General features: G+C 38.1%; 48 protein-coding genes and 4 pseudogenes (1 of these 52 running past the window's edge). 26 read left to right on the top strand and 26 right to left on the bottom strand.

Features of this window, described 5'->3' with window-relative positions; translation table 11 throughout:
* Positions 1-306, bottom strand: the 5' portion of a protein-coding gene (locus tag OSH00_RS12330; RefSeq protein ID WP_266130649.1) for a class 1 fructose-bisphosphatase. Its footprint begins 669 nt before the window's first position; 306 of the gene's 975 nt are visible here — the first part of the coding sequence; it begins with the start codon at positions 304-306; its stop codon lies off the left edge, out of view.
* 174 nt (positions 307-480) lie between these two features.
* On the opposite strand from OSH00_RS12330, the gene OSH00_RS12325 reads away from it, so the two are divergent.
* Positions 481-666, top strand: coding sequence for an NF038105 family protein (locus OSH00_RS12325; protein ID WP_004824653.1), 186 nt, complete (start codon positions 481-483; stop codon positions 664-666).
* Between the two features lie 251 nt (positions 667-917).
* Here the strand turns inward: OSH00_RS12325 and pal are convergent, their stop codons facing one another.
* From pal to OSH00_RS12265, 13 genes and pseudogenes are all read right to left on the bottom strand, one after another.
* Positions 918-1,487 (bottom strand): peptidoglycan-associated lipoprotein Pal, encoded by a 570-nt coding sequence (pal, locus tag OSH00_RS12320; protein WP_196076268.1) that lies wholly within the window; start codon positions 1,485-1,487, stop codon positions 918-920.
* Between the two features lie 51 nt (positions 1,488-1,538).
* Positions 1,539-2,822, bottom strand: coding sequence for a Tol-Pal system beta propeller repeat protein TolB (tolB, locus tag OSH00_RS12315; RefSeq protein ID WP_266130648.1), 1,284 nt, complete (start codon positions 2,820-2,822; stop codon positions 1,539-1,541).
* A gap of 222 nt (positions 2,823-3,044) precedes the next feature.
* Positions 3,045-3,509: an energy transducer TonB gene (locus tag OSH00_RS12310; RefSeq protein ID WP_266130647.1), complete on the bottom strand. Its 465-nt coding sequence runs from the start codon at positions 3,507-3,509 to the stop codon at positions 3,045-3,047.
* Positions 3,510-3,580: 71 nt separating this feature from the next.
* Positions 3,581-4,042 (bottom strand): cell envelope integrity TolA family protein, encoded by a 462-nt coding sequence (locus tag OSH00_RS12305; protein ID WP_266130646.1) that lies wholly within the window; start codon positions 4,040-4,042, stop codon positions 3,581-3,583.
* A gap of 50 nt (positions 4,043-4,092) precedes the next feature.
* Positions 4,093-5,439 (bottom strand): cell envelope integrity protein TolA, encoded by a 1,347-nt coding sequence (gene tolA / locus OSH00_RS12300; RefSeq protein WP_266130645.1) that lies wholly within the window; start codon positions 5,437-5,439, stop codon positions 4,093-4,095.
* Between the two features lie 3 nt (positions 5,440-5,442).
* Positions 5,443-5,892 carry a protein TolR gene (tolR, locus tag OSH00_RS12295; protein WP_266130644.1) on the bottom strand — a complete coding sequence of 150 codons (450 nt, stop codon included), beginning with the start codon at positions 5,890-5,892 and terminating at the stop codon, positions 5,443-5,445.
* Positions 5,892-6,590: a protein TolQ gene (gene tolQ, locus OSH00_RS12290; RefSeq protein ID WP_266130643.1), complete on the bottom strand. Its 699-nt coding sequence runs from the start codon at positions 6,588-6,590 to the stop codon at positions 5,892-5,894. The genes tolR and tolQ overlap by 1 nt, the downstream gene beginning before the upstream one ends.
* Positions 6,591-6,614: 24 nt before the next feature.
* Positions 6,615-7,022, bottom strand: coding sequence for a tol-pal system-associated acyl-CoA thioesterase (gene ybgC / locus OSH00_RS12285; protein ID WP_196076262.1), 408 nt, complete (start codon positions 7,020-7,022; stop codon positions 6,615-6,617).
* A 1,355-nt stretch (positions 7,023-8,377) separates the two neighbouring features.
* Positions 8,378-8,793, bottom strand: a pseudogene (locus OSH00_RS12280) (integrase core domain-containing protein); the annotation flags it as partial.
* Positions 8,730-8,915, bottom strand: a pseudogene (locus tag OSH00_RS20570) (transposase); the annotation flags it as partial. The pseudogenes OSH00_RS12280 and OSH00_RS20570, both read right to left, overlap by 64 nt.
* A gap of 250 nt (positions 8,916-9,165) precedes the next feature.
* Positions 9,166-9,561 carry a DUF4345 domain-containing protein gene (locus OSH00_RS12275; protein ID WP_266130642.1) on the bottom strand — a complete coding sequence of 132 codons (396 nt, stop codon included), beginning with the start codon at positions 9,559-9,561 and terminating at the stop codon, positions 9,166-9,168.
* Positions 9,558-10,430, bottom strand: coding sequence for a glyoxalase III HchA (hchA, locus tag OSH00_RS12270; protein WP_266130641.1), 873 nt, complete (start codon positions 10,428-10,430; stop codon positions 9,558-9,560). The genes OSH00_RS12275 and hchA overlap by 4 nt, the downstream gene beginning before the upstream one ends.
* A 1,422-nt stretch (positions 10,431-11,852) precedes the next feature.
* Positions 11,853-13,262 carry a short-chain fatty acid transporter gene (locus OSH00_RS12265; RefSeq protein ID WP_266130640.1) on the bottom strand — a complete coding sequence of 470 codons (1,410 nt, stop codon included), beginning with the start codon at positions 13,260-13,262 and terminating at the stop codon, positions 11,853-11,855.
* 794 nt (positions 13,263-14,056) lie between these two features.
* Between OSH00_RS12265 and OSH00_RS12260 the strand changes: the two are divergent.
* A pseudogene (locus OSH00_RS12260) lies at positions 14,057-14,380 on the top strand (TonB-dependent receptor domain-containing protein); the annotation flags it as partial.
* A gap of 155 nt (positions 14,381-14,535) precedes the next feature.
* Here the strand turns inward: OSH00_RS12260 and ruvB are convergent.
* Genes ruvB through OSH00_RS12240 form a run of 4 tightly spaced genes read right to left on the bottom strand, consistent with a single transcriptional unit; the run spans position 14,536 to position 18,185 of the window.
* Positions 14,536-15,537 carry a Holliday junction branch migration DNA helicase RuvB gene (gene ruvB / locus OSH00_RS12255; RefSeq protein ID WP_266130639.1) on the bottom strand — a complete coding sequence of 334 codons (1,002 nt, stop codon included), beginning with the start codon at positions 15,535-15,537 and terminating at the stop codon, positions 14,536-14,538.
* Between the two features lie 17 nt (positions 15,538-15,554).
* Positions 15,555-16,157, bottom strand: coding sequence for a Holliday junction branch migration protein RuvA (ruvA, locus tag OSH00_RS12250; protein ID WP_266130638.1), 603 nt, complete (start codon positions 16,155-16,157; stop codon positions 15,555-15,557).
* 22 nt (positions 16,158-16,179) lie between these two features.
* A complete protein-coding gene (locus OSH00_RS12245) occupies positions 16,180-16,845 on the bottom strand; it encodes a hypothetical protein (protein WP_266130637.1) in 666 nt (221 codons plus the stop codon).
* Positions 16,845-18,185 (bottom strand): deoxyguanosinetriphosphate triphosphohydrolase, encoded by a 1,341-nt coding sequence (locus OSH00_RS12240; RefSeq protein ID WP_266130636.1) that lies wholly within the window; start codon positions 18,183-18,185, stop codon positions 16,845-16,847. The genes OSH00_RS12245 and OSH00_RS12240 overlap by 1 nt, the downstream gene beginning before the upstream one ends.
* Positions 18,186-18,719: 534 nt before the next feature.
* Between OSH00_RS12240 and OSH00_RS12235 the strand changes: the two genes are divergently transcribed.
* From OSH00_RS12235 to OSH00_RS12215, 5 genes are all read left to right on the top strand, one after another.
* Positions 18,720-19,457 (top strand): hypothetical protein, encoded by a 738-nt coding sequence (locus OSH00_RS12235; RefSeq protein WP_266130635.1) that lies wholly within the window; start codon positions 18,720-18,722, stop codon positions 19,455-19,457.
* 185 nt (positions 19,458-19,642) lie between these two features.
* Positions 19,643-23,476, top strand: coding sequence for a phosphoribosylformylglycinamidine synthase (purL, locus tag OSH00_RS12230; RefSeq protein ID WP_266130786.1), 3,834 nt, complete (start codon positions 19,643-19,645; stop codon positions 23,474-23,476).
* Between the two features lie 702 nt (positions 23,477-24,178).
* Positions 24,179-24,304 (top strand): KGW motif small protein, encoded by a 126-nt coding sequence (locus OSH00_RS12225; protein WP_266130634.1) that lies wholly within the window; start codon positions 24,179-24,181, stop codon positions 24,302-24,304.
* A gap of 162 nt (positions 24,305-24,466) precedes the next feature.
* Positions 24,467-24,979, top strand: coding sequence for a hypothetical protein (locus OSH00_RS12220; RefSeq protein WP_266130633.1), 513 nt, complete (start codon positions 24,467-24,469; stop codon positions 24,977-24,979).
* Positions 24,980-24,983: 4 nt separating this feature from the next.
* Positions 24,984-25,391 (top strand): hypothetical protein, encoded by a 408-nt coding sequence (locus OSH00_RS12215; RefSeq protein WP_266130632.1) that lies wholly within the window; start codon positions 24,984-24,986, stop codon positions 25,389-25,391.
* Positions 25,392-25,522: 131 nt separating this feature from the next.
* On the opposite strand, the gene gltP is transcribed toward OSH00_RS12215, so the two are convergent.
* The 5 genes and pseudogenes from gltP to OSH00_RS12190 form a co-directional block, all read right to left on the bottom strand.
* Positions 25,523-26,812 (bottom strand): glutamate/aspartate:proton symporter GltP, encoded by a 1,290-nt coding sequence (gene gltP, locus OSH00_RS12210; protein ID WP_058967429.1) that lies wholly within the window; start codon positions 26,810-26,812, stop codon positions 25,523-25,525.
* A gap of 270 nt (positions 26,813-27,082) precedes the next feature.
* Positions 27,083-28,198 carry an ABC transporter permease gene (locus OSH00_RS12205; RefSeq protein ID WP_266130631.1) on the bottom strand — a complete coding sequence of 372 codons (1,116 nt, stop codon included), beginning with the start codon at positions 28,196-28,198 and terminating at the stop codon, positions 27,083-27,085.
* Entirely contained in the window at positions 28,191-29,324 is a 1,134-nt protein-coding gene (locus tag OSH00_RS12200) for an ABC transporter permease (RefSeq protein ID WP_266130630.1), read from the bottom strand. Before OSH00_RS12200 ends, OSH00_RS12205 begins: the two co-directional genes overlap by 8 nt.
* A 2-nt stretch (positions 29,325-29,326) precedes the next feature.
* Positions 29,327-30,274 (bottom strand): annotated as a pseudogene (locus tag OSH00_RS12195) (HlyD family secretion protein); the annotation flags it as partial.
* Positions 30,275-30,572: 298 nt separating this feature from the next.
* Complete coding sequence (locus OSH00_RS12190; RefSeq protein ID WP_266130628.1) at positions 30,573-32,078, bottom strand: TolC family protein; 1,506 nt, start codon at positions 32,076-32,078, stop codon at positions 30,573-30,575.
* Between the two features lie 185 nt (positions 32,079-32,263).
* Here OSH00_RS12190 and OSH00_RS12185 point away from each other — a divergent pair, with 185 nt between their 5' ends.
* The 3 genes from OSH00_RS12185 to serC all read left to right on the top strand — a co-directional run bounded on the left by OSH00_RS12185 (position 32,264) and on the right by serC (position 34,453).
* A complete protein-coding gene (locus OSH00_RS12185) occupies positions 32,264-32,674 on the top strand; it encodes an SRPBCC domain-containing protein (protein ID WP_266130627.1) in 411 nt (136 codons plus the stop codon).
* 62 nt (positions 32,675-32,736) lie between these two features.
* The gene (locus OSH00_RS12180; protein ID WP_266130626.1) at positions 32,737-33,228 is read left to right on the top strand and encodes a GNAT family N-acetyltransferase; all 492 of its coding nucleotides are present in this window, start codon (positions 32,737-32,739) and stop codon (positions 33,226-33,228) included.
* A 145-nt stretch (positions 33,229-33,373) separates the two neighbouring features.
* Entirely contained in the window at positions 33,374-34,453 is a 1,080-nt protein-coding gene (gene serC / locus OSH00_RS12175) for a 3-phosphoserine/phosphohydroxythreonine transaminase (protein WP_266130625.1), read from the top strand.
* 868 nt (positions 34,454-35,321) lie between these two features.
* Here the strand turns inward: serC and OSH00_RS12170 are convergent.
* Positions 35,322-36,251, bottom strand: coding sequence for a hypothetical protein (locus OSH00_RS12170; protein ID WP_266130785.1), 930 nt, complete (start codon positions 36,249-36,251; stop codon positions 35,322-35,324).
* Positions 36,252-36,490: 239 nt separating this feature from the next.
* On the opposite strand from OSH00_RS12170, the gene OSH00_RS12165 reads away from it, so the two are divergent.
* The 7 genes from OSH00_RS12165 to OSH00_RS12135 all read left to right on the top strand — a co-directional run bounded on the left by OSH00_RS12165 (position 36,491) and on the right by OSH00_RS12135 (position 44,879).
* Positions 36,491-36,991 carry a YaiI/YqxD family protein gene (locus OSH00_RS12165; RefSeq protein WP_266130784.1) on the top strand — a complete coding sequence of 167 codons (501 nt, stop codon included), beginning with the start codon at positions 36,491-36,493 and terminating at the stop codon, positions 36,989-36,991.
* A gap of 101 nt (positions 36,992-37,092) precedes the next feature.
* Positions 37,093-38,001, top strand: coding sequence for a DMT family transporter (locus tag OSH00_RS12160; RefSeq protein WP_266130624.1), 909 nt, complete (start codon positions 37,093-37,095; stop codon positions 37,999-38,001).
* A gap of 521 nt (positions 38,002-38,522) precedes the next feature.
* Complete coding sequence (locus OSH00_RS12155; RefSeq protein WP_266130623.1) at positions 38,523-39,914, top strand: LLM class flavin-dependent oxidoreductase; 1,392 nt, start codon at positions 38,523-38,525, stop codon at positions 39,912-39,914.
* A gap of 335 nt (positions 39,915-40,249) precedes the next feature.
* Positions 40,250-41,500, top strand: a complete 1,251-nt coding sequence (locus OSH00_RS12150; RefSeq protein WP_266130622.1) for an SfnB family sulfur acquisition oxidoreductase — start codon at positions 40,250-40,252, stop codon at positions 41,498-41,500.
* 32 nt (positions 41,501-41,532) lie between these two features.
* On the top strand, positions 41,533-42,789 hold the full coding sequence (locus OSH00_RS12145) for an acyl-CoA dehydrogenase family protein (protein ID WP_266130621.1): 1,257 nt from the start codon (positions 41,533-41,535) through the stop codon (positions 42,787-42,789).
* A gap of 174 nt (positions 42,790-42,963) precedes the next feature.
* Complete coding sequence (locus tag OSH00_RS12140) at positions 42,964-43,791, top strand: SDR family oxidoreductase (RefSeq protein ID WP_266130620.1); 828 nt, start codon at positions 42,964-42,966, stop codon at positions 43,789-43,791.
* Positions 43,792-43,928: 137 nt separating this feature from the next.
* A complete protein-coding gene (locus OSH00_RS12135) occupies positions 43,929-44,879 on the top strand; it encodes a LysR substrate-binding domain-containing protein (protein ID WP_196076143.1) in 951 nt (316 codons plus the stop codon).
* A gap of 55 nt (positions 44,880-44,934) precedes the next feature.
* Here OSH00_RS12135 and OSH00_RS12130 read toward each other — a convergent pair whose 3' ends face one another.
* On the bottom strand, positions 44,935-45,555 hold the full coding sequence (locus OSH00_RS12130) for a TetR/AcrR family transcriptional regulator (protein ID WP_266130619.1): 621 nt from the start codon (positions 45,553-45,555) through the stop codon (positions 44,935-44,937).
* A gap of 490 nt (positions 45,556-46,045) precedes the next feature.
* Here OSH00_RS12130 and OSH00_RS12125 point away from each other — a divergent pair, with 490 nt between their 5' ends.
* The 3 genes from OSH00_RS12125 to OSH00_RS12115 all read left to right on the top strand — a co-directional run bounded on the left by OSH00_RS12125 (position 46,046) and on the right by OSH00_RS12115 (position 50,689).
* Positions 46,046-47,827 carry an acyl-CoA dehydrogenase C-terminal domain-containing protein gene (locus OSH00_RS12125; RefSeq protein ID WP_266130618.1) on the top strand — a complete coding sequence of 594 codons (1,782 nt, stop codon included), beginning with the start codon at positions 46,046-46,048 and terminating at the stop codon, positions 47,825-47,827.
* Between the two features lie 82 nt (positions 47,828-47,909).
* Positions 47,910-49,085, top strand: coding sequence for a thiolase family protein (locus OSH00_RS12120; protein ID WP_266130783.1), 1,176 nt, complete (start codon positions 47,910-47,912; stop codon positions 49,083-49,085).
* 104 nt (positions 49,086-49,189) lie between these two features.
* Positions 49,190-50,689 carry a succinate CoA transferase gene (locus OSH00_RS12115; RefSeq protein WP_266130617.1) on the top strand — a complete coding sequence of 500 codons (1,500 nt, stop codon included), beginning with the start codon at positions 49,190-49,192 and terminating at the stop codon, positions 50,687-50,689.
* Between the two features lie 66 nt (positions 50,690-50,755).
* Here the strand turns inward: OSH00_RS12115 and cysS are convergent, their stop codons facing one another.
* Positions 50,756-52,177 carry a cysteine--tRNA ligase gene (gene cysS, locus OSH00_RS12110; RefSeq protein WP_266130616.1) on the bottom strand — a complete coding sequence of 474 codons (1,422 nt, stop codon included), beginning with the start codon at positions 52,175-52,177 and terminating at the stop codon, positions 50,756-50,758.
* A 196-nt stretch (positions 52,178-52,373) separates the two neighbouring features.
* On the opposite strand from cysS, the gene OSH00_RS12105 reads away from it, so the two are divergent.
* The 6 genes from OSH00_RS12105 to OSH00_RS12080 form a co-directional block, all read left to right on the top strand.
* Positions 52,374-53,366 carry a KpsF/GutQ family sugar-phosphate isomerase gene (locus OSH00_RS12105; RefSeq protein ID WP_196076927.1) on the top strand — a complete coding sequence of 331 codons (993 nt, stop codon included), beginning with the start codon at positions 52,374-52,376 and terminating at the stop codon, positions 53,364-53,366.
* Positions 53,367-53,369: 3 nt separating this feature from the next.
* A complete protein-coding gene (locus tag OSH00_RS12100; RefSeq protein ID WP_266130615.1) occupies positions 53,370-53,909 on the top strand; it encodes a KdsC family phosphatase in 540 nt (179 codons plus the stop codon).
* A gap of 39 nt (positions 53,910-53,948) precedes the next feature.
* The gene (lptC, locus tag OSH00_RS12095) at positions 53,949-54,494 is read left to right on the top strand and encodes an LPS export ABC transporter periplasmic protein LptC (protein ID WP_266130614.1); all 546 of its coding nucleotides are present in this window, start codon (positions 53,949-53,951) and stop codon (positions 54,492-54,494) included.
* Positions 54,481-55,047: a lipopolysaccharide transport periplasmic protein LptA gene (gene lptA / locus OSH00_RS12090; RefSeq protein ID WP_266130613.1), complete on the top strand. Its 567-nt coding sequence runs from the start codon at positions 54,481-54,483 to the stop codon at positions 55,045-55,047. The genes lptC and lptA overlap by 14 nt, the downstream gene beginning before the upstream one ends.
* Entirely contained in the window at positions 55,047-55,790 is a 744-nt protein-coding gene (gene lptB / locus OSH00_RS12085) for an LPS export ABC transporter ATP-binding protein (RefSeq protein ID WP_004824561.1), read from the top strand. Before lptA ends, lptB begins: the two co-directional genes overlap by 1 nt.
* Positions 55,791-56,362: 572 nt before the next feature.
* A partial coding sequence (locus OSH00_RS12080; protein ID WP_266130612.1) for an Ig-like domain-containing protein occupies positions 56,363-57,671 on the top strand: 1,309 nt, incomplete at its 3' end.

Raw genomic sequence — 57,671 nt, 5'->3', positions numbered from 1 at the left:
ATATTTGCCGTTTTCTTGCGCCGGTGTGAACTCATCTAATTCTTCTGAAGCTAAGCCACCTACATTTTGATTGGCTTTCAGTGCATCAATTAAATAATCATTGGAAATCACATCCAGTTTCTTCTGTTCTTCACCTTGTACATTTTCATGTTGAGCGCTGCCAAGTACACCTGCTAAAGCACCTTTTTGTAGCGCCTGATCAATGGTTTTGCATGTGTTGGCAATGGTTTCAATCACATTGGCAAGTTCAGGTGTTAAATTCCCTTGTTGTTGTTCTAAATATTGGGATAGGGTGCGATATGACATATCAGAGGTGCTCCAAAAGCGATAAATTTTGATACATTAAACAATAGCGGTATTTTAGATGAGTTCAGCTGAAAATAAAAATTATCCTGTGTTATTTGTCGTGAAATTACCCTTGCAAGTATTTTAGAAAGTGTTATGTTGGATATACGGATAATAGCGTAAAGGAGCACTCACATGACAACAGCAAAGTTTGAAGCGACTCCGACTCAAAATGAAGGTATTGATCTTAAAGAGATTAGTGCTGAAAATGTGAAAGAAGCATGGAAGAATTACGAAGCTAAACCTGAATTCAAAGAATTCAATAAGCACGATATGATTGAATCCATGCAAAGTCCCAAGCCAGACGAGTCAAAGGCTTAAGCAATAAGAAGCGTTTATCAGTTTGATGAGCGCTTTTTTAATTTTATGATTCACCTAAATTTTGCATCCTATCGTCTTAATCATGCTTAAAATCCATCATAAAGAAGACATTATCTTTCCTTTTCATTAATCAGTTGAAATTCCAGTTTTGATGTTTTAAAGCATTAAGGTCAGAGTGACAAATAGTCAGGATCGCCTAATATAAAAAATGCCCAATTGAATTGGGCATTTTTTATATTGATTTTGAAAAATTATTTTAACAATGGTGGAACAGCTTCGTAGTTAATTTCGACACGACGGTTTTCTTTCCACGCAGATTCATCATGCCCAGCATTAATTGGCATTTCTTTGCCGTAACTCACCGCTTCTAATTGGTTTGGCTTAACACCGTTAGTGATCAAGTAGCTTTCGACAGCTTTTGCACGACGTTCACCCAAAGCCATATTGTATTCGCGCGTACCGCGCTCATCCGTATGACCTGTTAAGGCAACTTTTGAATTTGCATTGGCAATTAAGAATTGTGCATGTGCTTGAAGTGTTTGATAGTCATCATTTGAAAGATCACTGCTGTCGTAGTCAAAATGTACAACACGCTTCGCTAAGAATGCTTTATTCGCTTCAGTTACACCTTTTGATGAGGCGCCAGCTAGATTTTGTGCATTTAAAGCTGCATCTTCGCTTAAACCTGTTGTGTTGACCGTAGTCGCACTATTAGGATTTGTTCCAGACTCTACTGTTGCAGCAGGTTTACGGCTGGCACAACCAGTCATGACCAAGCTTGCTGCAAGCAATGGTAAAGTTAGATATTGAATAGCCTTCATATTGATCTCCGATACTTCCTTTTTAAATTAAGTCATGCTACATAGTTTAAATTATTTAGGTGCCCAAGCTGGTTCACGTACTTCACCTTGTTCACTTGGTAAATTCATACGGAAACGACCATCTGTTGACATGATTGCCAATAAGCCTCGGCTGCCTTCACGCGTTGCGTATACCACCATTTGTCCGTTCGGAGAAAAGCTTGGTGATTCATCAAGACTTGTTGGAGTTAGAATATTGGTGATTCCAGTTGAAATTTCTTGAATCGCAACCTTGTAATTACTACCAGAAGGGCGATGTACCAGTGCAACATATTTACCATCGGCGCTAAGCGTACCACGAGCATTGAATGCGCCACGGAAAGTTAAACGTTTGGTTGAACCATCATCAAAGTTATAGCGATAAATTTGCGCTGATCCACCGCGATCAGAAGTAAAAATAAATGATTTGCCATCAGGTGCATAGCGTGCTTCTGTATCAATTGCACTGTCATTGGTCATGCGTTTAACTTGGCGAGTGTCTAAATCCATTTGGTATATTTCAGGATTACCATGCATGGATGCGGTAAACAACATCGACTTTCCATCAGGAGAAAAACTAGGTGCACCATTCAAACCGCGGAATGAGGCTAATTTCTCTCGGGCGCCAGAAGCCAAGTCTTGAACATAAATAGCTGGACGTTTTGTTTCAAATGAAACATATGCAATTTTCTTGGCATCAGGTGTCCAAGCAGGAGACAGAATAGGATCTCTTGAACTCAGAACAGTTTTAGGTTGCTCACCATCAGTATCAGCGATTTGCAGAGTATAACGTGTATCCGGTGTTGCAGGATTGCGTAGCACATAGGCAATACGTCCTGTAAAGTCACCTTGAATACCTGTCAATGCCTGATAGATGGCATCACTGATCATATGTGCTGCGGTACGTACTCGCGAAGCAGGAACTGTAAGTAATTCATTCAGTAAGAATTTTTGTTTTTCGACATCATACAATTGGTAATGTACAGCCAATGAACCATCAGGGTTTGCCTTGGATTCACCTAAAACAACATAAGGTACACCTGCAGCTTTCCATGCCTCTGCATTCACATTGTTTATGCTGGCAGTCGCAGGAAGATTTTTAGATGAACTGGTAAAACGACCAGAACGATTTAAATCCTGTTCAATGATCGGATAGATCGACTGATCATTACTAAAAGGAAGAATGGCAATTTTTGGTGCAGACTCAGGTGCTTTAGCAATTTCTAAATGCAATTGTGCATAGGATGTGGTGATCAATGCAGGGCTCAATGCAGCAATTATCGCTAATCCTAATAGACGTTTAGGCATGATTTTCATTGGACTTCATGTACTCAAATATCAATTTTTAACTATGCTTAGCTTTGTAGCATAAAGACATTATTTTAATCTATATAAAGCATGTAATTATGAATAAAAGATGATAATTCGCTGTTTGTTGATACAAAATAAATCTACATGTATGAGGTAGGAGAATTACAGTGTGTTAAGGCTGTCAAAACAAATTGATAGACAGCATAACTGTGGAGGAAACTTTGGATATTATTCTGTGGTGAAGTGAATGCGAATTTCTTGTAATTGTTTTTTAAGTGCTTGCTCCTCAGGCATTTTAAAGGGTGCTGCTTTATAAATCGCAGTTTTTATCGATAATGCAAATGCATCACTAAACTGTCCATCCAATAAAATATTTTTTATCTTTCCTTGTTCATCTAAATAAACATGTACATGAGCACTTTCTGCTAAATGGGTTACAGGTCTTTTCCAAAATTTTGTAATACGGTTTGCTCTGTGCTTATAAATTTGATTGATGAGCTGTGATTGATCAGTTTGGGTGGGCGGGTTCCTTGGCAAGCTTGGTGCAGCAGGTGGAATTTCATATATAGATGGGTTTGAAGGTATTTGCGGCGTATTGACTTCAACTGGTGTGTTGGTTTGAATTTTTTCGGCAAATGAAAATGTTGGGAAACTCATGAGCAAGCTGTGAACCAGTAATGTTTTAAATTGCATTTTATTTTCCCAAAGTGTCTTTGTGTTCTGATTGATTATCGATATCGTTTTAACAGCGGAGAATGCAAATTTTATTCTACAATAAAGTTGACCGAAAAACTTTGTACATCTCTTCTTACTTCCGGTTGAGTGGGCATTGTGAATGGCGCTACATCGTAGATCGCTTGCTCAATACTTGCCTTGATATCTGGATCTGCAGCGTTGACGACGATTAAGTCAATCGAGCCATTTTCTCTAAGTTTTATACGTGCGTTGCCATGAAGACCTGTTGCATTTATTGGCATATGCCAAGCCCTTAGAATTTTATGTTTAAAATCTTTTTTCGTACTGAATGCTAATTTTTTCGTTTCAGCTTTTTGTTCATCCGCAGGATTGTTTTGCTTTCTAAGAGCCGACACATGGGTATTCAATTCTGACGGATGGATAGATGAAAAATTAGGTTCTGCATTCTGGCTGATTTTATTTGCAAGTGTGTTTTGATAGATGGCTGACAGAAATATAAATACAAAAATTTTCACAGATACTTTGTCCATAGCTTGAATCAAATAACAACCCTGCCGGAGCAGGGTATATATTCTCGAACTTATTTGACAGTGAAGGTCGCTGTAAAGCTTCGTGCTTCGCGACGAGCATCCGGATCAGATGGCATTGGAAATGGTGCTGCATTGCGTACAGCTTGCTCAACACTTGCTTTGACATCTGGATTAGATGCATTCACGACGACTGATGCGACAGCACCGCTATCTGTCAGTGTAACTCGTGCAGTTGCTTTTTGACCAGATGAGCCAGCCGGCATACGCCAAGCATTTCGAACTTTATTTTCAAAATCTTTTTTGGCTGAAGATGCAATTTTTCTCACCTCTGCTTTTTTATTCGCAGCCGCTTCTCTTGCTTTTTCAGCAGCAGAATTTTTTTCTTCCTCTAATTCACGAGCAAGATCAGCTTTACGTTTTGCATCTGCTTTCGCTTTCGCCTCAGCCTCTGATTTGGCTTTTGCTTCTGCTTCAGCTTTACGTTTAGCCTCAGCATCTGCCTTGGCTTTGGCATTTGCATCAGCTTTGCGTTTCGCTTCAGCATCTGTCTTGGCTTTTGCATTCGCGTCAGCTTTGCGTTTCGCTTCGGCATCTGCCTTGGCTTTTGCATCTGCGTTACGTTTCGCCTCGGCATCTGCCTTGGCTTTGGCATTTGCATCTGCCTTGCGTTTCGCTTCCACCTCTGCTTTGGCTTTCGCAGCTGCCTCTGCTTTAGCTTGTGCAGCTTTTTCAGCCGCTTCTTTTCTTACTTTTTCAGCAGCTTCAGCTTTGCGTTTAGCTTCTGCATCAAGACGAGCTAATCTTGCTTTTTCAGCCGCATCTGCTTTGGCTCTTTGGATCGCTTCTTGTTTTGCTTTAGCAGCAGCTTCAGCTTTAATTTTTGCCTCGGCTTCCGCTTTGGCTCTTTCAGCAGCATTTTTTGCCTGTTTAACTTTTTCAGCCGCTTCTTGTTGTGCTTTCTCAGCAGCAGCAGCTTTTGCCTTTGCTTGTTCTGCGGCTTTTTCCTGAGCTGCTCGTGCTGCAGCGAGAGCCATTTTTTGTTCTAAAGCAGCCGCTTTTGCTTCTTCAGCTGCTTTTTGCATGTCTATGGCTTGAGTATCTGGCTTGTGCAGGCTTGGAATTTCAGGTGCAGTTTGATCAGGTTCAGCAGTTTGCTGGATATTTTCTGAAACTTTTGAGTCTGCTGTTTCAGTTGACTCACTATCTACCAATGGCTTAGGTTCTGGTGGTGGTAAATCTTCAGGTTTGATGAGAACCGTTTTAATTTGCTTTGGCGGTTCTGGTGGTCGACTCAGACCAAGAAAAAGTAAGCCAGTAATTGCTACCACATGAATAGCGAGGGTAAATCCAAGTGCAATCGCTTTTTCTTTAGATTGTGGCTTTTGAGTATTTTTCATAACTTACTTTACAGACTCAGTCAGTAAACCAACTTGACTTAAACCAGCATCTTGCAATGCAGACATAAGTTTCATCACTTCACCATATGGGCGTGATTCACTACCATTAATCAAAACGCTCAATTGTTTGTTATTTGCTTGTGCCAGTTTTTGATTCTCTGTGAGTATAGATTTAAGCTCTTCTAAAGTGAGTACATCATTGTTATGTGTTTTATCTTCAAGTTGAATGCTTCCGTCTGCATTAAGCGTCACAATAGCAGGTCGGTCTTCAGATTGAATGGGGTTATTGTTGGCTTGGGGTAAGTCAACTTTGACACCTGTGGTAATCATGGGAGCAGTGACCATAAAAATCACCAATAAAACCAGCATAACGTCGATATAGGGAACAACGTTCATGTCACTTTTTAAAGGCTTTTTGACGCGGTCAAAACGTCCAGAGCGTTGGATTGCCATTATTCAGCTTCCTGCGTAGTTCCCACAGACTGACGTTGTAACAGCGCCACCATTTCTTCAGCAAATAATGCACGATCTGAATAAATTTCTTCACCTTTGGCAGTGTAGTGGTTAAATGCCAATACTGCTGGAATTGCTGCAAATAAACCGATCGCAGTTGCAATCAGTGCTTCTGCAATGCCTGGTGCTACAGTTGCAAGAGTGACTTGTTCAACCTGAGCTAAACCGATAAATGCACTCATGATGCCCCAAACTGTACCAAATAAACCAACATAAGGTGCAACAGAGCCAATGCTGGCTAAAGCACTCAAGCCTTGTTCTAGACGACCTTGATCTCGACTTAAACCTACACGCAGGATACGTTCTGTCCCTTCTATCATGGGAACGGTATCTGCCTGACGCTTTTTCAATTTCAAATACTCACTTAAACCCTGATAAAAGATGTCTTCTAGACCATCACGTTTAGAGTTAAGTTGTGCATTGTTGTAAAGTGTATTGAGCTCAGCGCCTGACCAGAATATTTTTTGAAAATGATCATCGCCTTGGCGAGCTTTTTTATAGCTCATATGTAACTTGGCAATCAGATACCAACTAAAAACAGATGCAAGTACTAAGACCAGCATGACCAATTGAACCACAGGGCTCGCTTGTAAAATTAAATCAGAGATGTGCAGAGAGGATTCTAGTTGTGTTGCCATAGTTACATGTGCCAAAAGTATTTTTTATTCGTGAGCTAATTCTCGAAGAATTAAATCACGGATTTCGTCAGGAATTCTACGAGGTTTCATATCAGTACTTAAACATGCCAATTCTACCTCGCCAGAAGCAAGCATGATTTCACCACGATATATATTTTGTTGCAACACAAATGACGAAGCTTTACATGAAACTACACTTGCTGTAACAGTAATAAGATCGTCCATCAGTATAGGGCGTGAATATTTCAATGCAATTTTATGGACCACAAAATTGTAATCTTTTTGATGCCAGTAATGATCAATGCCAGAAGCACGTAACCATTCTGTACGAGCACGTTCCATGAAGCGAATATGATTGGCATGGTAGACGATTCCACCTGCATCTGTATCTTCAATATATACACGGATCTCAAATTCGAATTTATTACTCATGTTACTATGCATTCCTGTGTTGTTTATTGCATATCTATCAACTGCTTGTCAGTGCTGAATTGTTTTAGTTCAATTTCAAATCATTCAGTTGAAATAAAGAATTTTATATTGCTGACTGAATAGCTGAATTAAAATTTACAATCTCTATAAGGAAATAAATCAACCCTACCCAAACATTTAATGGATGTTTTGAGAAAAAATCTACATGAACAGTGAACTGGTTGATTGGGCAGTACATGTATATAGGCTTTAGACGCTATATTGCAGAAAAGTAAATTGATTTGATTCACTGATAGATTTTTCACAAGAATTCAGCACTAACTTCGGCGCAAATTTTAGCATAAGGTGTGTTTTCTCAAATGGCACAAGATTACATTCCGAATCTGGTGCGAGTAGCTGAAGCTGAGAAGAGTGAATATGATTTGAACCTATCAAGACAACATTTCATTATAGAATTTGTCTAAAGTAAATATCTAAAAAACAAGAGCGCTAAATGATAATGACAAGGTTGTTGATAAATACCTAGCAGATTGAAAAAATCAAAAAATAGGAAATATCCCTGAAATTCAAATGTAACAAACTACAGTAAATTAACTGCAAGAAGTCAAGCTCAGGTAAATAAGGCGAGAGCTATTTTTAGATCAATTTTTAAATTTTCAATCGACATATTTTAGATGCCAAAGATGAGTCAATAATTACAACTGTGAAACCTGTAACAACACTTAGATGCAAAAAGATCATGGAATAAAATCAAGTATCGTAAAGGGAATGTTGAACAAGAGGCGTTATCTGATTGAGTAACTGCTGTAATGAATTTTACCGCATGGAGACATTCACATAATACTGTTAGAAATCTTCTTTTAACTTTGCTCTTAACAGGTTTTCGTCGCCAAGAATACACATGTTTGAATGGGAGTCATAGGTCTAAAATATGGCTGGATAACTTTCAATGATCCTAAAAATAGGCAAGTACATAACCTATGGGGCTCGGTTAAGTAAGATCTATAATTTAACAAATTCGAATAGGATTGAATAAAAATAACAATATCAAGCTAATCAATACAATACCCATAACAATATGTAGGTAAAGAAACAATAATTTCATTCGTGATCTTCTTTTCAACTTTTAATAATATTATATTACATAAAATCTTAACAATCGTGGTCTTTTTGAAAATGAAATTACTGATAATCCTCCTTTTAAACTCTTCTGCTTATGCAAATGAAATAGATGAATTTATGAAAAATGGAAAAGTATTGTGATGAATTTGTAGATATAGTACTTTGAATAATAAGAAGAATAAGGTGAAATGCTTCATTTTTAAATTGATCTAATCAGGATAAAACCAAAGTCCTTATAATTGTTTAAATTTGTGGTTTACCATCAACTGACATATCAGGTCGTTCATGATTATAAAAGTGTTGTTACACTGGTGTATAGACTTGGATATCTTCAAGTTCTCAAAATAAATATTGATTCAAACGTTCATATTTGATTGTCCTGTTAAAATGTTGTTCTATATAAGGATTCTGTTTTGGATGAGAGGGTTAGGTAAATACATACTCAATTCCATGTTTACATCAAATTACTAATATACTCAGGCCTATTAACATTGCGTATGCGCTTTGATTTAACTCTCTATACAATTAATTGGTCCAATTCCCTCTGTATTCGTTGATCTGACAAAGAAAAATCCACCAATATATTTAATGCCTCACAGTTATAATCATTAATATTATTATGAATTCGATAAGTGTAACCATCACTGAAATATCCATATCTCCATGTTTTACTTTCCATTTATAAAATGTAATCGAAATCATGCCAAGTTCACGACATAAGTTAGGAACAGGCATTCCTGATTCATTTTGCTTTAAAATATTCATGATTAAACTGTCTGAGTATTAAGATTTTTCATACAAAATTTACTTTAACAGGATTATTTGATTTTCTACTTTTGACTTCAATTATTTTGAGGGGGATTACCAATAGGTGGTGACTGGTTGGAAGATTCAGTCACATATTCAATTGATAAAAATCCTTGGAGTGTTAGTGTGTTAGTTGCTGTTAAGAGTTTGGATATTAATTTCATTCAGTTGCCAAATAGATGAGGCCTAACACAATTTTTTAATGCCTAAATAACTAGATTTTATGTTTATGTTCTAAAATAAATTTTAGTCCAATTAGACCAATTATGAGCTCTAAAAGAAAATAAACAATTAAAAGAAAATGTGGTATTCCATCCACGAAGAAACTTGCAATTCTCCCGAAGGCTAAACCTAACATAAAAACGACTAAGCAGTATAATGCAGGGCGTGTCAATCGCTCATAACTTGCTCCTAAAAACCACATTACGATCTGTCCGAAATAAAGACCTGTTACAGCACGCATAATATGCTTTAAATTGATGTTATCAACATTAATCTTATAGAGGATGTTTAGTGTTTTTTCAGGCATTAAACCATAACTTAATGCAATAGGTATTAATCCTGTTGCAGCTATTGCTAAAAGTATTTTATCTGATCGTATTTTTGTCATTTAATTTCCAGAGATTCTAATAGTTTAGTAGCCCCCAATTTCCCAAACTCGTTTGCTGCTTTTGGGCTTGCACCTGTAATTAACTTTCTATCAATAAAACAGGTTCCATCTGCTTTTGAATTTACAAACTTCACTCCTAGTTTTTTTAATTTCTCTCCGTAAAACCAAGTTAATTTTCCTGGCATGTATCCGATTAAAGGAGTAAATTTGTCCATGCTATCCGGAAACGCAGCGATTTTATAACCATCAAATATAAAAGTATCTTTTCCATTTTCAGGTTTAGCAGCAAGTAAAGCAGCTGGTCCATGGCAAATAATTAAATTAAAAAGATCATTGTTATGAGCCCATTTTAATAAATGTCCAACATTTTTATCTTCTGGAAGTCCAAGCATTGCTCCATGTCCACCAGGAATAAAAATAGCAATATAATTACTCTCATCATCAAAAAATTCAGCTGAGGCGAAGTCTGCTAAACTTTTAGGGTTGCTGAATTGATCTTTATATGTTTCATAAATTGAGATTACATTTTCATCTTCTGTGGGCATTGCCCACATCTCGATTTTTACAGGTTTTCCTGTAGGTGTAAAAATATCAAAATCAAACCCTGCATTTTTAAAATGTAACATAGGAACCATCATTTCAACAGGGTGGTTGCCTGTTGAAAACAGTTTACCATTCTTCATTGGCATATGATTTTGTTCGGTACAGAGCACTAAAATTTTAAGACTTTTATCATCATTAGGTTTCTCATATTTCAATGGCGTGTAGTCTGTTATTTTTGAGGTGGCCATTTTTAATGAAAGTAGTGAGGGGCTATAAGAACCATCATCCGTTAATTGAGGACTTAATCCAAATAAACTTTTAATCATAGTAATTTTATCTCAAGTTTATGCTGTGGGTTTGTTGTGTTTGACTATTAAATTGTTGGATGTTTTTTTATTTAGAGCTATTTAATCTGTAATTTGTTTTAGCATGTGATGAAAGATTTGTCTAGTATAGTGAATCTACTCATCATAGATCTCTTTCATAAATCAAAAAGTGGTCGTATTATAAAACCTTATGGATGTTGAAAGTTCCTTGCCCCTAGTGGTTGAGAGAATAATTAATTTTATGAAATTAAAAATATTATTTTGGTTTTCTATGCTACATCTGATTGGTATATTTTTAGTTTATATACTTTCATTTATGACAAGAAATAATCACTATGCCATATCTATCGATATATTCTTTGTAGGTTCATAGGTTGTTTTATTTGCATTGGCACTGTTGCTGAGAAGTGCAAAAGCAATATCAATTAGTTTGCTATCTATGGTGCTTGCGGTTGGTATGAATTTTTTTAATATCAGTATTAGCTATCAGAAATGGCTTGAACGTGAGCAACCTGAATCAGGGCATAGATAGGTTTTTCACCGTTTTAAGAAAGAGTGAATAATAAAAAAACTTAATGATTATCAACGATGAGCATAACAGCTCAATTTCGGTAATGATTTCTGATGATATTTCCACAAAAATAACAGCAGGCTTAGCACTAAAACATATTATAAATTTAACAGCCTATCTAACAGCGATATGCTTCATTCATCTATTTGAATGCGCCATCTAGTATCAATATTGATGATGAAAAGAATGGAAATCTTTATGTACTACATGTATCAATTGAAGTTTCAAAAAATGATCATGGGGGCGTTAATATTGAGCATATTATGACTCGAGTTAGTCGTGATTTAATTGTTTCAGTTGGAAAATGCGAATCGTTATAAATAAGTCGAAGTATTAATCAACGCTCATTTTTGTGGTTTTGCTTTAAAAAAATGACAATTATCACACTAATTTAATTTTATTAAACAATTAATTTATAAAAACTTGAAAATTATTTTATTCCATTATATAAATCAACTTTCTTTGCAATGCGTACACTTGGCTAGCAAAGGTTTTTGCCCACTTCCCCAATAGTGGGCTTTTTTTTGAGAGTATGATTGAAAGCTGATTGTCCTTTAGAAGCGTTTTGGATACATATCCTGGTGGTCAGTTAATCATTTATATTTTAGAAAAATGCTTATACATCGCAAATTTATAAATAAAAGGTCAAAAAAGCGAAAGTTTTCAATGGTTGAATCAATACTTTAAGAGAATTTTGTTTTAAAATGATATATCTATTTATATATCAATAATTTATGATTTTTCTAAGAATAGTTGTTTAAAATAAGTTTTGAACAGAAGACTTATTCAACAGGAAATTATGTTGAATAAGTCACTAAGAAGGACAATGTGTAAAAAAGCCTTATCAGTTTTTAAAATATCGGTGGGGTATAGGTGAGGGTACGCCCAAGAATCCACAATAAGAATAAAACCAATGGAAGATGGAACACCAGCTGGGTTACGGTAAATCCGATAACGTCTTTGGCTTTTAGTTTTAGAATGCCCAGCATTGGTAACATAAAGAATGGGTTAATTAAATTGGGTAAAGCTTCTGCCGCATTATAAATTTGGACAGACCAACCTAAATGTACTTTTAAATCTTGTGCAGCCTGCATGACATAAGGTGCTTCAATAATCCATTTCCCCCCACCTGAAGGAATAAAAAAGCCTAAAATCGCAGAATAGAGTCCCATGACAACTGCGAAGGTTTCTTTAGATGCAATTGACACAAAAAATTCAGCAATATAATGAGATAACGATAAATCCTGTGCATTGATTGCATTGGTCATGATAAAGGCAATACTGCCATAGAGTGGGAATTGAATCAGTACACCCGAAATTGCAGGGACGGCTTTAGAAACTGCATTTAAAAAGTTTCGAGGTGTGCCATGTAAAGCAATACCGAGCATGAGAAAGATAAAGTTATAAGTGTTGAGACTGGAGATGGCTATAATTGGATTACTCTTGGTAAACTCATTAAACATCCAGATCAGTCCTAAAACTACAATTAAAATACTGAGTATGGGGGAGTTTTCTAACCAGTCACCAGGGCGCTTTTGGTCTTGTGCTTGGCTTTTTTCGTCTTCAAAATGGATATCAAAATCATCTACAGTCTTGATGCTATTTGCTTTAGGTGCAGACCAAAATGCAATAGCAATTGATACAATAATCAAGACTGCAGTCATCATCATTGACTGTGGCAAAAAGATCGTTTCAGAGAAGGGGATGATTCCAGTTAAATTGTACAGCGGTTCAGGTAAGCTCGCTTTATTGGCTTGTAGTTGAGCTGCAGAAGAACTAATTCCAAGCGCCCATGTTGCCCCCATACCAATAATAGCAGCGGCAGCGGCGGCACGATAATCCATGTTGAGTTCTTTACGTTTGGACAGTGCAATCACCAAAAGGGCTGTTAAAACTGTACTCATTGCCCAGTTAATCAGTGAAATCAATAAACTTACTGTTGCAACAAAAACGATTGCATTTCTTCCTGAAGTGGGAATCTGAGCCATTTTTTGAATGAGTATTTCGATCGGTTTAGAGACAGAAACTACATAACCGACAACAATCAGCATGCACATTTGCATGGTAAAAGGAATCAGACTCCAGAAACCATTGCCAAATGAAATTGCAACATCATGAACAGGTGCTCCTATTCCAATAGCAGCGATGGCAACAATGATTACACCTAAGAGTGCAAAGATATAGGAATCAGGAAACCATTTTTCTGACCAGTTACTTACTCTTATGGCAAATTTTTGTAATATGTTGTGAGAACTATCCATATTTAAATATCCTATTTATTTGGCGATAAAGCGACTGCATCCATAGTGAAAATATTGACGATTTCTGATTGGCTGGTCTGCATCAGCCTGTTTTAAGTATTTGTATAAAATTGATTTTTGAGCTATTGATCCATAAAGTTTGACTTTTAAAACTTACACTCCTTGTAAGCCTACTTGTTTGATTCGCTGTTTTATCGTGAGATAAAACATTCATGCTGTTTCTATAAGATTATTAACATTGAATTGAGCAATTTATAAATTTAAACTTTTAAACGTATGATAAGTAAAACTCATTAATCCAAAGCGTACAGCCATATTTTTTGCATGGCGAAATAAAAGCAACCGCATAGGATTTGATTCAACTTTTTATACGTTTTAATGTTCAAAAAACCTCTCTCGTTTTAAAAAAAAATTTTTCCATGCTCGAAGAACTAACAAGAATGGACTAAAGCTTTACATCAGGGAGTTTCTCAATTTGCATGATTACAATGATTGATAGGCGTACTGTAGAAAATAGAAATCTATAAAAGATTAATTTTAACAATTATTTAGAGTGATATCTTTGAATAGAAGATTTCTTGTTATTGATTCTGAAAATTACTTTTTAGTCATATTTAATTTTGTGTGTAATATTTTTTACTATTTATTGTGCGTTTTGTTTTTTTTGCACAAATAAGAATAATTATTATTTGTATCTACATGTTTTGAATTTTATCTGGTTTATCAATGGGGATTTATGTATGAGAAAGTTGGTTTGTTGTCCTGTTTCGATAGCACTTTTAGGTATTACAACAAAATGGCAAGCCGACGATAGAATTCAATTGTGGGCGAGAGGCGAGTATCGAAGTGAGCGTGCACGCTATAGGTCCACTTATGCAAATTTAATAGCGACTGAAAAAGGGGTATATGATACCTTGGGTGACGATAAAGCCTACGCTTTGATGCATGTGGGATCTAATTTTAATATAAATGATAAAGTTGATATTGGTGTTGGCTTATATCATGTTTTTGATAAAAACTTTGTTGATTATCAAAATGTAGGTTCTCTTTATTATAACCGATATAGAAATATCCAAGAAGGTCGTCGTGTTCAATTAAGTACGACCTTTAAATTTTAAGGATGAGTTTATATCAAAGCTTAATCCTGACAGGTTTTGATATTTGGTGGTAAAGATTTTGATTTTTCAAATATTTTTTAATTGATCAGAAGAGGTTTTTGTTTTATTTATGAATGGCGAAAAGGCTCGGGAATATTTAATATTCCCGATATGACTTACTTGGGTTCGGGAGGAGCCATACCAAATTGTAAATAAGCTTGATTGGTCGCAATACGTCCACGTGCTGTACGCATGGCATAACCTTGCTGGATTAAATAAGGTTCAATGACATCTTCTAAAGTACCAGAATCTTCAGCCATTGCTGCGGCCAAAGCTTCAACACCTGCTGGGCCACCATCAAAGCGCTCAAGTAGCATCGACAAATAGCGACGATCTAGTGTGTCCAGTCCATCTTTATCGACATTCAGCATATCCAAGGCACGTTGCGCCATTTCCTGAGTTACTTCGCCTGTTCCCTTGACTTGTGCATAATCTCGCACACGCCGCAATAAACGGTTGGCGATACGTGGTGTACCACGAGAACGACGTGCGACTTCAATGGCTCCCTCTGAAGTCATCGGTACATCCATCAAATGTGCTGAACGAGCGACAATGTGGGTTAAATCTTCAACTGAATAGAATTCAAGACGTTGCACAATACCAAAACGATCACGTAATGGAGAGGTAAGTAAACCTGCTCGAGTTGTTGCAGCAACCAAGGTAAATGGAGGTAAATCCAGCTTAATCGAACGTGCAGCAGGACCCTCACCGATCATAATATCAAGTTGATAGTCTTCCATGGCTGGATAAAGAATTTCTTCAATCACAGGGGAAAGACGGTGAATTTCATCAATAAACAGTACATCACCTTCTTCGAGATTGGTCAGCATGGCTGCCAAATCACCTGCACGCTCTAAAACAGGACCAGATGTAGACTTGAGGTTTCCCCCCATTTCACGTGCGATGATATTGGCCAAAGTGGTTTTACCTAGACCAGGTGGACCAAAAATCAAAGTATGATCTAATGCTTCACCACGGCCACGTGCTGCACCAATAAAGATTTCCATCTGCTCACGGACAACGGGTTGTCCGATATAGTCATCCAATGATGTTGGGCGTATGGCGCGATCAAAATGATCTTCAGGTTTTTCAGTCCCACTGATTAAACGGTCTTGCATGAGTATTTTGATCTGTCTTATTTATTCATGGATTTGAGTGCGGCACGGATAATATCGCTTGCTTCAGTGTAGTCTGCTTTCACGTTATTAATCAGTTTTTGCGCTTCTAAAGGTTTATAGCCTAAAGATTGTAATGCAGCTTCAGCTTCAGCAACAGCAGAATTACCCGTAAATTGTATTTGAGTTGAAGCTGAATTACTTGCTGTTGTACCCGTAGAAAATGCTTTAAAGCGATCTCTCAGTTCAATCATCAAGCGTTCCGCTGTTTTGGTTCCTACACCTGGGACTTTGACCAATGTTTTGACATCACCATTTTCAACAGTATGCACTAGCATTTCTACGCTGAGGGTAGACAAAATACCTAAAGCCATTTTAGGTCCAACGCCATTTACTTTGAGTAAGGTACGGAAAATGGTTTTTTCTTGCGCATTTGAAAAACCATATAACAATTGAGCATCTTCACGTACAGCTAGATGCGTCCATAAAGTGACTTGTTGTCCTTTCTGCAGTTGGCAAAATGTGGAAAGCGGGGTGTCGATTTCATAGCCCACACCATTAACATTCAAAAGTACAGTAGGGGCTTCTAGGGCTAGGACTTCACCGATAAGACATCCGATCATTGCATGGGTTCACTTATTTTGTTCATGGTTGAATAGTAGATGCCATTTGCTCTAAACGCAAAATTGCTTTGAGAATTTCTTTACGATTTCGCGCAGATTTTATCCAAGCAGGCAGGCGGGAAAAATAACTGGAATTTCCTGTGCTTTGTGTTCTTTCACGTAGCTCCGCTTGGACATAGGACTTGAGTACCTGTAAATGCTCAGGATTATGTATGTACAGATTGCCAAGTCGGGTATGAGCGGTTAAATACAGTTTAAGTCCAAATTGTGTATGCTCCAGTCGATTTGCATTGGCATAGTCAATATCTTGTGATTTTACGCTGAGTTGTGAGGTCTTATTACACACAGGGCAAGTTGCTTCAACATGCGCCACCGGATTTTTAAGATGACGTATCCTGTGGTTTACACTCAGTTGAGTTCCGCCACAGAAATGACAGCGCTCGGTGACATAAACATAGTAATGACCATTAAATTCTTTATTGTACTGGCTGGCATGACTATCTAAATGGCGATTGCATTGATTACATGTAAATACAAAGTGTGAAGTGCAATCACAACTGAGTGTTGTTTTATCTAACTTTTGATAACGAATTATTCCAGGGGCTTGGCAGTCAGGACAATGCACCCATTGATCGGCAAAAATAAACTGATATTTATAAACTCCATCATCTACATAGCGTGATGTCATCAGAAAAACCCAACCTTATTACCTTGAAGTTCTTGCGCCAAGTTATAGGCTTGGTGATCTGAGAACTTACTGACGATATCGAGAACCTGCATAATATTGTCATAATGATCGTCACTAAAGCGAGCACCAAAACGTTCTAATATCGACATCAAACGCCCATCTTTAAAACTTAGGGTTTTATGTGGGGTGGTTAATGGGATAAACGCATCTAAGATATGCTGTAAACTTTGATGCGCAATAATTTCCAATCCTGACTTCTGTGGATGTTCAAAGATCTTTTCACGGGCAAGATTTTTGGCGCGATCTATCCCCAGTTCAATATCTTCAGAACAGTATTGCAATAGCGAGCCTTTGAGCTGTCCTGATAGAATTTGAAAATGTTGCTTTGCAAAAGCAGTCGTTACTTCTTCAACCAAACGCTTCATTACACGACCCCGTAATGCAGCAATTTTTTGTTGCCAAGTGGTATAGGGCATGTTCAATTCAGCCGGTACACCAAAATCCCCCAATAAATCAAGGAAAATAGGTTCAACCTCTTCATAAGCAAGCATGTTGAGAATAATCCCATCCTCTAAATCAATTAAGGCATAGCAGATATCATCTGCTGCTTCTAATAAATAGGTCAAAGGATGGCGGCACCAACGATATTCACCCAATTGAAGCAAGCCAAGTTGATCAGCAATTTGTTTGAGGATCTCTTTCTCAGCTTGATAACAGCCGAATTTTGCACGCTTGCTTGCAGGCGTATCACCTTGAGATTCTATGGTTTGGGATAGCCAGGGATACTTCAGGTAAGCTCCTAACGTTGCGTAAGTTAGGCGCATTCCCCCATCATGAGGATGGTAGTCAATTTTAGTCAATAAACGTAGACCTTGTGCATTGCCTTCAAACTGACGGACATCTGCTTGTTGCTCAGTGCTCAAGTCCTGTAAAAAATCGGTATGCGCGGCATCATCAAACCATTCACGAATGGCATATTCACCCGCATGTCCAAAAGGTGGATTGCCAATATCATGTGCTAAACATGCTGCTTGTATGATTGCACCCACATCGGCAGGAGAAATCCAGACGGGAAGTTCTTTTTGAATTTTTTCGGCTGCAAGCATACCCAATGAACGACCTATACATGAGACTTCAAGCGAGTGAGTCAGTCGTGTATGGATACCGTCATGTTGAGTCAGGGGATGAACTTGCGTTTTTCGATTCAGTTGTCTAAAACTTTGTGAAAATATGATGCGGTCATAATCTTTATGAAAAGGGCTTCGTGCCTGTTCTGTACTTTGCTTCTTACTTCCTAAACGAACAGTTGAGAGAAGTTCTAACCAACGCATTTGAGTCATTTATCATTTATCATTTTTTCGTTAAGGGTATGATGCCAAATTTATTGAGCATGTACTAGAGTCGTGCGACATAAGTTGTCATATTGTTGATTTATTTTCATATGAGAAATACAACAGGATGAAATCAGAATGACCTAGATATCCGTTGATGGTAAACCACCTAAATTTAAACAACTATAAGAACTTTGGCTTTCTATTTATTAAATCAACTAAAAATGGGACTATTACCGATTGGTACATCTTAAGTTTGAAAAAGGATGAGTTTCTACGAAGCTATTTAGTCTCAAATGCGTGTGAAGACACAACCGAAATGTCTTATAGACCTAAAGCGCACAAGTTTGATTCAAAACTTTCTTTTATACCTGTAAAAGATCAGCCATATTATCCAATACAGATTCAATATAAAGATAAATTGGAAGATGAAAACCAGATAAACAGAGTGGAATTTGATCCAAACTTAGGGATATATCGCTATGATTCGCTGACTATGCAACGTATGCTGTCAGAGTAACGCAAAATAATGAAGGGTATTCAGTGAATAATAAATTTATATTGTTATTTATAATTTTTTTATCAGGATGTAACCAAGCCGATAAAAACTTAAGCAGCCAAAATAAACAAATCGAAACTCAGAAAAATACGGAAGTGAGTAAATTTGAAATTGAAGAAAGTATTCCTGCGAAGCCTGAACCACTAGATCAAGCTTTAGCAACTTTTGCGTTTCAGGAAACCTCAGATGGTCATCTTGCCAATAATTGTATTTGGACAGATGACCCAGATGCACAAGGAAAAGTCTATTGGAGTATCATACCGAGCAGTATGTTGAATGGAAAATCTAAATTTACTGCCGAGGATCTTACGCCAAGCAAAGTAAAAATTGGACAGCCAATAAAAAACTGCAATGAAGGCTATCAAGATGAAAGAGCGAAATATGCTCATGCGATAGATCATAATGGCGATCTAGTGAATACGGTTGCCCTCAAATTAGACAGGATGACAGAAACAGCAGACCACCTTTATACAATTGATCTGAATAAAAACTCACATCCTGAAAAAATCTATGTGTGCTATAACATGGAAAGTTTAGATGTATTTTTTATAGATTCTGTACCTAAAAATCCCGATTTAAGACATGTAAATATTGAACTGTCCTATGCCATTGATGGGGAAATCGAACCAGATATTTCATGTGGAAAAGTTTTTTATCAAAAAAGTGGAATCATCGCAAAAGAAGATCCGAAAACAGGCGAGTCTACTTATCGTGCTCAATAATTCAATTGTTACGAATCATGTTTAAAGGTGAAAGTCAAAGTAAATCGAATGTTTAAAAGCAAGATTTCAGTATTTTTTAAGTTGGATATGACTAGCTGAAATCTTGCTTTCACAGTAGAATATGCGCTCTCTTCAAGTCACATTGAGGTAGGTTGCCAAAGCCTGCCCGTGGAGCCAAAAACAGCATGTTTATCGTTGCCGGTGCACCTGCACACTCTTCTTTTAAGCAAACACAACTATTAACACGCCTTGCGTCAATCAGTTCTGTTCAATCAATAGAAAGCCAATGGGTTTACCTTTTCGACCAAGCGCTCAACGAGCAACAACAGCAATCTGCTTTACAGCTTTTAAACGATGGTGCATCGTTTGAATTACATCAGGCAACCAGTGATGAAGTACAGATTTTAGTCACGCCACGTGTCGGTACAATTTCGCCGTGGTCGTCTAAGGCAACCGATATTTTTGCCAACTGTAATACGCCTGTACACCGCTTAGAACGCGGTGTTTTGTTTACTTTAAAGGGTATTTCTGAAGTATCCGAAGAAGTGAAGCAAGTTTTACATGACCGCATGACAGAAAGCGTTTTCAATAAAATTGATGATGCATCCGCATTGTTTTCAGAAACTGCACCTAAGCCGTTAAATTCAATTGATATCTTAGGTCAAGGTAAAGACGCACTTGTTAAAGCCAATTCTGAATTCGGTTTTGCATTATCAGATGAAGAAATTGATTATTTAACAGCAGCATTTAATAAATTGGGTCGTAACCCTCACGACATCGAGTTGATGATGTTTGCTCAAGCAAACTCAGAACACTGTCGTCACAAAATTTTTGGTTCTGAATGGACCATTGATGGTGAAAAACAACCATTATCATTGTTCCAAATGATTAAAAATACCTATAAAGAATCTCCGACAGACGTATTATCAGCTTATAAAGATAATGCATCGGTGATTGTTGGTTTTGATACGCAACGTTTTTATCCTAAAAAAGATGAAGCAACTGGGCATTATGTTTATAAATATAAGAGCCAAGCTGCCCACATCTTAATGAAAGTGGAAACCCATAACCATCCAACTGCAATCGCACCATTTGCTGGCGCGGCAACAGGTTCAGGTGGTGAAATTCGTGATGAAGGTGCAACTGGTCGTGGTGGTAAACCAAAAGCGGGATTAACAGGCTTTACGGTGTCCAACCTGAATATTCCGGGTTTTGAACAACCTTGGGAAGAGAATTACGGTAAACCATCACGTATGGCTTCACCACTTCAAATCATGATTGAAGGTCCATTGGGCGGTGCAGCATTCAATAATGAATTTGGCCGTCCTGCACTTAATGGTTACTTCCGTACGTTTGAACAAAATGTAAATGGTGAAGTAAAAGGTTTCCATAAACCGATCATGATTGCAGGCGGTTACGGTAACATCCGTCCAGATCACGTTGAAAAAGATGCGATTCAACCCGGCGATCTACTGATTGTCTTGGGTGGTCCTGCGATGCTGATCGGCTTAGGCGGTGGTGCAGCATCTTCTGTAGACAGTGGTAAATTGGGCGAAAACCTAGACTTTGCTTCGGTGCAACGTGAAAACCCAGAAATGGAACGCCGCTGTCAAGAAGTGATTGATGCGTGTTGGAGAATGGAAGATTTCAACCCAATCGTATCTGTACATGACGTTGGCGCGGGCGGTATTTCCAATGCAATGCCTGAATTGGTTAACGACCATGAGTTGGGTGCAATTCTCGATCTTCGCAAGATTCCATCACTAGAACCTGGCATGTCGCCAATGGAAATCTGGTCAAATGAAGCACAAGAACGTTATGTGTTGGCCATCAAACCAGAATCATTGGAATTGTTTGAATCTATCTGTGCGCGTGAACGTTGCCCATTTGCAGTATTGGGTGAGGCGACAGAAGCACGTCAATTGACTGTAAATGATCCATTGTTTGACAACAAAGCTGTGGATATGCCAATGCAAGTCATGCTTGGTGGTACACCGCGTATGAGTCGCTCATATGAAACGATTGAACGTACAGGTAATGCATTTGATGCTGCCCAAGTTGATCTGAAAGATGCAATTTTCCGTGTATTGAAAAATCCAACGGTTGCTTCTAAATCATTCCTGATTACGATTGGTGACCGCTCGATTACAGGTATGGTTGCGCGTGATCAAATGGTGGGGCGTTGGCAAGTACCTGTTGCTGATGCAGCAGTAACAACGACCAGTTTGCAGGGTTATACAGGCGAAGCAATGGCAATGGGGGAACGTCCGCCAGTGGCATTGCTGAATCCTGCCGCTTCTGCACGTTTAGCAGTTGCTGAAGCGATCAGCAATATCATGTGCGCCAATATTGAGCAAATCAGTGATATTAAGTTATCAGCAAACTGGATGGCGGCGGCAGGTCAAAAAGGTGAAGATCAGGCATTATTCGAAGGTGTAAAAGCCATTGGTATGGAAATGTGTCCTGCCTTGGGTATTGCGATCCCTGTCGGTAAAGACTCACTGTCTATGCGTACTACATGGAATGACCAAGGCGAAGATAAATCTGTTACTTCACCAATGTCGGGGGTGATCACTGCATTTGCACCGGTTTTAGATGTACGTAAAACATTGACGCCTGAATTGAAAAATGAAGATTCAGTTTTAGTACGTATTGATTTATCTAAAGGTCAGTTCCGTTTGGGGGGTTCTATTCTTGCTCAGGTGTATAAAGCAATTGGTTCAGTAACACCAGATGTCGATAGTTTTGATGATTTCAAAGCTTTCTTTACTTTAGTGCAAGATTGGAATAATCGTGGTTTGATCAAGGCTTATCATGACATTGGTGATGGCGGTCTTTTGGCAACTGTTGCAGAAATGATGTTTGCGTCACGCTTAGGTGTGGCACTTGAAAACCAAACGAATGAAAGCTTATTTGCAGAAGAAATCGGTGCAGTATTGCAAATTGCACAAGCAGATTGGGAAAGCTTAGTTGATGAGGTTGCAGCATCCAGCTTAAAAGATGCGATCAGTGTTGTGGGTACAGTAAACAGTTCTGATCAACTTGCTGTCAATGGTTTGCTGCTTGATCGTGCTGAGTTACAACAGGCTTGGACTGAAGTTTCTCATCAAATTCAACGTTTGCGTGATAATGTCGAAACTGCTGACTCTGAGTTTGCGTTGATTGGTGACCGTGAACATAAAGGTTTGATTGCTTTACCAACATTTGATTTAAATGAACCTGTTGAAGCGCCTTATATTAACGAACGTCGTCCAAACATGATGATTTTGCGTGAACAGGGTGTCAATGGACATGTGGAAATGGCCGCTGCCTTTGATAAAGTTGGCTTCAATACTGTTGATGTCCACATGAGTGATTTACTTTCCGGTCGTGTTGATTTAGATGACTTCGAAGGCTTGGTTGCTTGTGGTGGATTCTCTTATGGTGACGTTTTAGGTGCAGGTGGCGGATGGGCTAAATCTGTATTGTTCAATGCTAAGCTACGTGATCAATTTGAAAAATTCTTTAACCGTGACAATACCTTCTCCGTGGGTATTTGTAATGGTTGCCAAATGTTGGCACAGCTTGCGCCACTGATCCCAGGTGCAGACAATTGGCCACGTTTCCGTCGTAATACTTCAGAAGTATTTGAAGCACGGGTGGTGAATGTAAAAGTTGAAAAATCTCCATCTATTCTTTTAGAAGGTATGGAAGGTTCAATTTTACCAATCGCTGTCGCGCATGGTGAAGGTCGTGCAGAAACTTCTGCGGAAAACTTTGCTGCGTTAAATGCAGGTAATCAAGTGATTTTACGTTATGTCGATAGCTTGGGTAACGCGACTCAACAGTATCCACTCAATCCGAATGGTTCTCCTGAGGCGATTTCTGGCGTCACCTCAAAAGATGGTCGTGCAACGATTATGATGCCGCATCCTGAACGTAATTTCCGTGCAATTCAGCACTCTTGGAAGCCTGAAGAGTGGACGGAAGATGGTGCATGGTTACGTATGTTCCGTAATGCGCGTAAGTTTATTGGTTAATTAGAGCTAGACCAATGAATTGTAAAAGCCCCGTAAGGGGCTTTTTTTATTTATGATGGTTGAAAATGTTGAATACCTACTAAAATGAAAAAAAAGATGATTGGATGGGGGGGGAGTTATTTTGGATCAGTTTAGCAATCACTAGCATCATTATTATTAAAAGTTTTGAGGTAGGTATAAGGGATATACATAGATATTCAACATTTAAATCCTTCAAGTTTTGCTTTTAATTAATTGAGTCAACGTGGTGATCTAAAAGATCAATGCTTGGAAAAGTTCATTAAAGTTATTGTAAATACCCAAAGCATTATTTCAGTATTGAACATACGGTTCAGTGCGATTTAGACACAGCCATGATTCATCAGACTTTGATTGTGATCAACGTTTAAAACTTGTGACTTGATATGGAGATGATCATTATGTTCAAGTTGAATTCACAGAGCAAAAAAGATCAGTTTTTTTCGAATCGGATGACTATTGTTTTCCCCCTATTGAATAGATTCAACACAAAAATGTTTGACTGATTTCTGCACTAACATAGAAAGTTCTATCAGAAGGTATCGAATCAATATAAATGTCTGACTTGGGAAATTGTTACATTTCTAGGGTTGGTTTATTTCTTGCTTGTTATAAATTGTCTATTAAAAGACCAATGTTTTATCCCAAAGGTGTGCCATCGTATAGCAAAAATGAGGTGACAAAATGATAAGAACAGTGAACTACTCAACAGCAGAAAAGGTTATCCTTCGTCAAAAAGGATGGAAGTGGTTTAGTGCAGTTTTAGTTCTACAAATCGTCATTATTCTGAGTGCTTATTTTATTGCTTAAGTAATGGCTTTATTCGCATTCACTCACAAAGCCACTTGATTGTGGCTTTGCATAAACTGATTTTGATGATATTTTTATAAAAATGATTGCTTTTGTTATTTATCTAAAATTTCTAAAAATTTATTGAGCTTATAAAAATGATGAGAAAAATGGGATTTTAATATGTTGAAAATGATTCCTGTACTTTTTGCACTTATAGGTCCTCAATTTACGAATGCTAAGGATATCCAGATTGGATCACTAATCGATATTAAGGCACTAAATTGTGATCAACTTTTTCAAAAGCCAGAAAGCAAAATTACAGCATTATTGCGTGATTTTAACGCAAAAGGACCAAAGCAGATCAAACTCAATAAATCAAAACAAATCATGACAATTGGAGGGAATACATACTCGGGAATACAAGGCCACCAACACTATAAAACAGCACATTTAGAACAAGATGATTTAGCCGTAGATCATCAGGTTTTCGGCGTACGATTGATTAAAATTGCATTGCAAAAGCATCAGTCGGGTAAATCTCAGTCCAAAGGATTTTATTTTGTATTTGAAGGAACACCCACCACAATCACTTATCATTTACGTAAGGTAGTAGGGGATGATTGGAATATTGAGAATACTTTGGATGAAACACCACAAGGAAACTCAAAATTAAGCTGTGGTTATACAAGGTAAATGAATGTTTAGATTTATATTTTTAATCCCCATATTGATTTCAATTGGCGCATGTTATCCGATATATAAAACCCAAAAACCCCAACTGGCTGTGAATGTAGTCGATGAACAGGGAGCTGCTATTGTTGATGCAAAAGTGGTCTTAGTGACTACAGTACATCCTGCAAAAATAGATGATCAATATGATGAAAAGTTTAGCAATCAATTTGGAGCAGTAAACTTCGAAAAGCAAGCGCAATGGAAAGTTGAGAGTCTAATGATTCATGGCGTTCAGTTCTATGACTGGTATTTATGTGTTGCAAAAAATGGTTATATCACCCAAGATTTTATTGATGTCAATAAAAACAGTCAGATTAAAATCATTTTAAAGCAGGGGTCAACACCATCAAGGCAGTATCCCTACGCATGTTAAAATATGAGATATTCTGTTGAGTATGTACTCAATCATGACATGGAAAGCTCAAACTCATGATCGTCCATGATATTGATCAACAAGCAAATATAAAAAAACCACCCGAAGGTGGTTTTTCTGATCTTAAAAAATTAATGTGTGGCATCAAAATTATAAGATTTTTGTTTTTCGGTATCGAATTTGCCTTCCCATTTACTGATTACAAGAACAGCAAGTGCGTTACCAATTACATTTAATACTGTACGTGCCATATCTAAGATACGGTCGATACCCGCAATAAATGCCAAACCTTCTAGAGGTATACCGACACTGCCCAGAGTTGCCAATAGAACCACAAAAGACACACCTGGAACACCTGCGATCCCTTTAGAGGTAATCATCAGTGTAAGCACTAAAACAATTTGTTGGGTGATGGTCAAATCAATACCATAAAGCTGAGCAATAAAAATTGCCGCGATACTTTGGTAAAGCGTAGAGCCATCCAGGTTAAATGAATAACCAATCGGTACAACGAAACTGGTGATTGATTTAGGCGCACCATAAGCTTCCATTTTTTCCATCATACGTGGTAAAACGGTTTCAGAGCTTGCGGTTGAGTAGGCAAGAATCAATTCATCTTTTAAGATTTTGATAATTGTCCAAATACTGAAACCACAGAATTTAGCCACAAAACCAAGCACGATAAAGATAAAGAATAGAATTGCTGCATAAACCAATACTGCCAGTTTAATAAGCGGCAGTAACGAACTGAATCCAAAGTTTGCGACAGTTGCAGCGATCAAGCCGAAAACACCAAATGGTGCAAACATCATGATCATATGCGTTACTTTAAACATGGTTTCAGAAACAGCTTTTAATACATCGATCAAAGGCTGTTTGGTTTCTTTTGATAATGATCCGAGACCAATACCAAAAATCACTGCAAAGAAGATGATTGGCAACATATGCCCATCGCTCATTGCAGCAAAGATATTCGGTGGAATAAGTGAAAGAACGGTATTTACTAAACCATGAGCTTCATGACTGACTTCCTGTGTCGTTTCTTTATATTGAGAAATATCAGAAGTTGTCAGTGTAGACATATCAATGCCTGCGCCTGGCTGGAATACATTCGCAGCAACTAAGCCCACAATGATGGCAACGGTCGTAATAATCTCAAAGTAAATAATGGTTTTTAAGCCTAATTTACCGACACTTTTACTGTCACCTGCATTGGCAATCCCTAAAATCAGCATGGAAAGCACAAGTGGAATTACAATCATTTTGATCAGATTAATGAAAATCTTACCTAATGGTTGTAGAAAGTTTGCAACGATGTCATTACGAAGTTCAGGAGAGTTGTGCAGGAATGCACCAACAAGGATACCTAAGAAGAGCGCAATAACAATTTGCCAAGCTAGGCTAATTCTCATTTTCTTCATACTGAGCCCTTAAAATTCAGATTTTGGCGAAAAGAAAACTCTATCAAAAAAATGAAAAAAAAATCCCGCTAAAGTATGTGGGTACTTTAGGGTGGGAGATTCTGAACATTCAGAGTATTTTGAAAATGGTGTATTCTGCCGCTATTTGATGCTGTAATACTAATATTTTTATTCAAAATACGTTTAATTGATTAAAAATAATTCAGTTTGATTAAATTATTCGATGTGATTGTGAAATTTTATTAATTATATGAATTATATTTTACATATTCATTCTATTTGTTTATGTATTTTGCTGAGTCGGATATAAGCCCATATCATCAAAATTCCAAACAGAAATCCAAGATAGATCAGCTTGGGAACAACAATATGAGTGGGTACGCCCATTTGGTTGAGCTGGATAAATAAATTGATGCCTTGTGTTGATGGTAAAATATGAGCAAATGCCTGCATCCAATGTGGCATTGCCTGTAATGGCCAAGCAGCACCCGATAATAGAAATAAGGGAATTGATGTAAAAACAATAACATGTCCAGCGCGTTCTGAAATATCCAGATAACTTGCTAGAACCATCGCCATTGCAATCACACAGCTGATAAATATAGGTACTGCAAAGAGCATTCCCCAAAAATTTCCACCTCGTGGATAATCATTCAACCAATAGGTAAAACCAAATAAATAATAACAACCCAAACAGCCAATGGTTAAAGCGGCTAAATAAATCGCTAAAAACTCAGGCAGTGTGGCACGCCAGTGTTGTTCACGATAACCAGCAAGCAGCATACATAAACCTAAAACTATGGTTTGATGGATAATTAAAGGTGCGATTGCTGGGAAAATATAACTGCCATATCCCGATAAAGTATTAAAAAGTGGAATTTGATGAACAGGAACTGGAGGTTGAAAGTGCGAAATTTTGCCAAATTTTTCTGCGTATTCTGCAATTGTATTTTCAATTGAAGTCGCCAGGCCTAAACCAATTTGTTTGGTTTTAAGGAAATAAGCACTACTTAAATATAAACCTATGCCACCTTCTTCGCCCCGTACAACGCTATTGGACAAGTTCTCAGGCAATAATAAAATGCCATCCGCTTTCTGTTGTTGAAGCATTTGTTTGGCGTGTTCGAAATTACCTGTAATTTCTGTAACTGCAACATTGGGACTTTTCGAAACTTGAACAATAATCTCATGACTTAAAAAACTTTGCTCTTCATCTACAATAATGATGGGTAAGTTTTCTGCGGTCTGGGCTTTATAGGCAGTAGGATAAAAGAAACTATAAAAAAATACTGAAAGAACCATGGTGGTCAATATGGATGAATTTTTCGAAATATTCTTAAAAGTGGCAATATATTGTTGAGCAAGTGCTTTTAAAAAATTAATCATACTGTGCTCCTTGATTAACTTTTTTGAGCAACAAAGTCGATATTACAGCATAAAATAGGCAGTATATGGCAAGAATCGCGAGTGGAATCATTGAGATAAAGACAGGGCTACCTACGACCCATTGTTCCGTTTGCAATTTTGCATAAGGTGTATAGGGAATAATATTTGCCCAAAATTGGGTGAAAATAGGTGCATTATTTAAAGGCAGGGTGACGCCTGCAAAACTCAAAGAAGAACCACCATAGACCGCAATAAAGCCAAAGGTTTTAGATAAATTTTTGGTTGCGAGAACAACTGTGCTACTGATTAATGCATAGGCTGTATACAGCAAGAACTGTCCTAGCAAGATCATCGATAAACTTCCGGCAATAAACCATCCCCGAATTTCGACCAACCAAAACATCCATAACCATGTCCAGAAACAGAAGATCAATACATAGACCATATTTTTAGCCAACAATGCAGCAAAGATCGATCGTCCTTGTATCCATTGCTTGACACTTGCATATTTCAATTCTTGACCTACTGCAAATGCAACGCAACAACAGAGCAAGAGGTGCAAAATTGCAGGAATCATAAAAGGTTCTAGATAGAATTCATAACTGAGATTGGGATTAAATAATGGTGAAATTTTGACATTCGGTGTCGAAATCTCAGCATATGGGATTTTGTTTTCATAGTAAGCGTGCTGTGCAAAGTCACCGATGGCTTCAACAGTTGAAAGTAGCATTGCAGATGAAATGCCATTTCCGATACTGAAATAAGACTGGTTAAACGCAATACTGATTTGTGCATCTTGTGCTTGTACCAATCTTTGTTCTGCGCCTGCGGGGATGTGTACATAACCCCAGATTTTGGTCTGATTCAGTAAGTATTCAACTTGATTTGGGTCGTTTGAAACGGTATAAATCGAAAGCGTGTGATTAAGACTAAGGTATTTCTCAATATTACGGCTTAATTCACTTTGATCCTGATCGATAATGGCAATTGGTAAATGTTCTGCTTTGCCTGCATAAAACATGCTGCTGAATAAAACGATGACAAACAAAGGGGCGAGTGTAACTAAACATAAATCCCATTTATGTGTGAACAGATATCGAAGCTCTCTTTGTATGTTCGCCCACATGTTTAGTGATGCTCTTGAAGTTTAAAGACCACACTCATGCCTACCTTTAAGTCTGGCAATCTTTCAGCAGGAGTCAATTTAATTTTAAAACTACGAATATCATATCCACCTGTTTGTCGTGTGGTTTTAATGGTTGCAAATTCGCCTTCCGCATCAATGTTTTTAATATTAAATGCAACATTTTTATTTAATGCTGGAACAAATCCTTCAAGTGATTTGGCTTGATAAACCTGCGCATATTGGTCTTCCCTCACATTTAAACTTACCCATTTTTCGTCATCTTGGAGAATACTGACCACAGGTACGCCAATTGCAACCAATTCGGACGGTTTTCCGTAGGTTTTAGATACAGTGCCACTTACAGGTGAATAGAGCTTGGTCTCTGCTTCTAGAGCATTTGCCTCCGCAACAGCAGCTTTCGCAATTTCAACTTGCGCATCCGCACCTGATTTTTGCTCAGCAGTACTTCCGCGCTTTGCACGTGCATATTGTTGATAGGCGGCTTCACTCATCTGCGTTGCCGATTGAGCCGCAGCATACATTTCATCACGGCGCTGACGAGAAATTACACCTTGAGCAAAGAGATTAGCGCCGCGTTGATAGGTTGCTTTAGCAAGGTGTTCTTGTGCCTTTACACTCTGCCAATTGGCGTAAAGGGTATCAATATTTTCTTGTTGAGAGCCGCGATCAGTTGTAGATTGTAATGCCAATGCTGATTGTAGAGTGGCAAGAGCCTGCTGTTTCTTCGCTTCAATTTCTGGGCTGCTCAATGTGACTAGAAGTTGTCCCTTATGCACTCTTTGTCCATCACTGACAAAGATACCTTCAATTCGACTGGGTACTTTGGTGCTCACATGCAGTGTTTCTGCTTCTACCCGCCCTTGAACATCTACAGTTTTAGGTTGATAGCTTTTCCATAATCCAAAAGCAATCAATCCGATCAAAAGAATGAAAATAATCAAACCAATCACAATACCTTTTTTAGATTTGGAGGGATGATTGTTGACTGTAGCAGGCTTGACAGCTTGCGCTCTTTCATCACTTGGCTGAGATTGGGCAGCGTCCTCAACCGAATTGGGCACATGATTATTCTGCTGGTTTGATGTGTCATCATGTTCAGGAAGTTGATCTGAAGATTGCGTATTGGCGGTATTGTCGTGTTGATCTTGAGTATTTAACTTAGAATCCGATGCTGAATCATTAGGCGTATTCTGATGGTTATTTTCTTGTGTCATTTTAAGCTCCATCTCAACGAATATAATCGGTGTTGGTTTGATTAACGTAGTCTTTGAACTGAGAAATTGAGCCATGGCTTTGTAGGAGTGTAGCCAAGGACATTACATATTTATAAGCATTGAGTGCTTTTTCAGTTTTTAATACGCTTAATTGATTCTGTGCATCAATCACCTGACTTGCTGTACCCATGTCTTCTTTAAATGACAATTGCTGAATACGGAGATTTTCTAAGGCAGCTTGTTCATTTTGTTGCAACAGCTGATTGGATTGCTGAGCGGTACTTAATTCACTATAAGATTTGTAGATAATATTCTCAATCTCTTGTTGGGTACGTGCAGTCATCAATTCTGTCGCATAGCGCTGTAATTCGGCAGCTTGGACATTTTTATTTTTATCAACGCCTGAGAACAGGTTATACCGGGCAGCGACACCTACGATCCAGTTTTGGTTGTGATCTAGGCTATATTCTCCAAAAGCGAATAGGGTAGGTTTCTTGGTTGCACTTTGGATTTTGACATTTTGGTTAGCCAATTGTGTATCCATCTGCAGCTTTCGAACCAGACTTGAAGTTTCAGGATAAGAATCAAGCAACTGTTTCAGTGACTGGCTTTGTTGGCGATTGACAAAAAGTGGAGTGGTCAGTTGGTCGATACCTGATTTATTGAGTAAATTCCCCAATTGAAACTGACTGGCTTGTAAATTTGCCACGGCATTTTGTTCAGTACGCAAGGCATTATTTCGTGCAACCTCGAATTGCATGCGTTGTCCTTTACTGACAAAACCCTGTTTTTCGAGTTTGAGGGCATTGTCATAGTGTTGCTGCATTGCTTTAAGGTTGAAACGGCTGGCATCCACAAGCTGTTGTTGTAATTGCACATTAAAATAAGCCTGTATCACTTCAAAACGTTGGGTATCCTGTTGCTGTTTAGCATCTAGTTGGCTACGTTCAGCCTTCAGATTGGCAATTTGTTTGGTGCTTGAAGTAATCCCCCCAGTATAAATTGGCATCATTAAGGAAACGGTCGGGCGAACAACTTCATCTTCTAACACAACGTTTGCTGTGTCTGGAATTAAGCCGATACCACTGTGAATACCTTGGGTTAATCCCTGTTTTAAAGGATCGGTGATCGTGGAAGGAATGTTCTGTTCTGACTGCCATTGGTCAACACGTTCATTTACACCTTGTGATAGGGTTTGTTCTAGATTGTTTTTCACACTGTTTAAAGGAAGATCAGTTTCTGTATGAAATTTATAAGCACGGACATTCAAGTCTATGCGGGGCAAACCCATATTTTTAACCGCTTCAGCTTGAAGTTTCGATGCTTGATTTAAGGCATTACTGGCTTGAGTTGTATACGAGTTTTCAAGTAAATATTGTTCTGCTTGACTATAGCTTAAATTTTCAGCAAAGCTCATTTGCCCGATGATCAGGCTGTAAAAAACATATCCGAAAGTTGAAAGTTTAAGTGTTTTGGATAATGCTTTTCTATTTTTAAGGTGTTGTGATTTGATCAGCATAATCTTTTGCATCTGACTAAATTTAAAAACTATTTTACATGGAAAAGGCTGGAGTAAATAATCTAAATAACCATAAGAATATGTGTAGTTTTGTAGTTTTATAAAGTATATATGGTTGATTAAATTATAATCACTACCGGGATATTTAAATAACAATCAAATCTTAAAAAGAGATGGAGTTGAAAATGTCAAAAATTACTGTGGAATCTTTAGTTGAGGCACCCATCGATGTGGTATGGCGTATTTATAATAATCCTCAGGATATAGAGCAGTGGAATACAGCTTCGCCAGATTGGCATACGGTTAATTCGAAAAATGATTTACGTGTGGGCGGTGAGTTTTCAAACCGCATGGAAGCTAAAGATGGCAGTATGGGCTTTGATTTCGCAGGGACGTATACGGATATTATTCCACATGAAAAGATTGCTTACTCGTTTGGAGAGCGCAAAGCAGAAATCACCTTTGTTCAACAGGACCAAGCTGTATTGGTTCGTATTTGCTTTGACCCTGAAACGGTCTATCCATTTGAACAACAGCGGGCGGGATGGCAAGCCATCTTAGATAATTTTGCACGCTATGTGGAAAAGAGAATTTAAGACTTTTAATGATATTAAATGATGATCAATGAAATATTTACCTCAATGGATTGAATACTGTTTTGATGAGTTCAATACGATTGCAATTAAAACCATTTACTTGCAATGATGCAGAAGAGTGTTATGGCTGTATTACCCCTACGCTGACAAAGTATATGTCTTGGGATCCGCCTCAAGACAGAATTGCCTTTGAAAATATTTGGCGAACATGGTTAATCACCATCAAAGATGAATCAGATTGGGTTTTTGTAATTCGAAATCAATTAAATGATGAGTTTTTGGGTTTGGTTGGTTTTCACCAAGCAAAGCAATCAAGACCTGAACTTGGCATCTGGATTAGAGAAGATCGCCATGGCTTTGGATATGGAAAAGAGGCTGTCACAGCAATTGCTCATTGGGCTTCACAACATTTTAATTTTGAAGCTTTTATCTATCCTGTTGCAATTGAAAACGATGCAAGTCGTCGTATTGCAGAATCATTAAATGGAACTCCTGTTTATTGTTCGCAACAACCTAAATATAAATCGATGACTTACCTGATTCCCAAAACTTAAACAACATTCAAATTTTGTTATTGAAATCTTAGCTCTAAATATGCAATTACATTGAAATATTGACTGATAAAGCTACTGCAAGAAAAGGCGATTTGTGGTTAAATGCGCCTATTTCATTCGTTTCACTTTATAAAAGGGAAAAATCATGCGCGCGTACAATTTCTGTGCTGGTCCTGCTGCATTACCTACTGCCGTTTTAGAAAAAGCTCAAGCAGAGTTGTTGGATTGGCGTGGTAAAGGCTTATCCATCATGGAAATGAGCCATCGTAGTAAAGACTATGTGGCTGTCGCAGAAAAAGCAGAATCTGATTTACGTCAATTGATGAATATTCCAGAGAACTACAAAGTATTGTTCTTGCAAGGCGGGGCATCACTTCAGTTCTCAGCAATTCCACTCAATTTATTGGGCAAAAACTCAAAAGCGGATTATATCCATACAGGGATCTGGTCTGAAAAGGCAACTCAAGAAGCACAGCGTTATGGTGATATCCATATTGTTGAGGCAGGGACAACAATTGAGGGTAAATTAGCCATCTCTGAGCAAAGCATGTGGAATTTGTCTGATGATGCAGCGTATGTTCATTATGCCGATAATGAAACGATTGGTGGAATTCAATTTGCAAATATTCCTGAAACAGACAAACCTTTGGTTTCAGATTTCTCATCAAGCATTTTATCTGCGCCACTTGATGTTTCGAAGTTTGGTTTGATTTATGCCGGTGCACAAAAAAATATTGGACCTGCAGGATTAACATTGGTCATTGTTCGCGATGATTTGTTGGATCAGGCAAAACCTGAAATTCCTAGCCTGTTGAAGTATGCTTCTCAAGCAAAAAATGATTCTATGGTCAATACGCCTGCGACGTATGCTTGGTATTTGTCAGGTCTGGTATTTGAGTGGTTGCTTGAGCAGGGTGGGGTAGATGCAATGCATAAAGCCAACCTTGAAAAATCTAAATTACTCTATGGCTATATTGATTCAAGCGATTTCTATAACAACCCAATTGCTGTTCAAAACCGTTCAATCATGAATGTACCTTTCACATTGGCTGACGATGCACTGGATAAATTATTTTTGAAAGAAGCAGAAGAGAACAATCTATTAAATCTTGCGGGTCACCGCTCAGTAGGTGGGATGCGTGCAAGTATTTATAATGCTGTACCATTACAAGGTGTACAGGCATTAGTCAACTTTATGGATGATTTTGCTCAACGTAATGGCTGATCTGTTTGAGTGAAAAAATGCATACGCCATCTGGTCTAAGGTGGCTCTTTGCTGTAAACAAAGAAGAACAGATAATCTTCAGGCAAATAAAAAAATCCCTCCGATGAGCATCTAGAGGGATTTTTTATGTAAATCGTATCTTGCAAATTAAGTCGTTGGAAAGATGCCTAATATATGGATCAATATTGCAGCTAAAAACATACCCAGAACAAAAAAGCAACATGCTCCTTTATCCAAACGTAAGTGAAAACCACTAACTTGATTGATTAGACTAGTCGATTGTTCAGGTATAATTTTCATTACTGAGCCTAGATTTTAAATTATTGTTAAATCCTATTGGTTCGTCGTATTTTTAACATAATTGACTGGTTAAATAAAGCGCTAAATCTATTTATTATAAATTTTGAGAAATTATTATCTCTAAAAAATTATACGGAATATGAATTTAAAACATGGGGTTTGTTGGTAATTTGTGGATAACTCTGATCATTTCAAAATTTCATCAATAAAAATCTGTATAAATACCGCTTGAAAAGAGCCAAATCTCTATACAAAGTAATGAAATTCAATGAATTACTATTTTGATCTAAATATCTGTTTTTAAATTTATTTATAAATTCATAAATCTGTACGCTGAGAAACATGAGGGTCATTTGATTATTAAAATAAATTCCCCATATTGCTTAATTTATTAACAAACAAATTAGAAGATTAATTTATTTTGAATTTAAATTGTGGATAACTCGTTGTTTTGAATTCAAAACAAGAAAAATTGAATAGATGAAATTCAGTATATTTAAAATGTTACAAAACGTGTAATAAAAAAGCATGATGAATATTCATCATGCTTTTGAGATGCTATGCTGATTTATGCAGCAGAGTAAATATTGGCTTGAATCCAAATATTGCCACGAATATATTGTCCAATTTCAAAATCTTTATATGCGGGGTCTTTGCTTGCAATGCGAACAAGAATCGCAGGTTGGTTTTCTTCAAGAATTAATGTTACATCATAAAGTGTGTAGTCTTGTTGCATAAACTGCATTTGCGTTTTTCCTACCACTTTACCTTGAAACCAGGCTTCATCTTCTTGTCCAAGTGTTTCACCATAGAGATATGCCACCATTTTTGAAAAATCAACGGTTACGGGAGCTTTATCGTCTTCGGATTTGGGTTCCCACGCATCAATCTGCTCTTGCAAGTTTTCCGGGGCAACACCATTGTTTTGTGAAAGGATATCGTTTAAAGCACGATGATGCTTGATTGAAGCAGGATCATCCACAATGATTTGTTCATGATCAGAAACTTTTTCGAGCTCGTAAGCCCACGCATTCAACTGCACTTTATATTGTTGGTCTTGTAGGTATCGATGACTGTTGACACTGTATAAGCTATCAAAGGCATAGACCACACTGTTGGTTCCAACTTTTAAACTAAGTACCGCTTGAGTATTGGTTTTACAGGTAATGATACGATCAATAGAAGCATTTAACTGATAAGGGCTTTCAAAACTAGGAAATGCCGTTTTAACGGCTTTAGGCTTATTATTTTCAACATCGATGACTTGGCATAGTTGCACTGCAGAGCCATTTGGACCTTGAATCAACCAAGTTGACACATCCATATCGCACTCTTGTGAACAGAGACCCATTGGCATAACAGGTGCATCTAAAGCAAGACCTAACCATTTGGGCACTTCTGCTGTTGGATTCTCAGTTAAAAGATTCCAATGTTCGACATGGCTACCAAAATTTTGATCTTCGATGATAATTGTTTCAGGTCTGTTTTGATTGTTCATTTTCACGTATTGAATGCCTCTCTTATTCTATTAAATCGAGGATGATGAGTAAATTTCAAGTCACGAAATGTAAAATCATAAGAAAAACCATAAGATTAAAGCGAATTTTCGACAACAAGCGCTTGGCTTGTATTTTTAATGAGCAAAATAACAATGTTGTGTGAAGATGAACATGACATCGCGATATTCGAAGCAAATAAAATAATAAGCATAGGACACGCCAGTTGCATTTTGCTAAAATGGTGGAAAATCTTGATTCGAGATGTTTTGTGCTGCCATTTAAACTTTGGGTCGATGCAGATGCTTTGCCTAAAATTCTTCGTGAAGTGATTTTACGTGCTTCTGATCGTTATCAACTTGAAGTCACTTTTGTTGCCAATCAACCGGTTGGCATTACGCCTTCGGTTCGAATTAATTCAATTCAAGCGATGTCTGGCGCCGATCAAGCCGATCAAGAGATTGTTGAGCGCATGGGCGAGCATGATATTGTGATTACTCAAGATATTCCTTTAGCTGCCCAAGTTATTGAAAAAGGTGGTGTTGCAATCCATCCACGTGGAGAGGTGTATACTTCAGCCAATGTAAAAGCTCGGCTGCATTTACGTGATTTTATGGATACCTTGCGTGGAGCCGGTGTACAAACAGGTGGACCACCGCCAATTTCTGAACGAGATAAACGTGAATTTTCGAGTAGTCTAGACCAAACAATTCAAAAGCAGAAACGGAAAACTTCGATCTAAGCCATGTTTAGGCGTTTATTTTGAATTTTTATCATGGCTTGATCTTATCATCTTTAACACCGTAACCCATTGAATTGAACTGATCACTTACAGGACTAATTATGCCTTCCAAATCCAACCTGGTGACGACCTATATTTTACTGGTCTTCATCTGGGCAAGTACGCCTTTGGCGATTGTTTGGAGTGTGGCTGATTTACATATGATGTGGGCATTGGTATTGCGTTTTTTTATTGCATTGCCGATTGCACTTATTTTACTTTTTATTCTTAAAGTCAAACTACCGCTCAATAAAATTGCTTTGCACAGTTACCTAGCCGGATCATTCAGTTTGATTGGTTCGCAGATTTTCACTTATGCCGCAACCAGTTATTTAAGTTCAGGAATTATTGCGCTGATGTTCGGTTTAGCGCCAATTATGGCAGGATTGATTGGTCGCTTTGGTTTTGGTCAACGTTTGCTTGGAATTCAATGGTTGGGTATGTTGGTGGCCGTATGCGGTTTAGCAATCATCTGCATGAGTGGCAGCGCAAGTCAGCACGTTCATCCTATTGGCATTGGATTGATGTTGATGAGTGTATTTACCTATGCCTTGTCAATTTTTTGGGTTAAAAAAGTGAATGCAGACGTGTTGCCGATGGCGCAAGCAACAGGCTCAATCTTTGTTTCAACCTTAGCCGCAAGTTGTCTTATTCCTTTTATCTGGCAACATGCTCCAACCCATATCCCGGAAACCAAATCACTATTTGCACTGATTTATACTGTGTTAATGGCATCTTTGCTGGCAATGTTCTGTTACTTTAAATTGGTTCAAAATATTAAAGCAACGACATTATCGTTAACAACAGTGATGACTCCCATGATTGCCATGTTTTTGGGAGCTATGTTGAATAATGAAAAACTGACGATAACGGTATTTGTTGGCGCAGCAGTGCTGATTTGTGGTCTATTTTTATATTTCTATAAAGATTTTAAAGCCAGTAAAAGACTTGCTGAAAAAATTAAAAGTTAATATTTAATCTGTGATTGACATCACTGTATTTTAATTTTTTGAAAAAATGATCTTAATGGAGTCTTAGTAAATTTTGCCCCGTTTTTTGGGATCAGTCTGCGGCTCGCCATATTTTTATTTTGGCGTGAGGGGTGAAGCTCCACAAGGATCATCGTCTCGCTGTGATATGCGGTTCAGCATAAAATTGGTTAGACACCTACCTATTTAATCAGTCGCAGAAACAATACATGATAAAAAAGTCCTGCCTCAAACTGTTGTGGATGATGTTTTCGACGATTGTGTTTCATTAATAGTTTTATTCAACTCAGTTTGTTTATTATTTCTGTCCAGTAAATAATAATATCAATCACAAGGTGATTTATTCCAGTTCTATTTTAAACAGGACTATGTGATGAAATGATATACCTAAGCCATAAAATATGATAAAAACTTTCGTGATAATCATCGAAGATATTAAGATAAAAGAATAAAGATAAATGACATAGGATAAAAAATATTATGAATATCGATGTTGAATAGTAATGACTAAGCAAATTAGCTTTAATGCTTTTGAAATGAATTGTATTGCACATCAATCCCCTGGGTTATGGCGCCATCCATCAGACCGTTCTACAGAATATAAAGACATTGAATATTGGACCGATCTCGCCAAAATTTTAGAGAAGGGTTTATTTGATGGGATTTTCATTGCAGATGTACTTGGAATTTATGATGTTTATCATCAGAGCGCTGAACATGCCTTAACAGGTGCAGTACAGGTTCCTGTAAATGACCCACTGCAAATTGTCCCCGCTATGGCAGCAGTTACGCAGCATTTGGGTTTTGGTGTCACAACCTCTATTTCATTTGAGCACCCTTATCCCTTTGCCAGAAGAATCAGTACTCTGGATCATTTGACCAAGGGGAGGGTTGGGTGGAATATTGTCACTTCTTATTTGGAAAGTGGCTCTAAAAATCTCGGATTAAGTGCACAACTCAATCACGATGACCGTTATGAGGTCGCAGATGAGTATTTAGAGGTACTGTATAAGCTTTGGGAGGGTTCATGGGAAGATGGTGCGGTTTTAAGAGATAAACATGCAGGTCGATTTGCAGATCATACAAAAGTTCATCCGATCTTACATGAAGGTCAATATTTTAAAGTACCTGGTATCCATATTTGTGAACCATCACCGCAACGAACGCCTGTATTGTATCAAGCTGGTGCATCTACTCGTGGGCAAAAGTTTGCCAGTCAAAATGCAGAATGCATTTTTATTGCACCGCCTTCAAAAATTGCTGCGAAAAAAATTGTTCAGAGCATACGCCAGAAATTGCGTGAGGAAGGACGTGATCCTTATAGTGTAAAAATTTATACATTGTTGTCTATTGTGACGGGTGAAACGGATCAAAAGGCTGATGCTAAATTTAAAGAGTATCAAAGCTACGGTAGCTATGATGGTGCGCTAACATTAGTTTCCGGTTGGTCTGGTGTGGATTTCTCACAATATCAAGCGAAAGATAGAGTGGAATATATTGAAACCAATGCCATCCAATCAATGTTGGATGCATATGTTAATGCGGATCCTGATCGTATCTGGACAATAGAAGAAATTGCGCAATGGAACAGTGTTGGTGGAAATGGTCCTGTAATTGTCGGTTCAGCTCAAACGGTTGCCGATGAATTGCAACACTGGATTGAAGAAACTGATGTCGATGGTTTTAATCTGGCTTATATTTTGGCGCATCAGACTTTTATCGATGTTGTAGATTTTATTGTCCCTGAGTTACAGCGACGCGGGGTTTATCAAACTGAATATGGTCATGGTACGTTAAGAGAAAAATTATTTGGACATGGTCCACATCTGGCAGAAAATCATCGTGGCGCAAAATACCGTCAAGGCACTAAAAATAAATTCGCACATGCCAGTTAAATGATTTCGATTTGTTTTCGAGTTTTGCTTAGGTTTGACTGAACATTGCTGTTGATGATGTAAGCCTGTGTTATAGGTTTTATTTGATGATGAAAGGGTATTTAAAACATTCTGTCTAATAAAATAATCGGCAATAGGCATGTCTTGGAAATAATTCATGATCAATTAAAATAATGTCCACATTATGTGGGCATTATTTTTTGATTTTATTAACTATACATTTTAATCATAAATGAATACTTTCTTTTTTGAATATTGAATGCATTTATTTATATAAATGAACCAAAAGAATAATGCTAGTTTAAGGTCATGCTTATTTTAAGAGAGTGACAACAATGACTGATTTAAACCAAGAAAAATTTTCTTCACAGACGGCTGTACCTTTACAATTTTTTGAACTCAACCAAGATGCACATGTGATTCAATCGGATGCAGAAGCCATTCAAGTCGCTCAAGCTTTGGCGAAAGAGTTTGCCAAAGAAGCTTCACAGCGAGACTATGAGCGTCGTCTACCTCTGGCTGAGATACAGCAATATTCACAAAGTGGTTTGTGGGGAATTAATATTCCTAAATCTTTCGGTGGCGCAGAAGTAAAATATCGAACTTTAGCTGAAGTGGTAAAAACGATTTCAAGTGTTGATCCTTCTTTAGGGCAGATCGCGCAAAACCATTGGGCATTTATTGAACATTTACGTTTGGATGCTAACCTTGAGCAGCAAAAGTTTTTCTTTGCAGAGATATTAAAAGGACGTCGTTTAGGAAATGCCTTTTCAGAAAAAGGCAGCAAGACAGTTGCTGATTTGGAAACGAAAATTCATCAAACAGCACAGGGCTATGAAATCAATGGACAGAAATTTTTTGCTACAGGCGCATTATTAGCGCATTGGGTACCTGTAGTCGCGGTCAATGAAGAAGGTTTGCCAGTAGTGGCTTTAACCCCCCGAACCACGGCTGGGCTAGAGGTGATTAATGATTGGTCTGGTTTTGGACAACGGACTACAGCAAGTGGCACAGTTGTACTGAAACAGGTAAAGGTGGATGCCCAATATATTGTACCGATATATAAAGCTTTTGAAAAACCAACAGTTGCAGGTGCAATTTCACAGTTTATTCAAGCTGCTGTCGATGCTGGCATTGCACGTGGTGCGATTGACGAAACCATTCAATATGTGAGGCTGCATTCACGTCCTTGGGTAGATTCTGGTTTGCAAAAAGCATCTGATGATCCTTATACCATTGCTAATATCGGTGAATTAAAAATTAAATTAAGAGCAGCTGAAGCGGTTTTAGATTTGGCAGGTGATGCAATTGATTTAGCCATCGCGCAACCTTCAGAAGCGCATGCCAATGAAGCGACATTGTTGGTGGCTGAGGCAAAAGTATTGACCACAGAAATTGCGATTTTGGCATCCAATAAATTGTTTGAGTTATCAGGCACACGTTCAACTTTATCAGAGTTGAATTTAGACCGCCATTGGCGCAACGCACGTACCCATACTTTACATGACCCAGTACGTTGGAAGTTTAATTTGGTTGGTAATTATTATTTAAATAACATTCACTTGCCACGTCATGCGTGGAGTTAAGGACAGTAACAATCAGATAATGGAGCGCCAATATGAGTCAACAAAACATTCAAACCAATATTAATGATGAGTTATCAACCGCAGCCAATTATGAGAAAGTTGCAGCTAAGTATCGTCCAATTTTTGAAAAAATTGCTGAAGGAACACGAGCGCGTGAACAGCAACGTGCATTGCCCTATGAACAGATCAACTGGTTAAAACAAGTGGGTTTTGGGGCACTTCGGGTCCCTGTGAAGTTCGGTGGTGATGGTGTCTCTTTACCACAACTGTTTCAGTTGCTTATAGAGCTTGCCAAAGCAGATTCTAATATCGTTCAGGCACTGCGTGGGCATTTTGCCTTTGTTGAAGACCGTTTAAATGCCCATAAAGTTGCTGATCAAGCGCTGTGGTTTAAACGTTTTGTTCAAGGTGATCTCATCGGAAATGCTTGGACTGAAATTGGTCAGGTAAAAATTGGGGATGTGATCACCAGAGTAAAACAAAAAAACAATCAATTACTGGTGAATGGGAAAAAGTATTACTCCACAGGAACTATTTTTGCCGATTGGGTCGATTTATTTGCCTATGATGAAACAACGGATCAACATGTGATTGCAGCAATTTCTCGCCATGCTTCAGGCGTACAGGTATTGGATGATTGGGATGGTTTTGGGCAAAAGACTACGGGAAGTGGTACATTAAGCTTAACCGATGTTGCAATTGAACGTGATCATATATTGCCTTTTGAACAGCGCTTTAAATATCAAACAGCATTTTATCAAGTCATTCATTTGGCAACCTTGACGGGGATTGCGCAATCTGCTGTTGCAGCATTTACGCATGAAGTGCAAAAGCGTGATCGTATTTTCAGTCATGGCAATGCAGATCTTGTCCGAAATGACCCGCAAATTTTACAAGTGATAGGCAAAGCATCTGCACAGGCCTATGCCAGTGAAACCATTACCTTGCGAACGGCAGAAGCTTTACAGCAAGCATATCTTAGCCATTTTGGAGAGTCTGAGGTCAAAAACATTCAGGCGAATAATGATGCCGAACTTGAATCTGCACAAGGTCAAGTGGTGATCTCGGATTTGGTGCTGGATTTAACCAGTCAATTATTTAATGCGTTGGGCGCATCAGCCAGTAGTACATCTAAGCAGCTCGATCGTTTTTGGCGAAATGCGCGCGTGGTTGCTTCACATAATCCTTTAGTTTATAAGGAGAAAGTGATTGGAGACTGGGAAGTAAACCGTGAACCGCTGCCATTCGTTTGGCAGATTGGTGCAAGTCCAAAAGTCGGTGCAGCGTAAAAATGATGGATGATTACCCACAGCTTGCTTATGCAAGCTGTTGATTTTTAAACACTGACAAAAGATAAAATAATTAATGTACTCATGAGTATATAAATTAATGGATTTACTACTACAACAACATAACAAAATTCAGTAAATTGGAGGGCTTAGAACAAATACAAAGAGGATGTCATGTCACTTCAAGGAAAAACACTTTTTATTACAGGTGCAAGCCGTGGAATTGGAAGAGAAATTGCACTGAAAGCAGCAAAAGACGGTGCAAATATTGTGATAGCGGCTAAATCAGCAGAGGAACATCCCAAATTAGGCGGTTCGATTTTTACTGTCGCGAAAGAGGTCGAAGCAGCAGGTGGTCAGTCGTTAGCCATTCAGCTGGATGTGAGAGATCAAACTGCTGTCGCTTTAGCAATGCAACAGGCTGCAGCGCATTTTTGTGGCATTGATATTTTGATTAATAATGCAGGTGCAATTAAATTATCTGGTGTAGAGCTACTCGATCCCAATCGTTTTGATTTGATGTATCAAATTAATACCCGTGCAGTAATGGTATGTAGTCAAGCCGCATTACCCTATTTAAAAAACAGTGATAATCCGCATATTCTCAATCTCTCTCCGCCCTTGAATTTGGATGAGAAATGGTTTGCGAGTTATGCGCCTTATACGATTACGAAGTATGGTATGAGTATGTTGACTTTGGGAATGAATCAGGAATTTGCAAGTTATGGCGTGAGTGTAAATTCACTTTGGCCAAGAACAATCATTGCAACTGCCGCAATCGAATTTTCTTTAGGCGGTAAGGCGTTGTTTAGCAAAGCACGCAAACCCAATATTATGGCAGATGCTGCTTATCATATTTTAAACAGTCAACAGCGTGCATTGACAGGACGTTTGCTGATTGATGAAGATATTCTTCGAGAATTTGGGGTGACGGATTTTTCTGAATATCGTTACGCGGATTCAGAGGATGAATTAATGGTTGATTTATTTGTAAAAGAATAGAGATTGAAACAGATGCAGTGTACTGATTTTCAATCACTGATCTGATTGTTTAAAATCGGTACATTAAAACATTGGCAATTTTTATAAAAAAGCAGAAGATATACTACCGAATACACAAATGAGTGAGATGTAATTTCGTGTTTGAGTTAGATTGTAAGTTGCTCAGTATTTTTTACTATATCTATAAATTTAAAAGTGTGTCTGTGGCAGCGGACCATTTAGCAATGAGCCAACCTACAGTAAGTAATATTCTGAACAAAATTCGTACTCACTACAACGATCCGTTGTTTTTAAGGATCGGTAATGAAATGGTGCCGACTGAGTTATCGAAACAACTTTATCCGTTGGTGAGTGAGGCACTGAGTAAGGTTGAAATTATCAATAATTTCAGTGTGAACTTTGACGAAACGGCGTCACACCAACAGTTTACTGTTGCCATGACCGATGTTTCGCATTTGGTTTTGCTTCCAAAGATTTCTCAATACCTGAAACAACATGCACCACACGTTAAATTAAATGTTCGTGCAATTACCTCTGAAACCAGCTATCAAATGGCGAATGGAGAAATTGATTTAGCCATTGGTTTTTTGCCGCAATTGGAAAATGGATTCTACCAACAAAAATTATTTGAACAGTTTTATGTGGTGATTGCTTCGAAAGATCATCCTCGCTTAAGTCAACAAAGTATGACGGTTGAACAGTATTTGAGTGAATCTCACATTGATATTGATGCAGGGGTGGGACATTATCATATTGCCAATGAGCTGTTAAATCTGGACTTAAAACGCAATGTGTTGATGCGCATCCCAAGTTATCTCGGTGTAGGACTGGTAGTACAAGATACAGACTCGATTGCTACCGTTCCGTATTATTTGAGCGAAGTATTATTATCAAGAGGGAACTTACAGATTTTCCCGGCACCCATTTCGTTTCCAACTTATTCGATTAAGCAGTATTGGCATATGTCATGCCACCATAAAACCAGCCATCAGTGGCTTAGACATATGTGTTATGAAATTTTTAGTCAAGTCAATTCCATGCCTTTACCCAGTCAGTTACTCAGCCCCCAAAATGAATTGGATATATAGTGCGCACGTGATATTCGGGTTGGATACGCTACTTTCCTGACAACAGCGTAGAACGTCAATCGTTAGGGTGTTCAGCATCAGTTAATTTATCAGGTGTCATAAGCGCTTGATTGACATAAAGTTTAATCAGACGTTCGCGGGAGCCAATCGACTTTTGATAATGGGTTGAATTTAACAGTAGCGATGCACCATAGGTCACCGTCCAAATATAAGACAGGTAATCACGGATCGACATAATGCTGTTGAGTGATTTCAGATGCGCGCCAAAGAGATCTTTAATTTCTAAAATACGTTGTTCACGGATTGAATAAAGTTCTTCAAATAAGTCTTTCAACTTACGTTCGTTGTTAGTGAGTCGTTCTTCAATAACATGCAATAGAATGGTGCGATTTGAATTCAGCATGTTATACAGCATGTATTGAGAGACATAAATTTTAATGTCGTGATGGTACGCTTTGGAAATATCTAAGAGTCTTCTCTCATTTAAGATAATCAGTTCTAGATAGAGTTGATTTTTACTTTTGAAGTGCTTGTAAATCGTGCCTTTAGCGATATCAAGTTCAGCAGCAAGCTCACTTAAAGTAATATCCTGATTATTATCAAGCAATAAGGTTTCTGCCATTGCTAAAATTTTCTCTTTACGGAGAAGAAAATTTTGTTGGCGCACTGAACTCATTCTATTAATCCAAAACCACTGATGAAGAACTAGAGTCAGAGTATATCAGCTATTCCAGTTATTCAATAAAACTATAGTCATCATTTTCAAGAAAATATTTCAAAAGAATTCTGATATTTCATGTCATAAAGCATTGATTGAGAAATTGGCTAAAGATAAAGAATTTATTTTTTTAAAGTCAATAAAATTGAACCTATGAGGTCAAAGTATGTAAATATATTTCCATTATTTAAAGAATTGGATTATTGTTTTTTTAACTTATTTTTTGCCTAAAAAGTTTGTAGTCATTTGATTTTTTACAAACAATATAGGGCTTTACCTAAATATTTTTTTAAATCAAATTTCTATGTTTGATTAAAATTTATCAATTTATCTGTATTTTATGCATAAAACAGGGGTGTTGATGAATGAGATATTTTTTCTTAAACGCAGAAAGATTTAAACATGGCTTTGGTCGTAACTGAAGAGTCATGTCACAAGGAAAGCAATCATGCCCATTTACAATGCACCACTTAAAGATATGCAGTTTATTCTTCAAGATGTCTTTAAGGCCGAAACATTCTGGCAAGAAAATCACAATCTAGCGCATTTGGATATGGCGACCGCCAACGCAATCTTAGAAGAAATGGCAAAATTTTCTAAAAATGTCATTTTGGATTTAAATCGTAGTGCAGATGAAGAAGGTGGTGCTGAATTTAACCAGGGTGAGGTCAAAACACCACGTGGTTTTAAAAAAGCTTTTCAACAGTTTGCCCAAGGCGGTTGGATCGGTTTGGGTGCCAATGAAGCATGGGGCGGTCAAGGCATGCCAAAAATGCTGACTGTTCTTGCAGATGAGATGATTTGGAGTTGCAATCCTTCATTTATGCTGTATCCGTTGCTGACTGTGGGTGCAGGTATGGCAATTGATCAAGCGGCATCAGAAGAACAAAAGGCCACATACTTACCAAAATTCTATACAGGGGAATGGTCTGGAACGATGTGTCTGACAGAACCCCATGCAGGTACTGATTTAGGTATGATCAAAACAAAGGCAGTACCAAACAGCGATGGTTCATACGATATTTCAGGAACAAAAATATTTATCACCAGTGGAGAGCATGATCTCAGTGAGAATATTATACATCTTGTATTAGCCAAAACCCCGGATGCACCAGCAGGGTCTCGCGGTATTTCTTTATTTATCGTACCAAAATTTCTTATCAATCAAGATGGTTCATTGGGTGAGCGCAATACAGTGAGTGCAGGTTCCATTGAACACAAAATGGGAATTAAAGGATCAGCGACGTGTGTCATGAATTTCGATGCAGCTCAAGGATATCTAGTAGGTAAAGAGAACGAAGGTTTAGCAGCCATGTTCATTATGATGAATTATGAACGGCTTTCTATGGGGATTCAGGGAATAGGTGCGTCAGAGTTTGCGTATCAAAATGCAGCACAATATGCCTCAGATCGCTTACAGGGTCGTTCAGCAACAAGTCAACAGTCACCAGATAAACCTGCCGACTCGATTCTCGTCCACGCGGATGTGCGCCGTATGTTGTTAAACTCACGTGCCAATAATGAAGCATCACGTGCATTTGCCGTATATGTTGGACAACAACTGGATATTACCAAATTCTCTACAGATGTTGAATGTGTAAGAAAAGCCAATGAGCGTGTTGCATTGTTAACACCTATTGCAAAAGCCTATTTGACGGATAAGGCATTGGATTCAGCACTTGAGGCACAAATGTGCTTCGGTGGACATGGTTATATTCGTGAATGGGGAATGGAGCAATGTATTCGTGATTTGCGAATTTCCCAAATCTATGAAGGAACCAATGGTATTCAAGCACTCGATCTAATTGGACGAAAAACAATTAAATCTAATGGTGCGTTTATCGCAGACTATCTGACAGAAATACGCGAATTTGCCAACACAATGCAGGATTCAATGTCAATCAAGACTGTCACATTGGATGTCTGTGTTGAGGTTGATGAAATCACGAAAATGATTATTGAACAGGCAAAAGCGAGTCCAGATTTTCCAAGTGCAGTTGCCGTAGACTATTTACATGTGGTCGGGTTGTTGAGCTTTACTTATATGTTTGCACGAATAGCTCAAGCGGCTCAAAGTAAATCGGATACATTTTATCAAAACAAATTGGTCTTGGCACAGTATTATGTTGCTAAAGTGCTTCCAGATTTGGCGGCAAGAATACAGCGTATTCAAGCGGGTGCTGATCTCATTATGCAATTGCCTGAAAATTATTTTACAGCACAGGCTTAAAACCTGAGGTTGACAAAGGGAAACCATAAGTGAGTTCACTTCCTTATGGTTTAAAACAAGATTTGAATCAATAAATAGGGAGATAAAAATGATCGTAATTGTTGAGGCAGTACGTACAGCAATGGGTGGATTTCAAGGTGCTTTATCAGCCTGTACAGCCCCAGATTTAGGCGCAGTCACCATCAAAGAAGCGGTTGCCCGTGCAGGTTTGCAGCCGAATGATATTAATGAAGTGATTTATGGTTGTGTGCTTCCTGCTGGGCTAAAACAAGGTCCAGCACGTCAAGCCATGCGTCAGGCGGGTTTGCCAGACTCAACCGGTGCAACCACGATCAATAAAATTTGTGGTTCAGGTATGAAAGCAGTCATGCAGGCGTGTGATGCAATCAAGGCAGGTTCGTCGAATATCGTTGTTGCGGGTGGTATGGAGTCTATGACAAATGCGCCCTACTTACTGGACAAGGCACGTTCTGGTTATCGAATGGGACATGGTAAGGTCATTGATCATATGTTTCAGGAAGGCTTGGAAGATGCTGAAACAGGATTATCCATGGGGATTCTTGCGCAAGAAATGGCAGATCGCAAGGGATATACTCGTGAACAGCAAGATGCTTATGCGATTGGTTCTTTAAATAAAGCGGTAGCGGCGATTAACAACGGTTATTTTAAAGCTGAAATTGTTCCTGTTACAGTATCATCTCGCAAAGGTGAGGTTGTGGTTGAACAGGATGAGCAACCATTGAATGCAAAAGCCGATAAAATTCCGACTTTACGTCCAGCATTTAAAAAAGACGGTACCATTACTGCAGCAAATTCAAGTTCAATTTCCGATGGAGCTTCGGCATTGGTGATCACTTCAAGTGAAGAAGCCAAGCAGCGTGGGTTAAAGCCATTGGCACAAATATCCGCATATGCAACACATTCACAGCATCCTTCTGAATTTACGATTGCACCAGTGGGTGCAATTGAAAAAGTATTGAAGAAAACAGGTTGGAAGGCAGAAGATGTTGATTTATGGGAAGTTAATGAAGCTTTTGCAATGGTTGCCATGTTGGCGATAGATGCTTTCCAACTGGATGTAAATAAAGTCAATATTCATGGCGGTGCTTGTGCATTGGGTCATCCGTTGGGCTCTTCGGGGTCACGTATTATTGTGACTCTTATTCATGCTTTAAAACGTACAGGGGGGACAAAAGGTATCGCAGCCCTATGCATTGGCGGTGGCGAAGCAACAGCGATTGCCATTGAATTAGTTTAATCCTTTCTCCTTTATAAACGAATAACTCTATATTTCTTCCATCCCTGTTCGCAGGGGTGGCGGGCGCTTTCATGCTTTATTTTTATTTTTTTGAGATTTTTAAAATGATTAACGGTTTGGAACGTGTACGCTTAAACAGCTTGCACAGTAAAATAATGTCTGCTGAACAGGCTGTAACTTTAATCAAAAATGGTTCAGTGGTCGGAGTGAGTGGTTTTGGTGGCGCAGGTGAGGCCAAAGCAGTACCTTTGGCATTGGCAGATTATGCAAAACTGCACCCCTTGAAAATTACTTTAGCGACTGGCGCAAGTTTAGGGAATCGTATAGATGGTCGCTTAACCGAGGCACATGCTTTGGCGCGCCGTTACCCGTATCAGTCTGATCCTGTTTTGCGCAAAGCGATTAATGCCGGCGAGGTCATGTATATTGATCAACATCTATCTGAAGTTGCAGATAATATTCGCCATCATAATTTAGCAAAACCCCATGTCGCGATTATTGCAGCCACTGCGATTACAGAGGATGGACAAATCATTCCGACGGGTTCATGTGGAAATGCTGCAAATTTTGTTGAAATGGCAGATCAGGTTATTGTTGAAATTGACAGGACGATTCACCCGATACTTGAAGGTGCACATGATATTTATCTTCCCAAGAAGCGACCTTATCGCGACCCTATCCCTCTTACACAGGTGAGTGATCGTATTGGAACGTTGGGTATTCATCTTGATCCTGATAAAATTTCGGCGATTGTTTTCAATGATATTCCAGATACCTCATTTAAAATGGACCAAGCAGACGATGAAACCCTTGCCATTGCGCAGCACTTGATACGCTTTTTTGAAAATGAAGTAGCGCTCGGACGTTTACCTGAAAACTTAGGTCCATTGCAGTCTGGTGTTGGTTCAATTGCAAATGCTGTTTTTGCGGGTTTTGCGCATTCAAACTTTCATGATTTAGAAATGTACTCAGAAGTATTGCAGGATTGTACATTTGAATTGATTGACTCCGGCAAAATGAAGTTTGCTTCGGGTTGTTCAATGACTTTGTCTGATGAATGCGCCAAGCATGTAATGACTAATTTTAAGCACTATAAAGATAAAATTGTGTTGCGCCCACAGGAATTATCGAATCATCCTGAAATCATTCGACGTTTAGGAATTATTGCAATCAATACTGCACTAGAGTTTGATATTTATGGAAATGTAAATTCAACACATGTGGCTGGTAGCAGAATGATGAATGGTATTGGAGGATCAGGAGACTTTACTCGCCATGCACATCTGGCTATTTTTGTGACCAAATCGATTGCCAGAGCGGGTGCAATTTCTTCGGTTGTTCCTATGGTCAGCCATTGTGATCACGCAGAACACGATATTGATGTTTTAGTGACAGAACAGGGACTGGCCGATTTAAGAGGCTTGGCACCACGGGAACGTGCTCTCAAAATTATACAGTGCTGTGCACATCCATCCTATCGAACTGAATTAACGGATTATTTTGAGCGGGCATGTGTATTGGGGGGACAAACACCACATCTTTTAGGTGAGGCTTTGTCTTGGCATGCACAGTTTGAAGAAACAGGCACGATGAAATCTGCTTAAAAAATCAAAACAAAAAAACCTGATCACTGATCAGGTTTTTTATAGAAGAAATGATACCTTGCTGAATTAATCAGCACGACGCCAAATTGTACCTTGACGCGTATCTTCGAGTACCACTCCTTGAGCGAGTAAAGACTGGCGAATTTCATCAGCACGCGCAAAGTCCTTATTTTTTTTGGCATCTACACGCTGTTGGATCAAATCTTCAATGTCAGCTTCAGTTAAACCTAATGCGTCTTGTCCAATATCTGACTTCAAAAACTCGTCGACATTGTACTGAACTAAACCGAGAATGTGGGTTAGATGGCGTAAAGTAGAATAATAAAGCGTTGCTTGCTCTGCATTTTCTTCTTTGACAGCACGATTCAGTTCTTTAATGATTTCAAACAGTACAGCAATCGCTTCTGATGTATTGAAATCATCGCGCATCGCGACATTAAAGCGTTCTACCAAGGTTTCATCAAGTAAATCTGTAGATAGATCACCATAAACCTGCTGATATGCTTTAAATGCATGATAGAAGCGTGACAGGGTTGTTTTTGCTTCTTTTAATGCAAAGTCTGAAAAGTTCACAGGACTGCGATAGTGTGAAGAAACAATGAAATAGCGAATCACTTCTGGATGGAATTTCTCCATCACATCACGAATCGTAAAGAAGTTGCCTAGTGATTTAGACATTTTCTCACCATCTACATTGATAAAACCCACATGCATCCAGTAATTTACATATTGTTCATCGGTAGCAGCTTCTGATTGGGCAATTTCATTTTCATGATGTGGAAATAAAAGATCTGAACCACCGCCATGAATGTCGAAGTGATTGCCCAAGCAGCAAGTCGACATTGCTGAACATTCAATGTGCCAACCCGGACGTCCATTGCCCCATGGTGAAGTCCAAGAAGGTTCATTGGCTTTGGCATGTTTCCAAAGCACAAAATCAAAAGGATGCTTTTTCTCAACGCCTACATCGACACGCTCAGAAGCACCAGCTTGCATATCATCAAGTTTGCGTCCGGAGAGGCGACCGTATTTGGTAAATTTTTCCACTTCAAAATATACATCGCCGTTTGCAGCTGGATAAGCAGCACCTTTATTGACTAAATGACCAATCATATTTTGCATCTGGTCAATATAGTCGGTGGCACGAGGTGCTTCATCTGGGTGTAGGCATCCCAAATTTTCAGCATCTTCATTCATGGCTTGAATAAAGCGATCCGTAAGTGCTGTAATGCTTTCACCGTTCTCATTGGCACGTGCAATGATTTTGTCATCAATATCCGTAATGTTTCGAACATATTTTACATTCCAGCCCTGACTGCGTAGAAAACGAATGATGTAGTCAAAAGCAACCATCACCCGAGCATGTCCAATATGACAGTAATCATAAACTGTCATACCGCACACATACATGTCGATATGTCCTTCTTTACGGGGAACAAATTCAACTTTTTTACGTTGCTCAGAGTTGTAAAGAACAAATGGTTGCATAGGTTTTCTAAATGTTTCAACAAAAGGGTGATTTATCTTAACCTAAGCTCCATATTTCATAAAGATTTATACGTTAATTTTCTAAGAAAATGAAATTTATACATTTAGGAAAGCAGGCTATTGTATTGCTATGCTAAAATAGCAAAAATATTCCGTTTGATATTCAAAACTCTTTTAGAGTTAAGGTAAGTCCATTTTGAATTCTGAAAACAAATCAAATCCTGTTGATTTTCAAAAGGTTGCACTTGAAACCTTGCGCATTGAAGAACATGCACTAAAGATTTTAGCGGCTCAAATCGATGCGCGATTTACGCGTGCCTGCGAAATCATTTTGCAATGCCAAGGTCGTCTGGTAATAACAGGAATGGGAAAATCTGGTCATATCGGACGGAAAATGGCAGCAACCTTTGCTTCTACAGGAACCCCTTCATTTTTTATGCATCCTGGTGAAGCAGGGCATGGTGATTTGGGGATGTTGGTCAAAGGAGATGTGCTTATTGCAATTTCAAACTCGGGAAAGAGTGATGAAATTATGATGCTGATGCCTTTGATTAAATATTTAGGTGTTCCATTAATCACCATTAGCGGTGATGATAAAGGTCCGATGCCACAAAATGCCGATGTGGCTCTAACACTGGGAAATATTAAAGAAGCTTGTCCATTGGGTTTAGCTCCGACTTCAAGTACAACTGCGACATTGGCACTAGGTGATGCTTTGGCAGTTGCCTTGTTAGATGCACGTGGATTCACTGCCGATGATTTTGCGATGTCTCATCCGGCGGGAGCACTGGGTAAGCGACTGTTATTGCATGTAAAACATTTAATGCATACAGGCAATGATTTACCCAAAGTATTACCCAATACGCCAATGAATAAAGTATTGTATGAAATTTCAAATAAACGTTTGGGTTTAACCACGATTGTCGATGAAAATGATACCTTACTGGGCATTTTTACAGATGGTGACTTGCGTCGTTTAATTGATAAACAACAAGGTTTTGATGTGAATTTAGCTGTGTCTGAGGTCATGATAAAAAACCCCTCAACAATTTCTAAAGAAGCACGAGCTGTGGAAGCTTTAGAAAAAATGAATGAAAAGAAAATCAGTCAATTTGTGGTTGTCGATGAGATGCATAAAGTGATCGGTGTCATTAGTATGCACGATTTGATTCAAGCTGGAGTAAATTAATCAATGGCTTCCTATGTTTTATTAGAACAAGCGCGTCATATTGAAGCATTGGTTTTAGATGTAGATGGAATTTTAAGTGACGGTTTCGTGACATTGACCAATTCTGGAGACGAAATCAAATCATTTGATATCCGGGATGGGTTGGGTATGAAACTGGTCCAAAAATCTGGGATCAAAGTCATTATTATTACTGGGCGTAAAAGTCATATCGTTGAAAAACGCATGTCTGACCTTGGTGTCGATCTGATTTTTCAAGGGCGTGAAGATAAAGGGGTTGCACTGAAAGAAGCGTGTGCAAAACTCAATTTAGAACCTGAAGATTGCTTGTATATGGGTGATGATTGGCCAGATCTTTCAGCATTTGCACTGGCTGGAATGAAAGTCACAGTACCTAATGGTCACGTTGAAGTTCGCCGTCGAGCAGACTTAGTCACACAGGCAATGGGTGGACGTGGAGCGGTACGAGAAGTTTGCGATATGTTGCTGATGGCTAAAGGCACTTACCAAGAACTACTTGAAAAATATACAGCTATACCGCATTAATAGCTTAAATTCAGATTGATCAAATGTTGAATATAATTTATGGATACTAAGGTTCTATATGTGACTGCTGTTGTCATTGCGGCAATGAGTGGTGGCTATTACTATTACAGCGGAAAGGGCAAAAAGTTGGATGGAAGTTCAGCACAAAGTATGACCTATTCTGCTGAAGGTATTCAGTTGGTTCAAACCGATGAAAAGGGCAATCTTTATGTTCGTGCTCAAGTTGATCATCTAGAACAGGATTTACAAAGAAAAACGTCTAAACTCAGCAATCTCAATGCTTCAATGTTTAATCAAAATCAAGTTGATTCAACTTTTTTTGCCAAAGAAGCAAGAGGATTTAATGACAATGAAAAGGTTGTTTTATCAGGACAAGTTAAAGCAACTAAGCTTGGTGAACGTGGAATAATGGAATTTCAAACGGATGAATTAACCGGGTATCCTAAAACTCGTCAGTTTGAAACGACTCACCAAGTCACTGTCAATGCACCTGATGCACAATTTATTAGTCAGGGTTTAAAAGCTGATTTAAACCAAGGTCAATATGAATTTGCAAATATTCGAGGAAAGTATGTACCTAATTAAGATCTTTTCACTGAAACAATCTTTCCTGAGAAAAGCGATCTGTACGATCAGTATGTTGAGCTTGTCAGTAACGGCATTTGCATTACCATCAGACCGTAATCAACCCATTTCACTCGTTGCGGATAAAGCCACTTATAGTGAAGCGACAGGTGTAACGACCTACACAGGCAATGTCATTATTGAACAAGGTACGATGAAGCTTCAAGCTTCTTCAATTGTTGCTCAATTGAATAAAAGTAAACAAATCAGCACTATTACTGCTACAGGTGGTCCAGCTAAATTTCAACAACAGGTAGACAGTGCAAAAGGTGTGGCACGTGGTGAAGCGCAGAAAATTGTTTACAATGCTGAAACAGGTATCATCAATCTGATTGGTAATGCTTATTTATATCAAGATGGTGCAAGTATTCGAAGCAGTACTTTAAAATACAGTATGAATAAAGGGGACGTTGAAGCTTCAGGTTCATCAAATACAACAGGTTCATCAAAAGGACGTGTGCAAATTATTATCCCACCAAACAGCACCAAGTCTTTCCCTGGAGCACGTGATTAATGACAGCTTCGAATCAAAGCCAAACACTGTGTATTAAACACTTAGCTAAAGTTTACAGTAAACGCTGGGTGGTAAAAGATGTTTCTTTTAGTATGCAGAGCGGGCAAATTGTTGGATTACTGGGTCCAAATGGTGCAGGTAAAACAACAAGTTTCTATATGGTTGTTGGTTTGGTTCGTATGGATAAAGGAGAGATTCATTTAGATAATGAAGATATTTCCGACTTAGCCATGCACCAACGTGCACGTAAAGGAATTGGTTACTTGCCTCAGGAAGCTTCTATTTTTAGAAAGCTCACAATCGCTGATAATATCATGGCAATTCTTGAGACTAGAAAAGATCTGAATAAACAGCAACGACAACAACGTCTTAAAGAGTTGTTGGAAGATTTTAAAATTACCCACATTAAAGATTCATTGGGTATGAGTGTCTCAGGAGGTGAACGTCGCCGTGCTGAGATCGCAAGAGCTTTGGCAGCTGATCCCAAGTTTATGTTACTGGATGAACCTTTTGCAGGCGTAGATCCAATCTCCGTGGGGGATATTAAAGATATTATTCGACAACTAAAGGACCGTGGTATTGGTGTTTTAATTACTGATCACAACGTTCGCGAAACACTCGCAATTTGTGAGCATGCCTACATTGTGAGTGAGGGAGCAGTTATTGCAGAAGGCACTCCTGAAGAAGTATTGGCCAATGAAACAGTACGCCAAGTTTATTTGGGTGATGATTTTACTGTTTAATAATTATTATTAAAAAATGGAGTTTTAAACTCCATTTTTTTGTTCAATAAAAATATTTAAATTAAACATTTAATGAATTGTGAGTTTATTTAATATTTATAATTTATTTTTTTTGTGATGTTTTTCACATTAATGTTTTTTTTTACATTTTTTGTATAAAAATTAATCTATGAATAATTCTTAAGTTTCAATAATACCCGTAGATTTTAAAGGGGAATAACTTGTTTATAAAAATGATGATTAATCAGTATATGCCAAAGCTGTTATTTAAAAATATATAGGATTATGAATAAAAAATTAATAAATTTATAAAAATGATGAAGATCACTGAGAATTATGAATATAAAGCGATAATTAAATTTAATTGAGTACAACTAGTCTAAAAGAGTTCAATCAAAATAAATAAATGATAAGCACATCACGAAATGCTTTTAAATACATTAGTTATTATAGACAACTGATATTTTTTATAATGTTATACGTTTTTATTATTAAAACTATACACTTGTGAATTTTGTCTCACTTATTTATCTTTTTTGCATAAGAGTGAATTATAAGACGGAAGAACTATTATGAAAAACATCACAATTTATGAAAAAGGAACGGCTAAAATTCTTACTCAGGATTTAGTGAATAAACATCACACTGTTTATAAAGTGAATCTAGATAGTGCTGAAATAGCCAAAATCGTTAAAGTTAATAATAATCTGGAGGTTTATTTACAAAATGGAGAAAAAGTTGTTATTGAAGACTTTTTTATTGGAGAAAAACCAAAAGAATTTACTATAGAAACTTCAGATGGGAAACATTATTTACTTGAATTTCTTGAATTTGATGCAAATGGCACTGTGACTAAAATCGATTATTTGGGTATTAATGATTTTCAGGAATATTTACTAGGTGAACATAGCGCTGTACCAGCATGGGCTTGGGTAGCAGGTGCAGCGGGGATTATTGGTATAGCTGCAGCTGCAGGAAGCAGCGATGGAAATTCAAATCATTCAGGAAATGGTGATAAGACTGGTCCTAAAATAACGCATCAGATTTTAGATAATGAAAAAATTAAAATAACGGCAGATGAAGCCAGTAAAATTACAATTATTGATGCGAATGGTAAAATAATTGGATCAGGGCAATTAAATCAATCAGGTTCACTCGATATCACTTTAACAAGACCATTGGTTGATAATGAGAAAATAACAATAACTGCAACTGATAATGCTGGAAATAAAACAACTGAAACTATAAGTGTTGGGGATGTTACCAAACCTACTGTTGAAGTAAATATTGTCGATAACGACACTATTCGTATTGTTTCAAATGAACCAGGTAGCAAAGTTATTATTAAGGATGACGCTGGTCAAATAATTGGTCAGGGTGTAATTGGACAAAATGGTCAATCAACAGTTGATTTAGCTTCACCATTAACTGATGGTAGTAAAATTATTGTTGATGTAATTGATGCTTCCGGTAATCAGACAGAAAAAGTAATTACAGTGGGAGATGTGACAGCACCAAACATTACTTCGACAGTTGAAGATGCAACCCATATTGTCGTAACTTCAAATGAAGCAGGTCAAGTAACCATCAAAGACAGTAGTGGTAATGTGATTGGTAGTGGGACAATCACAGGTAATAACACCATTGATAATATCCAGCTTACGCGTCCGTTGACTGACGGGGAAACAGTGAAAGTCACTGTGACAGATGGTGCTGGGAATCCAAAAACTATTGATATTACCGCTGGAGATGTGACAAATCCTCAATTCCAGTCTGCAAGTATTGATAGTAGTGGAACGCATCTAACACTCACCTATAGCGAAGCCCTGGACGGTAGCAACTTACCGCCATTGAACAGCTTCGTGGTGACTGCAAATGGTC

This window comes from Acinetobacter nematophilus (assembly GCF_026344175.1).
GTDB lineage: Bacteria > Pseudomonadota > Gammaproteobacteria > Pseudomonadales > Moraxellaceae > Acinetobacter > Acinetobacter nematophilus.
The sequence above is the reverse complement of the archived record's forward strand: the minus strand, read 5'-3'. Positions and strand labels throughout refer to the sequence as shown.

Bases quoted from the DNA above. Each gene is read 5' to 3' on its own strand.
- OSH00_RS12125 (WP_266130618.1), top strand. From the start codon at position 46,046: ATGCCCATTTACAATGCACCACTTAAAGATATGCAGTTTATTCTTCAA.
- lptA (WP_266130613.1), top strand. From the start codon at position 54,481: ATGTACCTAATTAAGATCTTTTCACTGAAACAATCTTTCCTGAGAAAA.
- OSH00_RS12305 (WP_266130646.1), bottom strand. From the start codon at position 4,042: ATGGACAAAGTATCTGTGAAAATTTTTGTATTTATATTTCTGTCAGCC.
- lptB (WP_004824561.1), top strand. From the start codon at position 55,047: ATGACAGCTTCGAATCAAAGCCAAACACTGTGTATTAAACACTTAGCT.
- OSH00_RS12240 (WP_266130636.1), bottom strand. From the start codon at position 18,185: ATGACTCAAATGCGTTGGTTAGAACTTCTCTCAACTGTTCGTTTAGGA.
- hchA (WP_266130641.1), bottom strand. From the start codon at position 10,430: ATGATTAAAAGTTTATTTGGATTAAGTCCTCAATTAACGGATGATGGT.
- OSH00_RS12200 (WP_266130630.1), bottom strand. From the start codon at position 29,324: ATGTGGGCGAACATACAAAGAGAGCTTCGATATCTGTTCACACATAAA.
- OSH00_RS12130 (WP_266130619.1), bottom strand. From the start codon at position 45,555: ATGAGTTCAGTGCGCCAACAAAATTTTCTTCTCCGTAAAGAGAAAATT.
- lptC (WP_266130614.1), top strand. From the start codon at position 53,949: ATGGATACTAAGGTTCTATATGTGACTGCTGTTGTCATTGCGGCAATG.
- OSH00_RS12145 (WP_266130621.1), top strand. From the start codon at position 41,533: ATGAGTCAACAAAACATTCAAACCAATATTAATGATGAGTTATCAACC.
- ybgC (WP_196076262.1), bottom strand. From the start codon at position 7,022: ATGAGTAATAAATTCGAATTTGAGATCCGTGTATATATTGAAGATACA.
- tolQ (WP_266130643.1), bottom strand. From the start codon at position 6,590: ATGGCAACACAACTAGAATCCTCTCTGCACATCTCTGATTTAATTTTA.
- ruvB (WP_266130639.1), bottom strand. From the start codon at position 15,537: ATGCAAGACCGTTTAATCAGTGGGACTGAAAAACCTGAAGATCATTTT.
- tolR (WP_266130644.1), bottom strand. From the start codon at position 5,892: ATGGCAATCCAACGCTCTGGACGTTTTGACCGCGTCAAAAAGCCTTTA.
- gltP (WP_058967429.1), bottom strand. From the start codon at position 26,812: ATGAAGAAAATGAGAATTAGCCTAGCTTGGCAAATTGTTATTGCGCTC.
- tolB (WP_266130648.1), bottom strand. From the start codon at position 2,822: ATGAAAATCATGCCTAAACGTCTATTAGGATTAGCGATAATTGCTGCA.
- OSH00_RS12140 (WP_266130620.1), top strand. From the start codon at position 42,964: ATGTCACTTCAAGGAAAAACACTTTTTATTACAGGTGCAAGCCGTGGA.
- OSH00_RS12170 (WP_266130785.1), bottom strand. From the start codon at position 36,251: ATGAACAATCAAAACAGACCTGAAACAATTATCATCGAAGATCAAAAT.
- OSH00_RS12205 (WP_266130631.1), bottom strand. From the start codon at position 28,198: ATGATTAATTTTTTAAAAGCACTTGCTCAACAATATATTGCCACTTTT.
- purL (WP_266130786.1), top strand. From the start codon at position 19,643: ATGTTTATCGTTGCCGGTGCACCTGCACACTCTTCTTTTAAGCAAACA.
- OSH00_RS12325 (WP_004824653.1), top strand. From the start codon at position 481: ATGACAACAGCAAAGTTTGAAGCGACTCCGACTCAAAATGAAGGTATT.
- OSH00_RS12265 (WP_266130640.1), bottom strand. From the start codon at position 13,262: ATGGATAGTTCTCACAACATATTACAAAAATTTGCCATAAGAGTAAGT.
- cysS (WP_266130616.1), bottom strand. From the start codon at position 52,177: ATGCAACCATTTGTTCTTTACAACTCTGAGCAACGTAAAAAAGTTGAA.
- serC (WP_266130625.1), top strand. From the start codon at position 33,374: ATGCGCGCGTACAATTTCTGTGCTGGTCCTGCTGCATTACCTACTGCC.
- OSH00_RS12245 (WP_266130637.1), bottom strand. From the start codon at position 16,845: ATGACATCACGCTATGTAGATGATGGAGTTTATAAATATCAGTTTATT.
- OSH00_RS12100 (WP_266130615.1), top strand. From the start codon at position 53,370: ATGGCTTCCTATGTTTTATTAGAACAAGCGCGTCATATTGAAGCATTG.
- OSH00_RS12185 (WP_266130627.1), top strand. From the start codon at position 32,264: ATGTCAAAAATTACTGTGGAATCTTTAGTTGAGGCACCCATCGATGTG.
- OSH00_RS12220 (WP_266130633.1), top strand. From the start codon at position 24,467: ATGTTGAAAATGATTCCTGTACTTTTTGCACTTATAGGTCCTCAATTT.
- OSH00_RS12115 (WP_266130617.1), top strand. From the start codon at position 49,190: ATGATTAACGGTTTGGAACGTGTACGCTTAAACAGCTTGCACAGTAAA.
- OSH00_RS12160 (WP_266130624.1), top strand. From the start codon at position 37,093: ATGCCTTCCAAATCCAACCTGGTGACGACCTATATTTTACTGGTCTTC.
- tolA (WP_266130645.1), bottom strand. From the start codon at position 5,439: ATGAAAAATACTCAAAAGCCACAATCTAAAGAAAAAGCGATTGCACTT.
- OSH00_RS12150 (WP_266130622.1), top strand. From the start codon at position 40,250: ATGACTGATTTAAACCAAGAAAAATTTTCTTCACAGACGGCTGTACCT.
- ruvA (WP_266130638.1), bottom strand. From the start codon at position 16,157: ATGATCGGATGTCTTATCGGTGAAGTCCTAGCCCTAGAAGCCCCTACT.
- OSH00_RS12310 (WP_266130647.1), bottom strand. From the start codon at position 3,509: ATGCAATTTAAAACATTACTGGTTCACAGCTTGCTCATGAGTTTCCCA.
- pal (WP_196076268.1), bottom strand. From the start codon at position 1,487: ATGAAGGCTATTCAATATCTAACTTTACCATTGCTTGCAGCAAGCTTG.
- OSH00_RS12190 (WP_266130628.1), bottom strand. From the start codon at position 32,078: ATGCTGATCAAATCACAACACCTTAAAAATAGAAAAGCATTATCCAAA.
- OSH00_RS12275 (WP_266130642.1), bottom strand. From the start codon at position 9,561: ATGACAAAAATACGATCAGATAAAATACTTTTAGCAATAGCTGCAACA.
- OSH00_RS12225 (WP_266130634.1), top strand. From the start codon at position 24,179: ATGATAAGAACAGTGAACTACTCAACAGCAGAAAAGGTTATCCTTCGT.
- OSH00_RS12155 (WP_266130623.1), top strand. From the start codon at position 38,523: ATGACTAAGCAAATTAGCTTTAATGCTTTTGAAATGAATTGTATTGCA.
- OSH00_RS12165 (WP_266130784.1), top strand. From the start codon at position 36,491: ATGGTGGAAAATCTTGATTCGAGATGTTTTGTGCTGCCATTTAAACTT.
- OSH00_RS12215 (WP_266130632.1), top strand. From the start codon at position 24,984: ATGTTTAGATTTATATTTTTAATCCCCATATTGATTTCAATTGGCGCA.